This is a genomic window from Arsenophonus nasoniae, from assembly GCF_004768525.1.
In the GTDB taxonomy this organism is placed as follows: domain Bacteria; phylum Pseudomonadota; class Gammaproteobacteria; order Enterobacterales; family Enterobacteriaceae; genus Arsenophonus; species Arsenophonus nasoniae.
Genome location: NZ_CP038613.1, coordinates 2646661 through 2704331, shown reverse-complemented (window position 1 = coordinate 2704331; position 57671 = coordinate 2646661). Strand labels below are relative to the sequence as shown.

Genomic DNA, 57671 nt, shown 5'->3' with positions numbered 1-57671 from the left:
CCTTCCTTGCTTTATTTCCTTATTAATTATTTAACATTTCACCCTTGATTTTCGTGATTAAAAGGCTGTTTTTAACATAACAATCGATTAGATATTTTATTAAATTGCTAGGCAAATTCACTATCGCATAAAAGTTCTGTTACCATAATAGTATGAATAGGTAATGAGATGATTTCTTTGAATAAGTGGCATTCTTTTCCGCGCTCACTACGCCAACTGGTGGTGATGGCTTTTTTATTGGTTCTTTTGCCGTTATTAATATTGGCATATCAGGCTTATCAAAGTTTAGATGAGTTGAGTAATCAAGCAGCTGATATCAATCGCACTACCTTGCTTGATGCCAGGCGAAGTGAAATTATGACCAGTACTGCGCTTGAAATGGAGCGTAGTTATCGCCAATATTGTGTGTTAAACGATCAAACTTTTGCTGCGCTTTATAAGAAAAAACGGCAAGAATATAGTGAGATGCTAGCTCGTCAACTAACTATTTTGCCTGATAAAAACCAAATCACGACTATTCAAACCCTACTGGAAGAGCTCTCCGATTTAAAATGCGAAAATAATTCGCCTATTCCGGAAATGGCAACGGCGCTTGAACGTTTTTCGGTTACCAATAACCAATTAGTACAATTAACACGTGATGTAGTATTTGGACGTGGTACTCAATTGCAGAATGCTATTGCTGAAAAAGGGCAATATTTTGGTTGGCAAACACTAATTGTCTTTTTATTAAGTGTATTATTAGTTGTGTTATTTACTAGAATGATTATTGGTCCAGTTAAAGCTATTGAGCGTATGATTAATCATCTTGGGGCTGGAGGAACACTTCTTACCAGACTTGAGCGTTTTAAAGGCCCCAGTGAGTTACGTTCATTGGCTCAGCGCATTGTTTGGTTGAGTGAGCGGCTTCGTTGGCTGGAGTCACAACGTCATGAATTTTTACGTCATATTTCTCATGAATTAAAAACACCTTTAGCCAGCATGCGTGAAGGGGCTGAACTGTTAGCTGATGAAGTAGCAGGGCCTCTAACTTTAGATCAACGAGAAGTGGTCGCTATTTTGGATAATAGTAGTAAACATTTGCAACAACTCATTGAGCAATTATTAGACTATAATCGTCAGTTAGCCGATGGGCCAGCACAAATTCAGCAAATTGATTTAACCAAGTTGGTGGCAAATGTCGTTTCTTCACATAACCTAACGGCTAGAGCTAAAAATATGCAAACTGAAATTGAGTTGAATATTACTCACTGTCGTGCAGAGCCTACTTTTTTGGCCAGAGTGATCGATAATCTCTATTCTAATGCAGTGCACTACGGTTCTGAATCGGGTAAGATTTGGATACTAAGTAATGAAACTGATGATAAACTCCAGATAGATATCGCTAATACAGGAACTCCCATTCCAGAATCTGAACAAAATATGATTTATGAGCCTTTTTTTCAGGGATCTTTATTGCGTAAAGGGGCAGTAAAGGGTAGCGGGTTAGGATTAAGTATTGCCCAAGATTGTATTAAGAGAATGAATGGTCAATTATTGCTTATTGACTGTCAGTTTGCTGATGTCTGTTTTCGTATTGAACTACCACTAACCACAGAGTATGAATAATGCCAAATTGGTCTAATTACAACATCCTAATAGCCGCAGGGATAATGCGGAAAACATGGCATATTGTATCAGCGAGGCTAAGTTGTGAGGGATTTTTTTCCACTAAATGGAAAGTAAACTTAATCACACTTTTTTTACCATTTTTATTAACAGCATGTAGTAAATCTCACCATCCATTACCTCTGGATATGATAAATGAATCTATGCCAATAGAAGAACGTATAACAGATTATCGCTATGTAAATTGTGAAAAAATATGGAGTATAGAGAGTGAGAGTGCTTCAGATAATCCGCTTTACTGGTTGAGAATAGTTGATTGCGCTAATAGGTTGAATAAAGAGCAATCGCGTTTGATGGCTAAAACGATCCAGTTAATTAATTGGCAGAATGTTTTTCGTCATAGTATTTTACTCGATGTTGCCGAACCAACCGTCATCGTTCGGCGTAAGATGATTGATAATTTTAATATTTATAGTTTGCAGTTCCCTTCATCTATTCGACCACTATTAGAATTATGGCGTGAAAAGCAAATACAGATTGTTAATCTTGAAGAAGCCAATACTAAATATTTACGTTTACAACAAGAAAGCGATAATAAACTAGATAGGCTTGCTGAACAAAATGCTCATCTAACCTATGAATTAAATATTGTCTCGCGTAAGTTGGAAAATTTGAAAGATATTGAACGACAACTTTCTTCGCGTAAACAGGAACAAGCTATTTCAAGCGGAAAAATGGATAAAAGTAGTGCCAATTCAGCATCAAATAGTGCCGAGCCGAAAACAACCGATGTAACTAAAGAGTCGCATCAGGCTGATAACAGCGGAGAAAATGCGCAATGACAGTGCATAAATCAGCTAACCTACTTTTGGTAGATGATGATCCCGGTCTGTTGAAATTATTGGGTATGCGCTTGACCAGCGAAGGATTTAAGGTGGTTACCGCAGAAAATGGCGCGGATGCCTTGAAAATTCTAGCAAAAGATAAAATTGATCTGGTTATCAGTGATTTACGTATGGATGAAATGGATGGCATGGCACTTTTTGCTGAGATACAGAAACAGCAGCCAGGCATGCCGGTTATTATTTTAACGGCGCATGGTTCAATCCCTGATGCGGTAGCTGCAACCCAAAGAGGGGTATCGAGTTTTCTTACTAAGCCGGTTGATCGTGATGCTCTTTATAAAGCGATCGGTGAAGCTTTGGCCATGTCAATTTCGGTTTCTGATGAAAATTGGAGTGAGGAAATTGTCACTCGTAGCCCGATAATGCTTCGTTTATTAGAACAGGCACGTATGGTGGCTCAATCTGATGTTAGTATATTAATCAATGGCCAAAGTGGTACCGGTAAAGAAGTATTGGCTCGAGCAATTCATCGTGCTAGCCCTAGAGCTAAAAAGCCATTTATTGCAATTAACTGTGGGGCTTTACCTGAGCAGCTTTTAGAATCTGAGTTGTTTGGGCATGCCAAGGGCGCTTTTACCGGTGCGGTTACCCATCGTGAGGGGTTGTTTCTTGCTGCGCAAGGTGGAACATTATTCCTTGATGAAATTGGTGATATGCCTTTATCACTTCAAGTGAAACTATTACGGGTTTTGCAAGAACGTAAAGTTCGCCCTTTAGGTAGTAATCGTGATCTAGATATTGATGTTCGAATTATTTCAGCGACTCATCGTGATTTACCAAAGGCGATGGAAAAGAATGAATTTCGTGAAGATCTCTATTACCGTTTGAATGTGGTAAATATTAAAATTCCTGCCCTTAATGAACGTTCAGAAGATATTCCTTTGTTAGCTAATCACTTGTTAAGGGAATTAATAAAGCGTCATAAACCTTTTGTGCGTAGCCTATCGAGGGATGCGATAAAATGTTTAATGGCCGCCAGTTGGCCGGGCAATGTAAGGCAATTAGTAAATGTTATTGAGCAGTGTGTTGCATTAACAACGGCGCCGGTTATTAGTGAAGCGCTAGTCATTCAGGCACTGCAAGGCGAGAATACCGCATTACCTACTTTTGTTGAGGCTCGTAACCAATTTGAGCTTAATTATTTGCGCAAATTGTTACAAATGACAAAAGGCAATGTTACCCACGCAGCGCGTATGGCAGGTCGAAACCGAACAGAATTTTATAAATTATTAGCCAGGCATAAACTGGATGCTAATGATTTTAAAGAATAATTATTATTATGTCTGGAGAGTGAAATTTTATGAACCGAACGCTGAATATTGCACTAGCACAATTAAATTGGCTGGTAGGTGATATTGAAGGCAACTGTGAACGCATGTTGCAGGAAGCTAAGGCTCAACAGTTGCAGGGTGCGGATCTTATTCTGTTTTCGGAATTGTCTTTAACTGGCTATCCGCCGGAGGATTTACTTTTTCGGTCGGATTTTCACCAACGCTGTAGTAAACAGCTAGATCGCCTTAAAGAAGCGAGTCAAAATATAGCCATTGTCGTTGGTCATCCATGGCAGCAAAATGAAAAATGTTATAATGCATTGTCATTTTTCTGGCAGGGGCAAATGGTGGCGCGTTATTTTAAGCAACAATTGCCTAATTATGGTGTTTTTGATGAAAAGCGCTATTTTTATGCTGGTCACGAAAGCTGTGTCTTATCTTTTAAAGGTTATAAGCTAGGTTTTTTAATTTGTGAAGATGTTTGGTTTGATGAACCGGTTGATAGAATTAAAGCACTAGGCGCTGATGTGCTGATTATCATTAATGCTTCACCTTATAATCGCGAAAAACTCCATATCCGTACAAGGTTATTAAAATCTCATAGTCAAAGAACGCATTTGCCAATTGTCTATTTAAACCAGGTGGGCGGGCAGGATGAACTTATATTTGATGGTGGGTCAAAAGTATTTAATGGCCAGGGTGAGATAACGCATTATTTAGCGCAGTTTGCTGAGCAGGTTATCCAGTGTAAATTTAATGATGGCGAACCGCTACCAGTAGCTAATTTAGCTAAAACTTTATCTTCTACCGCACAAGTTTATGAAGCATTAGTCATGGCAACCCGTGACTATATTAATAAAAATGGCTTCTCAGGTGTTATTTTGGGATTATCAGGCGGAATTGATTCAGCTTTAACCTTAGCTATTGCAGTGGATGCTTTAGGAAAAGATAACGTTCAGGCAGTCATGATGCCTTTTAAATATACCGCTGAGATAAGCATCCATGATGCCAGAGAACAGGCTACATTGTTAGGTATTGAATTTGCGATAGTATCTATTGAAGCTATGTATGATGCATTTATGGCTGGTTTGTCGCCCTTATTTGCAGACATGGCTCCCGACACAACCGAAGAAAATTTGCAGGCTCGCTGTCGGGCTATCATTTTGATGGCAATATCAAATAAGAGTGGCCGTTTAGTATTAACGACCAGCAACAAAAGTGAATCGGCGGTAGGTTATACTAGTCTTTATGGTGATATGGCCGGCGGTTTTGCGGTGCTTAAAGATGTACCAAAGACGTTAGTATTTGAGTTGGCAAAATATCGTAATACGATTTCACCAAACATCCCTCAGCGCGTTATCGAGCGGCCGCCTACTGCTGAGCTGGCACCAGGGCAACTCGATCAAGATAGTTTACCACCTTATCCTGTGCTGGACGCGATCCTTGAAGGTTATGTTGAACAGGATAAATCGGTCAGTGAATTAGTTGCGGCTGGATTTGATGAAGTAACAGTACGTAAGGTGATTAAGCTAGTTGATATTAATGAATATAAACGACGTCAAGCACCGATAGGTCCACGCATTACTATTCGAAATTTCAATAAGGATAGGCGTTACCCAATTACTTCGGCTTTTGGTCGTAAAAACTGGTGATAATAGGATAATTTGATGAAGAAAATTGATGCAATTATCAAACCGTTCAAGCTAGATGATGTAAGAGAAGCTTTAGCAGATGTCGGCATAACCGGAATGACAGTCACGGAAGTAAAAGGGTTTGGACGCCAAAAAGGTCATACAGAGCTTTATCGCGGCGCAGAATATATGGTTGATTTTTTGCCTAAAGTAAAAATTGAAATTGTTGTTCCAGACGATATTGTTGACAGTTGTGTCGAGACGATAACGCAAACGGCTCAGACGGGAAAAATTGGTGATGGTAAAATCTTTGTTTATGATATTGCTCATGTGATCCGGATTCGCACCGGCGAGCAGGATGAAGCAGCTATTTGATTTTAAAGGGTAACAGATGGTTGAAAGTTACAAAGGAGTTGATATGGAATCTGTAACCTCCTATTCCACCTGTTACCACTTATCTTGGTTTTAGTGAGAGTTTCAAGGGTTATTGTTCATTTCCCTCAATAACTTTATGTGGTCCAAAACACTCATAGTGGATGTGACTGGTATTTACTCCCATGGTGAGCAACTGCTTGGCAATAAATTGCATAAAGTTGACAGGGCCACAGAAATAGTAATGCATATTGTTAATATTAAGTTGTTGTCTTACTTCTGACAGATTCATTAGTCCTTGGTATTGATACTGTTCAGCTTGTCTGTCTTGCTCACGTGGATTGTTATACCAAACGGCACTGAAGCCATGGATAAAATCGGTTAATTTATTTTTTACTTCATTAGCAAAAGCGTGATGTCCACCATGCTCTGTCGCATGTAGCCAATTTAATGGCGCTTTATGTTGTTGTTGATGTAGCTTTTCCAACATGCTTATCATTGGCGTTAAGCCGACACCGGCTGAAATCAACGTTACTGGTGTATCAGTATTCACTGCCAAAAAAAATCTCCGCAAGGTGGTGCCAATTTGACGATATCACCTTCTTTTATATTGTTATGCAGATAGTTTGACACACTGCCATTTTCTTCACGCTTTACCGCGATACAATAACTTTCACCATTAGGTGCATTGGTTAATGAGTATTGCCGAATTTGTTGATTGGTTAGTTTTTCACGATCCTGTAAATAAATGGTTAAATATTGTCCAGGAAGAAAATCGACTATCTCATTACCATCTGCTGGAATAAATTGAAAACTGGTGATCGTTTCGCTACGCGGGATCTTTTTAGCCACTTTGAAGCGACGCAAACCACGCCAACCGCCGATATTTTCTTCATTTGTTTTATAGATTTGTTCTTCACGGTTAATAAAGATATCGGCCAGCACATCAAAAGCTTTAGCCCAGGCATCAATAATTTCTTTTCCAGGCTGAAATAACTCATCAATGGTATGTAATAGATGTCGACCAACTATCGAATAATGTTCAGGTTTTATATTTAGGCTAGCATGTTTGTGGGCAATTTTTTCAACCGCAGGTAGTAAGGCCGAAACATTATCAATATTGGCAGCATAGGCGCAAATGGCATTAAACAAAGCTTCTCTTTGATCACCATTAATTTGATGACTCATATTGAAAATATCTTTTAATTCAGGGTTATGTTGAAACATCCGTTGATAAAAATGAGCGGTTAATTTAGGACCAGTGGAAACAATAAGAGGAATAGTTGATTTAACGGTGGCGATAGTTTGAGAATCAATCATATAAAATTCCTAAAGTTAACTGAGGGCTTAAAGTTGCATTTTAAATGCAACTTAAATTGTTTCAGGTTAAAAGTAAATAATTAATTGTAAAAATGAGATTGAGTTAGCGTATTTTAATTGGCGATCAAATCGCTATTGAGAAATGTCTATATTTGATAATACATACATAGCAATCGTTTGCGTAATTTTTTATTTTGGGGCTATCTCAGTGAGCTAAAAGAGTTTACACTGTGTGCTATTCATTTAATTGAATAGCGATTTAAAATGTGGCTGAGTCAGGAGAAGTAAATGTTAAAGCGTGAAATGAGTATTGCAGATTATGACCAAGAACTATGGCAAGCAATGGAAAATGAAGTTAAGCGTCAGGAAGAGCATATTGAGTTAATCGCTTCAGAAAATTATACCAGTCCAAGAGTCATGCAGGCTCAAGGTTCCCAACTTACGAATAAATACGCTGAAGGCTATCCAGGTAAGCGCTATTATGGTGGTTGTGAATATGTTGATATTGTTGAACAACTTGCTATTGATCGGGCGAAAACTTTATTTGATGCGGATTTTGCTAATGTTCAGCCACACTCAGGTTCGCAAGCTAATACTGCTGTTTATATGGCCTTATTGCAACCCGGTGATACTGTGTTAGGCATGAATTTGGCACATGGTGGACATTTAACCCACGGCTCACCCGTCAATTTTTCCGGTAAACTTTATAATATCGTTCCTTATGGTATCGATGAAAAAGGAAAAATTGATTACGACGATATAGCTACTCAGGCACAAAAATATAAACCTAAAATGATTATTGGCGGTTTTTCTGCTTATTCCGGCGTGGTAGATTGGGCTAAGATGCGTCAAATTGCAGATAGTGTAGGTGCTTATTTATTTGTTGATATGGCGCATGTCGCGGGTTTGATCGCTGCTGGTGTTTATCCTAATCCTGTTCCTCATGCGCATGTTGTGACGACTACTACCCATAAGACTTTGGCCGGCCCTCGTGGTGGTTTGATTTTGGCTAAAGGTGGTGATGAAGCGTTTTACAAAAAGCTAAATTCTGCTGTATTCCCTGGCGCTCAAGGCGGTCCATTAATGCATGTTATTGCGGGTAAAGCGGTTGCATTAAAAGAAGCGATGGAGCCTGAATTTAAAACTTATCAACAGCAAGTGGCTAAAAATGCGAAAACGATGGTTGAAGTTTTTATCAAGCGTGGCTACAAGGTTGTTTCTGGTGGAACTGAAAATCATTTATTTTTATTAGATTTAGTGGATAAAGGGATCACCGGTAAAGAGGCAGATGCCGCACTGGGTCGTGCTAATATTACTGTCAATAAAAATAGTGTACCGAATGATCCTAAGGGCCCATTTGTTACTTCCGGTATTCGTATAGGGTCACCTGCCATTACTCGTCGTGGGTTTAAGGAAAAAGAATCAGCTGAATTGGCCAATTGGATATGTGATATTTTGGACAAGATTGATGATGAAAGTGTGATCCAAAATGTAAAACAAAAAGTATTGTTGATGTGCCAGCAGTTTCCTGTTCTATGCATAAATAAGTAAAATTTAGTGATTTGTTTTAGCCCGTTTTAGTTGTTAAATGAATCGGGCTTTTTACATGATAATCAAATGGGAATAAATAATGATTATTCCATCAACACGTTGGCTTGCGTTAGATTATTTCACTTATTTTTTTGCTTATGGCATTTTTTTGCCTTTTATCGCAATGTGGCTAAATGGTGAAGGGCTTGAGGCTGATATAATCGGTATTTTGTTAGCAACCGGCCTTAGCGCACGTTTTATTGGTTCTTTGATGATCGCACCGATAGTAAAAGGATCTCGTCACCTAATTACCACTTTGCGTCTATTTGCTGGTTTAACGTTGATCTTTGCTATAGGATTTATCGTCAGTTCAAACTGGTTATGGTTATTATTTATCATGTTGGCTTTCAATCTTTTTTTTTCACCAATGGTACCTTTAACCGATGCTTTAGCCGCTAGTTGGCAAAAACAGATAACATTTGATTATGGTAAAGTAAGGGCTTGGGGTTCGCTTGCATTTATAATTAGCGCTTCTTCGATGGGTTATTTAGCCAATAACTGGGGGCATAAAATAATTATCTATGCATTACTTGCCAGCATAGTCATTATGCTGTTGACGATGTTATTACAACCTACTGTTCTGCCTAAAGCCACTTATCGCCAGATCGCCAATACAACAATCTCATTGAAACAATTATTGCTTGATAGCTCAGTCTGGCGCTTTTTACTCTGTATTACCTTATTACAGAGCTCTCATGCAGCTTATTATGGCTTTTCTTCAATTTATTGGAAAGAAGTAGGTTATTCCGATGCTATTATCGGTCTATTATGGTCTTTAAGTATTGTTGCTGAAGTGATTGTGTTTACCTTTAGTTATGTCCTTTTTCGTCATTGGCAGGCGAGTGGATTATTATTGTTAGCAGCGAGTTGTGCGGTGATTCGTTGGAGCTTAATGGCCAGTTTTACCGCTTTACCGATACTGATAATGAGCCAACTTTTACATAGTGGTACTTTTACTGTTTGTCATCTTGCGGCGATGCGTTTTATTAGCGCCCGTAACGAAGATGAAATTATTCGTCTACAGGCATTTTATTCGGCATTGGCCTTAGGAGCCGGGTTAGCGATAGTGACAATCGTTGTAGGTTTTGTTTATGAACATTTTCCTTTTCACCATAACTGGGTATTTTGGTTAATGTCATTGATTGCCATTCCAGCGCTATTTATTCGACCGCGTGAAAATTCACATCATTAAATTCGATGTTATAGCCGAACGAGTAAGCTAAACTTGTTGATTTAACTTGAATAACAGATAAATATTAACCAAGGATGCCAATAAATATTTTTATATTAAAATAAGTAAGTTGGTCAATCAGTAAAATCCGTCTTTGTAACAAACAGCAATACAATATTCCCTCATTACCTGCATTGCTTATAACCTTAATGATGAAATTGTTAATTAAATCTTTCGCGCAATATTGAAAGATATAACCTATTACAAAAGTGTTTTTTATTCAAAATGATTTTGGTTGCTTAATAAAAAGGTTATTTAATATTATTTATATATATATTGCAAAAATGTATTAAAAAATTATGAAAATGATTATCATTTGTTTTATCATTTGCAATATTGCGATTTAGATTATTAAACTCAATCGTAATGAATAAGATCATCTATTAATTAGGCGTCACAATAACCCCTAGGAGATTGAAATGAATTATTCAGTAAAATATGGATTGTTAATATTATCAATTAGTTACATGATTTCAATTTTATTCCCTTCCATGGCAATGGCGGCCAATGATAAAAAAGATAAGCAATATATGTGTCACGGCTGGCACGGTTATCCAAACAAGGAAATGAATTTATTTGATCAGCCTGTGACTGCTGCTAATGAAGATAATGCTAAGCTATTAGCTATCAAGATAATAGGAAAGGACTTACAAGCGTCTAGTGATGCTAATCAGAAAATACATACTCAACGATGTGATGAACTTTCAGCTCATTAAAATTAACTAAAAACATTTATTAAATACCCCTTAATACCTAAATAGGGATAGGGGGTTTAAGTAGACAATCAAGGGGTAAGGCGGCATCAACAATAACAGCCAATCTGGAAAATATTTGCCAGTTTCTCTAACCAGTAACGTTGTGGCAAATTCCTACTATTTTGAGAACTGCCACAAACGAGTTAATGATATAACCACGCTATCCAGACATTATTAATTAAATATAAATATTGGCTATAGCTATTCTTATTTTTTAGCTTTTTAATAAATCGCTTAACTCACTCTGCATTTCTAGTACCATTTTTTTCACCATACGTGGACTGCCTGCCAGCAAATTGCCCGATGATAGATAATTATGACCGCCAACAAAGTCAGTTATAACCCCACCTGCTTCACGTACTAATAGTTCTCCAGCCATAAAATCCCAAGGTTTTAAGCCAATTTCAAAAAAGGCATCGACGCGACCAGCAGCAACATAAGCTAAGTCTAAAGCGGCTGAACCAGTACGGCGAAAATCGGCGCATTTTTTAAACAGTTTAGCGATAATATTAATATATGCGGCTGAATGTTGTTTCGCTTTGAAAGGAAAAGCCGTGGCAATGATTGCCCCTTCTAATTCATGGCTATTTTTAAGACGCAGGCGGTAACCGTTTAATTGTGCTCCTTGCCCACGTACTGCAGTAAATAGCTCATTAAGCATAGGATTATAAACGACGGCGACTTCTGTACGACCGTTAATACGTACCGCGATAGAAACGGAAAAATGGGGTAAACGTTTAGTAAAATTGGTTGTGCCATCCAACGGATCAATAACCCACTGAATATCATTTTTCTCACCAACTATTTGACCACTTTCTTCCGTAATAATGGTATGAGTAGGATAAGATTTCTGGATGACTTCAATAATAATTTGTTCTGCTTTTTTATCAATGTTGGTCACAAAATCATTTTGGCCTTTTGCCATTATTTCGATAGAATCGGGTTTTTCATAGCTTTTAGCAATAAAGTTACCTGTTTGGCGAGCTGCTCGTATAGCAATAGTTAGCATTGGATGCATGGGTTATTTCCACTGGAATGTTAAAGAACAAGGATTAAGCGAAGCCGGCAGTATAACAGAGATTCGTCAACATGACTATGATTGTGGTAGAATAGCCTAATGATCAACGCCAAATAAAGACAATCATGTTAAAAAATATTCGCATTATTTTGGTTGAAACCTCGCATACCGGAAATATGGGTTCAACTGCCCGTGCGATGAAAACGATGGGACTGACTAATTTATACTTAGTTAATCCACTCATTTTGCCCGATTCACAAGCCATTGCATTATCTGCTGGCGCCAGTGATGTTATTGGTCAAGCGACTATCGTGGAGACATTAGAGCAAGCTTTACTTGGATGCAATTTGGTAATTGGAACCAGTGTGCGTGCTCGTACTTTATCATGGCCACAAGTAACGCCGCGAGAATGTGGCGAAAAAACCATCCATCAGGCAATAAATTCTCCGGTGGCTATTATTTTTGGCCGCGAACGTGTTGGTTTAACCAATGAAGAACTACAGAAATGTCAATATCATCTTCACATTCCAACAAATCCTGAATATGGTTCACTCAATTTGGCAATGGCTGTTCAATTGATCAGTTATGAAATTCGTATGGCATACCTGGCAATAAATGAAAAAAAATCCGCGGTAGATAATAAAGATAAGGTACAATATCCGCCAATTGAGGATATAGAACGTTTTTATATCCACCTTGAAGCAGTGCTCAATGCATCTGGATTTATCAGAAAGCGTCACCCTGGACAAATCATGAATAAATTGCGGCGTTTATTTACTCGAGCGCATCCTGAAGTGCAGGAACTCCATATTTTACGTGGTGTTCTCACATCAATTGAAAAATGGCATAAATAATAGTTGAGTAAATTACTAGGTTAAATAGTTGACTAAAATACTCAGGAATGACACAATTTTTGTCACATTTAACTATGGGGATATATTATGAGACTCACATCTAAAGGACGCTATGCAGTAACAGCCATGCTGGATGTGGCATTGCATTCAAAGACTGGGCCGGTGCCATTGGCTGATATATCGGAACGCCAAGGAATTTCGCTTTCTTATCTTGAGCAACTGTTTTCTCGACTTCGCAAAAACGAACTGGTTGCCAGTGTCCGTGGCCCTGGCGGCGGATATTTATTAGGTCGCGACGCGAAAACTATTTTTATCGCTCAAGTTATTTCGGCTGTTGATGAGTCTGTTGATGCAACTCGCTGTCACGGAAGAAGAGAAGGATGCCAAGGTGGAGAGCGTTGTTTGACCCATGCACTGTGGCGTGATTTAAGTGACCGTATTACCAGTTTTCTTAGTAATATTAGCTTAGAAGAATTGGTCAATAATCAAGAAGTACAAGAAGTTGCTGATCGTCAAGATAGCGATAAACATCATGTGAGAGTGACTCCTCAATCCGAACCCATTATTAATATGCGAGCATAAATTAAAAGGTTCTGCAAAATAGAGTAATTGCAAAGTAATAAAATTTTGAGACGTTTTTCGTCTTATGGAGCTAGTGAGTTAATGAAACTACCGATTTATTTAGACTACTCGGCGACCACACCGGTTGATATTCGTGTCGCTGAAAAAATGATGCAGTGTATGACTATGGATGGCAATTTTGGTAATCCGTCATCGCGCTCTCATATTTTTGGCTGGCAAGCTGAAGAAGCTGTGGATATTGCACGTAATCAGATTGCTGAGTTAATCAATGCGGATCCGCGTGAGATTGTTTTTACTTCTGGAGCGACTGAATCAGATAACCTGGCTGTGAAAGGGGTTGCCAATTTCTATCAGAAAAAAGGTAAACATATCATTACCAGCAAAACCGAGCATAAAGCGGTTTTGGATACATGCCGTCAACTTGAGCGTGAAGGTTTTGCCGTGACTTACCTTGCGCCAAAAAGTAGTGGTCTTATTGATTTACAAGAGCTTGAAGCCGCTATGCGTGATGACACAATTCTGGTTTCTATCATGCATGTTAATAATGAGATCGGTATTATTCAAGATATTGCCGCTATGGGTGAGCTTTGCCGCAATCGTGGTATTGTTTTTCATGTTGATGCGACCCAGTCAGTAGGTAAATTACCGATTGATTTAAATGAACTAAAAATTGATTTAATGTCTTTCTCAGCACATAAACTGTATGGACCGATGGGAATAGGCGCACTTTATGTACGTCGTAAACCCCGTATTCGACTTGAAGCCCAACAACATGGCGGTGGTCATGAACGAGGGATGCGCTCAGGGACATTACCAGTACACCAGATTGTAGGAATGGGCGAAGCTTATCGGATTGCTAAAGCAGAAATGGCAGTAGAATCTCTTCGATTACGCGCCTTACGCCAACGCTTATGGAACGGTATTAAGAATATTGAAGAGGTTTATCTTAATGGGGATCTGGCCAACGGAGCTCCTCATATTCTCAATGTTAGTTTTAACTATGTGGAAGGTGAATCATTGATGATGGCGCTTAAAGATTTGGCTGTCTCATCAGGTTCTGCATGTACATCGGCAAGTCTTGAACCTTCATATGTACTAAGAGCTTTAGGAATGAATGATGAGTTAGCACACAGTTCAATTCGTTTCTCCTTTGGTCGATTTACGACAGAAGAAGAAATCGATTATGCCATCCAGCTAATTCATAATGCGATAGGTCGGCTGCGTGATCTTTCTCCCCTATGGGAGATGTATAAACAGGGTGTCGATCTTAATAGCATTGAATGGGCTCATCATTAATAAACGAATAGACGGTTTCAGGAGTTGACAATATGGCATATAGTGAAAAAGTGATTGATCATTATGAAAATCCACGTAACGTAGGTTCGTTTGATAATAATGACCCAATGGTCGGGAGTGGGATGGTAGGCGCACCAGCTTGTGGTGATGTCATGAAACTTCAGATCAAAGTTAATGACGCAGGTATTATTGAAGATGCGCGTTTTAAAACTTATGGTTGTGGTTCAGCAATTGCCTCTAGTTCATTAGTAACGGAATGGATGAAAGGTAAGACACTGGATGAAGCAGAGACTATCAAAAATACGGCTATTGCAGAAGAATTAGAGTTGCCACCCGTTAAAATTCACTGTTCTATTTTGGCAGAAGATGCGATTAAAGCGGCTATTGCGGACTATAAAAATAAACAGCAAAGCAAATAATTAATATAAAAATTCCTTTTAGGCGTGATACTACCGGTTTGCTTTTGTTTACCGTATCCGCCTGTACTGGTTTTGATTGTGAGGTGTTGTATGTCAATTTCTCTGACAGAAAATGCGGCAGAGCGTATTCTGACTTTCTTACATAACCGAGGAAAAGGTGAAGGTTTACGTTTGGGCGTTAGGACTTCTGGCTGTTCAGGTATGGCTTATGTGCTTGAATTTGTTGATGTGATTAATGAAGATGATACCGTATTTGAAGACAAAGGCGTGAAAGTTATCATTGATGGTAAAAGTATGATTTATCTCAATGGGACAGAATTGGATTTTGTTAAAGAAGGTCTTAATGAAGGTTTTAAGTTTAACAATCCGAATAGCAAAAATGAATGTGGCTGCGGTGAAAGCTTTAACGTATGAGAGTTTGTTTATTATTTGATAAGCCTAAAACTGAATAGACGACGGCTGTGACATAAATTTCCTACCGTCTGTTTGATATTTTCAATCTAGAGCATTTATGGATTATTTTACCCTTTTCGGTCTGGCATTTTCATATTCTATTGACCTTGAACAATTAACTTACCGTTATCAGGAATTACAGCGTCAATATCATCCTGATCGCTTTGCTAACCAACCTGAGAGTGACAAACTAGGTGCACTTCAACAGGCTGCGACAATTAATGCTGCTTATCAAGCCTTAAAACACCCTTTGAAACGTGCTGAATATATGCTGACTTTATATGATATTGATATCAATAATGAGCAATATACTATGCATGATACGGCGTTTTTAATGGAGCAGCTTGCGCTGCGTGAAGAATTGGCGTGTATCGAAACCAGTGAGCAAGCAGAAGAGGCATTAGCCTTATTTTCCTCTGGTTTAGCTAAAACAATAAAAAGTTACTTACAGGAAATGGAAAAACAACTAAATGAAGAACAGTGGGTAAAGGCAGCAGATACTGTTCGCAAACTTCGATTTCTCGATAAGTTGCAGCAACAAGTTGAACAATTGGAAGAGCGTTTATTCAATCGTTTTTAGAGTAAATTTTATGGCATTATTACAAATTAGAGAGCCGGGCATGTCGTCGATGCCGCATCAACGCCGTTTAGCGGCTGGTATTGATTTAGGTACAACAAATTCCTTGATTGCAACGGTTCGCAACAAAAAAGCAGAAACACTACCTGATTCAGCCGGATGTGAATTGCTACCCTCTATCGTCAGTTACCAACCAACCGCGATTACAGTCGGTAAGCAAGCGAAAGCAAAAGTGGAACAAGATCCGGCTAATACCATTATTTCAGCTAAGCGCTTATTGGGGCGCTCATTGACTGAGATCCAGCAACGTTATCCTAATTTACCTTATCAATTGACAGCAAGTAAAAATGGCTTACCGCTGATCCACACAGCCATAGGGCAAGTTGATCCTATTCAAGTTTCTTCTGAGATACTAAAGTCGTTGGTACAGCGGGCAGAAGAAACATTGAATGGTAGATTAGAAGGTGTGGTGATCACCGTGCCTGCTTATTTTGATGATGCGCAACGTCAAGGAACTAAAGATGCAGCGCGTTTGGCCGGATTACAGATTTTACGTTTATTGAATGAACCTACTGCGGCGGCTATTGCCTATGGTTTAGATTCACAACAAGAGGGCGTAATTGCTGTTTATGATTTGGGTGGTGGGACTTTTGATATTTCCATTCTTAGGTTGCAGCGTGGCGTATTTGAAGTGTTAGCAACGGGCGGAGACACAGCGCTCGGCGGAGATGATTTTGATCATCTTCTGGTGGATTGGATATATCAACAAGCGGGTATAACAGATCGCCAAGACCATTGCTTACAGCGGCAAATTTTAAATATCGCTAGTCAGGCTAAAATAGCATTAACGGATGTTAATTATACTGACATTGAAATCAATGGTTGGCGAGGAACCTTATCAAGAGAGCAGTTGAACACATTAATTCAGCCATTGGTCAAACGCACTTTATTAACCAGTCGTCGTGCATTGAAAGATGCCGCAATTGATATTGATGATATTTTGCAGATTGTGATGGTGGGTGGTTCGACGCGGGTACCGTTGGTACTTTCTATGGTTGAGGAATTTTTTGGCCTCACCCCCTTAACTTCAATTGATCCGGATAAAGTTGTTGCTATTGGTGCGGCTATTCAGGCTGATATTTTAGTCGGTAATAAACCGGATAGTGAAATATTGTTACTCGATGTTACCCCTTTGTCACTTGGCTTAGAAACCATGGGAGGATTGGTTGAAAAAGTGATCCCACGCAATACGACACTGCCTATTGCTAAGGCGCAGGAATTTACTACCTTCAAAGATGGGCAAACAGCCATGACATTTCATGTTGTACAAGGCGAACGTGAAATGGTTAATGATTGCCGTTCCTTAGCGCGTTTTACCCTACGTGGAATACCGCCATTACCTGCCGGAAGCACGCATATTCGGGTCGTTTTTCAAATAGATGCCGATGGATTATTGAGTGTCAGCGCAGTAGAAAAATCAACGGGTGTCAGTGCTTCGATTCAAGTTAAACCTTCATATGGTTTAACTGACGAAGAAATTGCTAATATGATCACTGACTCAATCGTTAATGCGCAAGATGATATGCTAGAGCGTCGTCTTGCCGAGCAGAAAGTTGAAGCCAACCGGCTAATAGAAAGTTTAATGATCGCATTGAAAAAAGATGCTCATTTATTGAATAAAGAAGAAAAAGCAGCGATTGATAAGGCTGTAAATGAATTAATTAACTGTACACAGGGAAGCTCCTCTGTGGCAATTGAAAATGCAATTAAACAACTGGATAAGCAAACACAGGATTTCGCTGCTAGACGTATGGATATCTCTATTCGTCAAGCATTATCGGGTCATTCTGTGGACGAGATATGATAATGCCAAAGATAATTTTTTTACCGCATAAAGAGTTATGCCCGGAAGGGGCGGTTGTGGAAGTAGAGAAAGGTGAATCTATTCTTGATGCTGCTTTACGTAGTGGCATTGATATTGAACATGCTTGTGAAAAATCTTGTGCCTGTACAACTTGCCACTGTATTGTGCGTGAAGGCTTTGATTCACTGGAAGAAAGTTCTGAACTAGAGGATGACATGTTGGACAAAGCATGGGGGTTAGAGCCTGAGAGCCGGTTAAGTTGTCAGGCCATCGTGACTAATGAAGATCTGGTCATAGAAATTCCTAAATATACGATTAATCATGCCAGAGAACATTGATCCTTACATTTAATTGCAGGAGGGGATGGTGAGTTTAAAGTGGACTGATAGCCGTACAATTGCAGAGGCACTCTATGATAAATATCCTAATATTGACCCGCAAACGGTTCGTTTTACCGATATGCATCAGTGGATTTGCCAACTAGACGGATTTAATGACAATCCGCAAGCTTCAAATGAAAAGATCCTGGAAGCTATTCTATTAGTATGGCTTGATGAGTATCAATAATGACTGATTAAACTAACAATTATCTACAAAGCTGGAATTGCCAGCTTTTTTATTACTATCATTCATCGTGCAATGTATTAACTCATGATAACCTCTATTATTAATATCCTATATTCATCAATTATTCCATAAACACATATGACAAACTAAGGTGGGAAGAGGGAATGGAAAAGCAGATCATGCAGGTCTCGCTATCTTATCAAGCAGCGGCGCCTTGTTGGGGAAAGAATGCATTAATTAGTTCCAGTGAGCAAGGGATAGTCATTCATTTGAAGCCACAAGCAAAATTGTGTGCGATCCAAAGTGCCGGTCGTAGATTGGATAGCCAAGGTATTCATCACGTCATGTTAGTAGGGAATGACTGGGACTTGGAAAAAAGCTGGGCATTTTGGCAAGGTTTTAGAGCACCTAAAGGAGCGCGTTCTATTGAATGGCCAAATTTATCAGCAAATGAAAAAAAAGAGCTCCAGTACCGCATACGAATTATTGATTGGGTACGCGATATTATTAACACACCGGCTGAAGAATTAGCGCCAGCGCAGCTAGCGCAGCGCAGCGCCGACTTATTATGTGAAACAATAAAGGATAATATTAACTACCGTATCATTCAGGGTGACGAGTTAGCAAAACAGAAATATAGTGGAATTTATACCGTAGGTCGTGGCTCAAGCCGCCCACCTGCATTACTCGTGCTGGATTATAATCCAACTGGCAATTTAAAAACGCCGGTATTTGCTTGTTTGGTTGGAAAAGGTATTACGTTTGATTCTGGTGGTTATAGCATAAAACCCTCTTCATCTATGAATTCAATGAAAGCAGATATGGGCGGAGCAGCTATGCTAACTGGGGCGTTAGCCTTAGCAATAAGTCGAGGTTTAAAACAACGAGTAAAACTTTTCCTCTGTATTGCTGATAATATGGTGAGTGGTAATGCCTTTAAATTAGGTGATATTATTCGCTACCGTAACGGCCAGTCTGTTGAAATTATGAATACTGATGCGGAAGGAAGACTGGTTTTGGCTGATGGATTGATTGATGCAAGTAAAGAAAAACCAGCATTAATTATTGACGCTGCAACATTAACCGGTGCAGCCAAAATGGCAGTAGGCAACGATTATCAGTCAGTATTAAGTTTTGATGACAAATTGGTGGCTGAATTGATGTCTGCGGCAGAAATGGAAAATGAACTCTTCTGGCGTTTACCTTTAGCGGAATTTCATCGTCGCCAATTACCTTCTGCTTTTGCCGATCTCAATAATATTGCATCACCTTCTCATACTGCTGGCGCCAGCACCGCCGCGGCTTTCTTATCACATTTTGTTGAAAATTATCATAAGGGATGGTTGCATATCGATTGTTCAGCGACTTATCGTAAATCTGCCATGAGTTTATGGGCGGAAGGCGCAACCGGCATTGGTGTCAGAACTATTGCTAGTTTATTACTGAAAAAGGCAAAATAGCTTTTTTTATGATTATTTACCAAGAAATTTATTTTTTTGGTAAATAATTAGTTAGCAAGAGAGTATTAATTATGAAGGAAGCTGAAATGGCGGCTGATAAAATTAATCAATCTGCACTGATGACAACAATTACAGTGCCAGGCGATAGTACTATTAAATTGAGCATATTTGAAACGTTACCGCCAAAATTAATTAGTGGGCTGTGTCATTTTTTCCAACAATATAAAATCATACGCCGTGCTTTTTTACTCCAAGCGAAAGATGATACAACAGCAGGGGTGCCGGTTATGCTGATTGCTTTAGAAATTAGTCTTGGCTATGAAAAGGAAGGGCAACAATTAATTCCGCAGTTAGGGAACTTAGTACTTAATTATCTTGAAGATAATCAGTCAGTTGATTTTTATTTTTTGCAACCTAACGGCACAGGTATTGATCATTTTATTATTCATCATACGCAACCATTTTATCAACGTAAAATAGGTGGTTGGTTGCGTAATAACATGATTGCTATTAAAAATTGTTAAATTTGGCTACCTATTATTATTCCCTTATTTATACCTAGCTAATTTTTATATTTAAATTTATCTAAGCCTACAACATAAAAAAAAGAATTGGGCTGATTATCTTTTTAATCGTATTTATCGTTTTAAATTTTAGAAAAATGTGATTTAAGCTAAAAAAATAAAAAAATTGTATAAAAAAAATTAACAAAATTTGTCGTCAAGTGGGCAATTGAATTGCCAATATCTATAATAGCCAGCTATTTTGCCTTAATAAAAATGATGATAAATCTTTTTCTTGGCAGGCAGTATGGATGCAAGGCAAAAATATCATGATGAAAAATAATAGCTAAGAGGATTTCTAATGACGATGCAACGTACGTTTTCAATTATTAAGCCAAATGCGGTTAAAAAAAATGTAATTGGTGCGATTTATAACCGTTTTGAGCAAGCTGGATTCGAAATTATTGCAGCTAAAATGGTGCATTTAAATCGTGAACAGGCTGAAGGTTTTTATGCTGAGCATAAAGATAAGCCTTTTTTTGCTGGATTAGTCGAATTTATGATCTCAGGCCCCATTATGTTGCAAGTCTTAGCGGGCAAAGATGCTATACAGCGTTATCGTGATTTAATGGGAGCAACGGATCCCTCTAAGGCATTGGCAGGAACACTACGTGCTGATTATGCAGATAGTTTTACCGCAAATGCAGTACATGGTTCTGATTCTGTCGCGTCCGCAGAACGAGAAATTGCTTTTTTCTTTACTGACGACGAAATATGTCCCTGTTAACAAACAGAAATAGGATATCATTAGCAAAATATTAATAAAGTTTGTAAAATGCCATACCTTGTTAAGTGATTTATTGGCAAGGTTATGGCATATAATGCTATTAAAAATAATATTTAGTCCCATAAATAAAGTTAATTGTTATAAAACCTACAGCTTTCGCCGAAAAGTGTAATAACGAGGCAATAAAAATGTTTCAATCTAAAACAGCAGCGCAGTGTGTGCCTTCTTTTTCTCCTGTCAGTAAATCAACAAAAGTCAATTTGCTGGATATGGATCGTAAACAGATGCGGCAGTTCTTTAGTGATACGGGGGAAAAACCATTTCGCGCCGATCAGGTAATGAAATGGATTTATCACCACTGTTATGATGATTTTGATTTGATGACAGATATCAATAAGGTGCTGCGGAATAAATTAAAGCAAGCTGCTGAAATTCGGGCACCTGAAATTGCGCAAGAGCAGCGTTCTACTGACGGCACCATCAAATGGGCAATAACCGTCGGTGAGCAACAAGTCGAAACAGTCTATATTCCTGAAGATGATCGCGCGACACTTTGTGTATCTTCTCAAGTTGGCTGTGCGCTTGAATGTAAATTTTGCTCAACGGCGCAGCAAGGTTTTAATCGTAACTTACGCGTTTCAGAAATCATAGGCCAAGTGTGGCGCGCTGCTAAAGTTATTGGTTCTTTGAAATCCAGTGGTCGGCGGCCAATTACTAATGTTGTGATGATGGGAATGGGAGAGCCGCTATTAAATCTCAACAATGTTATTCCAGCAATGGAGATTATGATGGATGATTTTGGCTTTGGCTTGTCAAAACGGCGAGTGACTTTATCGACTTCTGGTGTTGTACCTGCCCTGGATAAATTAGGTGATATGATTGATGTTGCTTTAGCCATTTCCTTGCATGCACCGACTGACGAAATTCGTGACGAGATTGTACCTATTAATAAAAAATACAACATTGAAACTTTTCTGGCGAGTGTTCGGCGCTATCTAACTAAATCTAATGCTAATCAGGGACGTGTTACTGTTGAGTATGTCATGCTAAATGGTGTGAATGATAGTATTGAGCATGCGCATCAGCTAGCTGAATGTCTTAAGCATACACCTAGCAAAATTAATTTAATTCCTTGGAACCCATTTCCTGGAGCACCTTACAGTCGCAGTTCCAATAGCCGTATTGATCGTTTTGCCAAAGTATTGATGAAATATGGTTTTACTACTATTGTGCGTAAAACGCGTGGTGATGATATTGATGCGGCCTGCGGTCAATTAGCGGGTGATGTTATTGATCGAACTAAACGAACATTGAAAAAACGCCTGGGTGGTGAACCAATTATAGTAAAAGCAGTCTGAATGTTCATTATGTAAATGAAGGAAATTAGATAGCAGAATTCCTTTTATTACCAGCTATATAAATAAATGAGAGTGATATGATAAGGATATCTATCATTAATATTCTATTGTTAGTGGGTTTATTAATAGGATGTACTAGTATTAATAAAGACGTTGATATTGCGATTGTGACACGAACACAGCTAGGCATTGCTTATCTATCAGCAGGGAATTATCCAGCAGCATCTTATCATTTTGACAAAATACTGCTGGCAGAACCAAAAAATGGGATTGCTAATTTAGGAATGGCGGTCATTATGCGTCAGCAAAAGCAATCAGGCTTAGCATTAAAATATTTTAAAGTGGCAATTCGTTCATCCGCAATCAATAATACAAGTATGCGAGCGTATTATTTAGACTTTTTATGCTCTAAAAATATATCTGAGGAGATGATTAAACTGAGGAAAGAAGAAGAACGTAGAGGGCTTAATTGTCAAAATATTTCCAAAATAAGCTAAGAAATATTATCGGTATGAAGGTTTTTGATTAACTTGATAGATGAAGTTTTTATAAAGCCTTCATGATGTTAAAACTCAGAAAAGACCAATAGTTCCGCGAATGAATAGCAAACCTAAAACAGAAAAAACAGAAATCACCGTTGGCCAACGTTTATTGCAGGCACGGGAAACGCTAGGTCTTTCCCGAGAAATCGTTGCCGAACGACTTTGCTTAAAAGTATGCACCGTACGTGAGATAGAGGAAGACAGCAACTCCCATAGTGTTGATCCTACTTTCTTGCGTGGCTACATTCGTTCTTATGCAAAATTAGTGAAAATTCCAGAAAAAGAAATTCTTGAATTATTGGATAAACATACACCAGCAAAAGCGGCAGTAGTTTCTCCTATGCAAAGTTATTCCCTAGGAAAGACCCGCAAAAAACGGGAAGGCTGGTTAATGAAATTTACCTGGCTTATTATCATTATTTGTATTGCTATGGTAGGTATTTGGTGGTGGCAGGGATATAAAGTACAAAAACAAGAAATTGCCACTATGGCTGAACAGAATCGCTCGAATGCTATACAAATACCGTCAGATCCACCTTCTTCTACCGCTGGCACCGCAAACGCTATTGAACAAAATAATGTTAATACATCGTCAACAGAAACTAGTATCCCACCGGTAACTTCAGCGATAGCGAATAATGTCATCTCTCCGGCACCTCAATCTCCATTAACTTCTGAAACACTAAAAAATAGTGATAAAAATGTTAATACTGAGTCAGTCAATCCGACAGAAGTAAAAACAGTACCCTTGCCAGGCAGTATGACCAATAATAGTCATCCAGAGCGGAGTAGGGCAGAAGAAACCCCTGCTGATACTGATGCTGCTAGTTTAGAATCGGACGATGGGATTGTGATGAACTTTAAAGGGCAATGCTGGTTAGAAGTTCGTGATGCTAAAGGTAAGATTTTATTTAGCGGTATGAAAAATGCAGGCCAGAAACTTGAATTAAATGGTGAACCTCCTTATGAGTTTAATATTGGCATACCCGCCAATGTTAATTTGTTATTCAAAGGTAATTCGGTTGATCTAAATCGCTTTATTAAAGCTAATCGTCCAGCTAAATTTAAATTGCCTGGATTGTAAATGAATATTGTAAGACAACATCTATAAATAATGATAAATTGTGAACAAATAAGAAGCCATCGTCAATCCGATGGCTTCAATTATAGAAATAGCGTAAATTATTAAACATGGATGTTGAGGGAGAGTAATATGCATAATCAATCACCGATAAAAAGGCGTAAATCAACACGAATTTATGTAGGTAATGTTCCTGTTGGTGATAGTGCACCAATCACAGTTCAATCAATGACCAACACGCGTACAACGGATGTTGCAGCGACAGTCAAACAGATTAAATCTTTAGAACGAGTGGGCGTTGATATTGTACGTGTTTCTGTACCCACAATGGATGCAGCAGAAGCGTTTAAGCTCATTAAGCAACAAGTTAATGTTCCGGTTATTGCTGATATTCATTTTGATTATCGTATTGCACTAAAAGTTGCTGAATATGGTGCGGATTGTTTACGTATCAATCCAGGTAATATTGGTAATGAAGAACGTATTTGTCAGGTTGTTGACTGTGCACGCGATAAAAATATTCCTATTCGGATCGGTGTTAATGGTGGTTCATTAGAAAAAGATATTCAAGAAAAATATGGTGAGCCAACGCCGGCAGCGTTAGTTGAATCGGCAATGCGCCATGTGGATATATTGGATAGATTGAATTTTGATCAGTTTAAAATTAGTGTTAAAGCTTCAGATGTTTTTTTGGCCGTAGGCGCTTACCGTTTATTGGCTGATAAAATTGATCAGCCTTTACATTTAGGTATTACCGAAGCGGGTGGCGCGCGAGCAGGTTCGGTCAAATCTGCTATTGGACTAGGAATGTTATTGGCTGAAGGGATTGGTGATACATTACGTATTTCTTTAGCTGCAGATCCCGTTGAAGAGGTTAAAGTTGGTTTTGATATTTTAAAATCACTGCGTATTCGCTCACGAGGTATTAATTTTATTGCCTGTCCAACCTGTTCACGACAAGAATTTGATGTCATTGGTACCGTTAATGCTTTAGAAGAGCGATTGGAAGATATTATTACCCCAATGGATGTTTCCATTATTGGTTGCGTTGTTAATGGCCCAGGTGAAGCTGAGGTTTCTACCCTTGGTGTAACCGGAGCAAGGGCAAAGAGTGGATTTTATGAAGACGGTGTTCGTCAAAAAGAACGTTTAGATAATACTGATATGATTGAACAGTTGGAAGCTAAAATTCGGGCAAAGGCTGCTATGTTGGATGAAAATCAGCGGATTGATATCAAACGAATAGATATGTAGTTTAGTAATATTGGCTCAATATTATGGTGAGCCAATTTTGTTTATGGATTGCACCCTGTTAATATTCACTTTTATAATCCATATTATGGTAGATTTTTAAATAGAGAAATAACGTGGCTAAAAACATTCAATCTATTCGCGGTATGAATGACTGTCTTCCTGCCGATATTCAATTCTGGCAAAAAATTGAAAACAAATTAAAACAAATCCTTGCTAGTTATAGTTTTAGTGAGATACGAACCCCCATTGTAGAGCAAACCGCATTATTTTCGCGCGCAATAGGTGAAGTCACTGATGTGGTTGAAAAAGAGATGTATAGTTTTGATGATCGGGATGGCGACAGTATAACATTGCGTCCCGAGAATACAGCGGGTTGTGTGCGTGCTGGGATCGAACATGGTTTATTGTACAATCAGCAACAACGTCTTTGGTATTTAGGCCCAATGTTTCGTTATGAGCGGCCACAAAAAGGACGTTATCGCCAATTCCATCAGTTGGGTGCTGAAGTTTTTGGTTTAGCCGGTCCGGATATTGATGCCGAACTTATCATTATGACGGCACGTTGGTGGCGTGAGTTGGGGATTGCTAAACATGTTTCACTGGAATTAAATTCGATTGGCTCATTAGCAGCACGAGCAAAGTATCGTCAGGCATTAGTCACTTTTTTGCAACAATATGAAGATAAATTGGATGAGGATTGCCGACGTCGATTATCGACTAATCCATTACGCATTCTTGATTCAAAAAATCCTGACGTGCAAAAACTGCTTAATGATGCGCCATTACTGGCTGATTATCTTGATGATGACTCGAAACAACACTTTATCGGACTTTGCAAATTACTTGATACTGCAGGCGTTCAATATCGAATTAATCAACGTTTAGTTCGTGGTTTAGATTATTATAATCGCACTGTATTTGAGTGGGTTACTGATGCATTAGGTGCACAGGGAACGATATGTGCTGGTGGGCGTTATGATGGTCTGGTTGAACAGCTTGGTGGAAAAGCGACATCGGCAGTAGGTTTTGCGATGGGAATGGAGCGCATGGTGTTATTGGTGCGCCAAATTAATCCCGATTTTGTTGCTGAATGTACCTTAGTTGATGTTTATTTGGTTGCTTGTGGTGAAGCAAGTCAACAGGCAATATTAGTTCTGGCGGAAAAAATTCGCGATCAACTGCCAGCTTTGAAATTAATGACTCATCACGGTGGCGGTAATTTTAAGAAACAGTTAGCTCGAGCAAATAAATACCAGGCAAAAATTGCCTTAATTTTAGGTGAAGATGAGTATCAATCTGGTGAAGTCACGATAAAAGATTTACGCACGGGTGAACAGGAAAAACTTTCTCAGCAGAATATTGCTGTACGTTTGGTTGAACTTTTAGGTTAAAGGAGACTCTGTGGAAGTCTATACCACTGAAAACGAGCAGATCGATGCTATTAAACGTTTTTTTGTCAATAAGGGCAAAGCGTTATTAATTGGGCTAGTTATCGGAGTTGGTGCGATTATTGGTTGGAATTATTGGCAATCACATCAGGCAAATAGTTTGCAAGAAAGTGCCCAATCTTTTGAGCAAATTTCTTCTCAATTGCAGACCGGTTCAAATCAAGCACTGGCCGCTGCCGAGCAATTTGCTAATGAAACAAATAATATTTATGGTGTATTGACCAATATTGAGCTAGCTAAAATTGCGGTGGAAAAAAATGATATTGCTGGTGCAGAAAAAGCATTACTAAAGGCATTAACAATAGCCAAAGTAGATGATCTTAAGGATTTACTCAATGTCAGATTGGCACGCGTACAGTTAGCATTGAACAAGCCAGATCAGGCTCTGATTAGTTTGACGCAAGTGCAGGATAAAGGATGGAGTAGCATCGTTGAAGATATTCGTGGCGATATTTTACTGAAAAAAGGTGATATTGCCAGTGCTCGCGCAGCTTATTCTAAAGGAATTGAATCAAGTGGAGCTGACATGATGAAGACAATATTAAAAATAAAAATTAATAGCTTGCCAAACTAAGAGGAATATTAATATGCAATTGGGTAGAACACTCTTGGTGGGTTTATTGGCAGTGACATTATTAATGGGATGCTCAACGGAAAAAGATTCCATAGTGATGTCTCCTCTACCTGAGGTTGACAATCAATTTAGACCTTCTATCACTTGGCACCGCTCGATAGGCGATGGTAGTGGAAAATATTATTCTCAACTTTCGCCGGCTTACGATGATTCTGTTGTTTATGCAGCAGATCGTAAAGGAACGGTCAAAGCAATGGATGCTGATTCAGGTGAGATATTATGGTCAATTGATTTATCACAACAAGTTGGTTTTTTCACCGCTAATTTGCCGGCATTACTTTCCAGCGGACTAACGGTTTCAGGGGATAAGCTTTATATAGGAACAGAGACCGGCAAAGTTATTGCACTGAATAAAGCTGATGGGGAAATGGCATGGGAAACGGATGTTGCCGGAGAAGCGCTTTCGCAGCCAGTAGTTAGTGATGGTTTGGTATTGATCCATACCAGTAATGGTGTGTTACAAGCATTAGATGCGCACACAGGACAGAGTAAATGGAGTATTAATTTAGACACTTCAACATTATCAGTCAGAGGAAAGTCAGCGCCTGCTACTGCTTATGGCGTCGCGATTGTAGGTAGTGATGGTGGTCGTATTAGTGCTGTAATGCTTGCTCAAGGACAGATTGCTTGGCAACAATATATTTCTCAGATCCGTGGTGCAACTGAAATTGATCGTTTACACGATATCAATATGACGCCAGTTATTGATATCAATTCAGGCGCTATTTTTGCTATTGCCTACAATGGTGATTTAGTGGCTATGGATATGCGTTCTAGCCAAATTATCTGGAAGCGTGATCTAGGATCGGTGAATGATATTATTGTTGCCAATGATATAATCTACTTGGTTGATCAAAATGATCGCGTGTTAGCAATTCGTAAAAGTGATGGTGTCACTGTATGGGCGCAAGATGCATTATTACATCGTAATTTAACCGCACCAGCTATTTATGATGGTTATTTAGTGGTTGGCGATGGCGAAGGTTATCTTCATTGGCTAGATACCCAAGATGGTCAATTTGTGGCACAAAATAAAGTTGATAGTTCGGGGTTACGCAGCCGTCCGGTTATTGCCGGTGATAAATTGCTTATTCAGGCAAAAGATGGAACCATATATCTGATTGAACGTTAATTTCCTGACATTTTGTTATTTTCCAGATAGAATTAACGGCTGCTAATTTTCGCGGCCGTTTTATTTTTTTAGTATTCTGAAGATTGAAATCAGAATACCGATTTTAATTTTTATGGGGCATCTTAAAAATGATACCTGTCATTGCGCTGGTAGGGCGTCCAAATGTAGGAAAATCTACCTTATTTAACCGATTAACTCGCACTAGGGATGCACTGGTTGCTGATTTTCCGGGTCTAACGCGTGACCGAAAATACGGTAAAGCAGAGTTTGCAGGGCAGGAATTCATTATTATCGATACCGGCGGTATCGATGGTTCAGAAGAGGGAATAGAAAACCATATGGCTTCCCAATCCTTACTGGCGATTGAAGAAGCTGATATTGTTTTTTTTATGGTTGATGTGCGCTCAGGCTTGATGCCGGCAGATCATGCGATTGCTAAACATTTGCGCAGTCGCAAGAAGGAGACTTACCTGCTAGCAAATAAAACCGATGGTTTGGATATTGATACGGTATTAGGTGATTTTTATGCACTTGGTATGCGAGATATTTATCCGATTGCCGCATCCCATGGCCGTGGTGTTACTCAACTGATTGAAAAAGTGGTTGCTCCCTATTCTCCGCAAACATTAGCCAATGATATGGAATTATCGGAAGAGGAGGCCAATGCGGCTTATTGGCTGGCTCAGGAAGAGAAAGTAGCGCTTGAAAGTAGTGAAGAAGAAGCCTTTGATCCGCGGTCACTACCCATTAAATTAGCGATTGTTGGTCGGCCAAATGTGGGTAAATCGACATTAACTAACCGTATTTTGGGCGAGGAACGGGTCGTTGTTTACGATCTGCCTGGTACTACCCGTGACAGCATTTATATTCCGATGGAACGGGATGGATGTGAATATGTACTGATTGATACCGCTGGTGTTCGTAAACGGGGAAAAATAACTGAAACCGTCGAAAAATTCTCGGTGATCAAAACATTACAATCAATTGAAGATGCTAATGTTGTTTTACTTGTTATTGATGCTCGGCAAGGAATTTCTGATCAAGACTTATCATTACTCGGTTTTATTTTGAATGCGGGACGTTCTCTGGTGATTGCAGTCAATAAGTGGGATGGTATGTCACAGGAAGATCGACAATCAGTAAAAGATATGCTGGATTTACGATTAGGTTTTATTGATTTTGCTAAAGTTCATTTTATTTCAGCGTTGCATGGTAGTGGTGTGGGTAATCTATTTGAGTCTATTCAAGAAGCTTATGAATCGGCAACACGGCGAGTGGGTACAGCATTATTAACGCGTATAATGAAGATGGCTGAAGAAGAACATCAGCCACCACTAATTCGAGGCCGCAGAGTGAAAATGAAATATGCGCATGCCGGTGGTTATAATCCACCGATAGTGGTTATTCATGGCAATCAAGTCGCTGATTTACCCGATTCTTACAAACGTTATTTAATGAACTATTTTCGCCGTACATTACAGGTTATGGGGACGCCGATACGTATCCAATTTAAAGAAGGTGATAACCCTTATGCCGGTAAAAAAAATAAATTGACGCCAACGCAGCTGCGTAAGCGCAAACGTCTAATCGCCCATCTTAAAAAACGTTAATAACAAACAGCACGCTAAAAAATAAGTGTGCTGTTCGGGTTTATACCCATTCTTTTGCAATTAAAAACTGGTTATAAAGTTTTTCTTCATCTGAATTGGATTCAGGATGATAATTATATTCCCAGCGAACCAGTGGTGGTAAGGACATTAAAATTGACTCTGTTCTACCGCCAGTTTGTAACCCGAATAGGGTTCCTCGATCGCATACCAAATTAAATTCTGCATAACGTCCACGACGATATAATTGAAATTGGCGTTCGCGCTCACCCCAAGCTATCTCTTTTCTTTTTTCAACAATGGGCAAATAGGCATTAAGAAAACCATTACCTACATCCTGAGCAAAGTGAAAGCAGGTAGTAAAATCAGGTTGGTTTAAATCATCAAAGAAAAGACCACCAACTCCCCGTGGTTCATTGCGATGTTCGATAAAAAAATAGCGATCACACCATTTTTTATAGTGCGGATAAATCTCTTTTCCATAAGGTAAACAGACAGACTGTGCCGTCTTATGCCAGTGTATAATATCTTCTTCAAAACCATAATAGGGAGTTAAATCAAATCCACCGCCAAACCACCATATAGATGGTTCACCTGGTTTTTCTGCAATGAAAAAACGGACATTAGCATGAGCTGTTGGAATATATGGGTTGAGTGGATGAGTCACTAAAGAAACGCCCATCGCTTGATAGCGTCGTCCTGCTAGCAGTGGGCGATTTTCTGAAGCAGAAGCAGGTAATTGTTTACCACTTATATGTGAAAAATTAACTCCCGCCTGCTCAAAAATTGTCCCATGTTTTAATATACGACTACGGCCTCCTCCTTTGTGTTTATGTTGCCAGCTTTGTTCGGCAAATTTAGCGTTGTTATCGACATGTTCAAGTTGTTGACACAGCTTATCTTGCAAAGTGAGAAGAAATGCTTTCACTGCATTAATATCAGGTATATTCATAAGTTTAATTTTGATTATTATTAGAGCAGGAGATTAGCGTTTAATTATACACTTAATGCTGTCTGAGTGCATTTTGTTATTGATTGGATCTGATAGTATGGCAATAACGCTAGCAAAATATTAAACATGATTGCTTATTGATACTAATAGTAGAGTGATGCATGTTTCCGTTAGTTAAGTATGCAAATCGCAGTCTATTTAAAAACTGTCGTTGTTGCCAGTTTGAGTCTATGGTTAATACTATAATTATTGGGTAATAAAGTTAGTCTCAACAATTTCAGTTAAAAAGCGGAAGTATTTATCTATTTTCTTATCGTCAGAATGGATTTAATATAAAATTAATTTTAAAGAATAAAATTCTATCATTATTTAGTACTGGTATTATTATTTTAGTAAATTTAAATTACTTGGTATTAAAAAGCTATCGAACACGGAGTTAAGTGAATAGAATAATAGGTTTAAGTTATAACCCTTTGATTTATTTTAAATAAATTAAATTATTTAAAAGTGAAATAATGATTTATGGGGCATAAAATCAACATTTTCGGCGCTATCTAATTCATTTTATTTTGCTACTATCATTCTTGTTTAAATAATAAGAATGCAAATCTTTATCCCTCGCGGATATCGAGCGTAAAATGCTATCGGGCGCAGATCTTTTTTTAGTTGCTGAAATGGCAGGTGAAGTTGTTGGTACTGTCATGGGAGGATACGATGGTTATCAAGGCTCTGCATATTATTTAGCTGTTCACCCTGAATATCGTGGTAGAGGGATTGCCAATGCATTAATTAGTCGTTTAGAAAAAAAATTAATTGCTAAAGGTTGCCCACAAATTATGTTTTTAGTACCCGAAGAAAATGATGCTACCATCTGTATGTGTGAGAAAATGGCTTACGAAGAGTTACAGCAGGAAAATATTTTATATACTAAACGATTAATTGATGATCAGGCATTTGAGTGAGCAATTCGATTAATTTGATGATAGCAATATTTCTCTTTTTTGATACAAAATTATTATTAATTTATTTTTTGGAAAACTTTTTTATCGGTATTGCTGAGTTATTTCAAAATTGTCAGATTAATAAAAATTAATTTGCCCTTATCGTTGAAAAAGGCTTGTTTTACTTGCTTTTGGGTAGATTATTGACTTGTATTCTATCATGCTGTTAACTTTGCATATTATAAACATATTTTAAATAAAATTATTAATTTTTTTATTATATTGCAAATTGATTTAAGGGGTTTTATGCCACAACTTTTTGGGAACAGCCGAGTAAATTGGTTAAGAGTGTCATTTGTAACAAGTCTATTATCACTAACCGGATGTAGCAGTATTTCATGGTCAAGTTTATATCCCATGAATTGGTTTGCTAGTTCAGTTAAAATTTCTGCAACTGGTGTTGGTCAGATTAATAAAATGACCCCGATGAAAGAACAGATTATTGTTGCAGCGTTAGATGACCGATACTATTTTCGTTCTGGAATGCAAATTGAACAGGGGCAGTTAATGTCTCTTTTTCAAGGTATAAAAAATGATCAAGAAAAGATAGTCATTTATGGTATTGAAAAGGGCGAAGTTAAACGAATTGAAATTATGGATGAAGATATTAAAACAGTGTGGGATACACAAATAGGCACACCATTTTCGCAAATCTACCAAAATGCGGTGCAAGGTAGTTGTTACCCTGATCCTAATCAAACCAATATGTTAACCATAAATTGTGTTTCTCCCCAATCTAGCCATGTCATATATCGTTTTACTGGCAAATGGAGTGGACCTAAAAATTTAGTGCCATCAAATGATGTTTTAGCTAATTGGAAGGTCAGTGGTATTATTTGGTCAGCTCAATAACGCTTTAATTTAGTCATAAATTATATCAAAACATGACATAAAAATTGAATTATTAAATCCTTTAATCAAAGTGGCATATTATAAATTTATCGCAGGGATTATCAGCTATTTTTGTTGCGTATGATAATATTAGCGTTGTTTTATTCTTTATAATAAAAATAATTGGGTAAATAATGTGAATTATTTGGAAAATTTTATTGGTAATACGCCATTAGTTAAACTAAAAAGATTGACTAAAAATAGGGATGCTGAAATTTGGGTAAAACTAGAGGGTAATAATCCTGCCGGTTCTGTCAAAGATAGAGCTGCCCTATTTATGATCCAGCAAGCAGAAAAGCGCGGTCAAATTACCCCTGGTGATACCTTAATTGAAGCAACTAGTGGTAATACTGGGATTGCATTGGCAATGATAGCCACCATAAAAGGATATAAACTAAAATTATTAATGCCAGAAAATATGAGTATTGAACGTCAGTCAGTGATGCGAGCTTATGGTGCTGAGATAGTTTTGGTTAGTGAAGTGGAAGGAATGGAAGGGGCACGTGATCTTGCATTACGGATGCAAGCTCGATCTGAAGGAAAGGTACTTGATCAATTTAATAATCTTGATAATCCGTTAGCCCATTTTATGACGACAGGCCCTGAAATCTGGTGCCAAACAGCGGGGCGGATCACGCATTTTGTTTCAAGCATGGGTACAACCGGGACAATTACTGGTGTCAGCCAATATTTAAAATCTAAATCAAATAAAATAGAAATTATTGGTTTGCAGCCAGCTGAAAATAGCTATATTCCAGGAATTCGGCGCTGGTCTCGAGATTATATTCCAAGTATATTCAAAGCTGAACAAGTTGATAGAATATTGGATATCACTCAGATAGAAGCACAACAGATGATGAAAAATCTAGCAATAGATGAAGGCATCTTTTGTGGTGTTAGTTCAGGGGCCGCAGTGGCTGGCGCATTGCGCGTCGCTAAACAAAATCCTGGGGCGGTTATTGTGACGATTATTTGTGATAGAGGGGATCGCTATCTTTCCACCGGGTTATTTAATTGAATTAAATAACATTAAAGACAAATTGTTGCTTATAGGAAACCGTTCTTGTTACTAAGTAGTGAAATAGAAAAGAAATTCCCTTCATAAATAATTAATGAAGGGAAGAATTATAGTTTATTTTTTGATCTGCATAATAACGGTTTCACCTACCACGACAGAGCCAGTTAGTTTAGTTAGCTCTTTTATTTCATCCATATTAGAAATGACCACAGGTGTTAATGTCGATTTTGCTTTTTCTTCTAATAGAGGAAGATCAAGTTCAAGTACTAAATCACCTTTTTGTACTTTTTGTCCTTCCTCTGCTAGGCGAGTGAATCCTTCGCCCTTTAACTCAACTGTATCAATACCAAAATGGACAAATAACTCAATACCATTATCTGACTCAATAGAAAATGCATGGTTGGTTTCAAATATTTTACCAATCGTCCCATCAACTGGAGCCACAATTTTGTTACCAGTAGGCTTGATAGCAATACCATCACCAACAATTTTCTCGGCAAAAACAACATCTGGAACATCTTCTATATTAACAATTTCACCTGAAATTGGGGCAATAATATCAATATTACCAGTGCTATTTTTATCATCTGAAACCAGTGATTTGAGTTTGTCAAACAGACCCATGGATCTTCTCCTAATTAATTGTTTTCTTATGGGGTCAAGAGTTGGTTGATGATTTTAGCAAAGTGTTTTTTCTTTAATAAATGTTTCAACCAAATCCATCAATTCCTTCGCTGTCGGTTGATTAAGAGCTTGTTCTGCTAATGTTTTTGCATCTTTGAAATTTGCATTTCGAATAATTTTTTTAATACTTGGGATTGAGATTGCACTCATACTAAACTCATCTAATCCCATACCAAGTAATAATAGTGTAGCACGTTCATCACCAGCAAGCTCACCACACATACCTGTCCATTTGCCTTCTGAATGAGAAGCATCAATAACTTGTTTAATAAGTTTTAACACCGAAGGAGACATTGGATTATAAAGATGAGAAATCAGATCATTTCCGCGATCCACGGCTAAGGTATACTGTGTTAGATCATTGGTTCCAATACTGAAAAAATCAACTTCTTTTGCTAAATGATGAGCAATAACCGCAGCCGCTGGTGTTTCAATCATTATTCCTACTTCAATCGATTGATCGAAAGCGTGCTTTTCCTCGCTTAACTGCTTTTTAAGTATTGCTAATTCTTCTTTCAAGGTACGAATTTCTTCCACAGAAATAACCATAGGAAACATAATGCGTAGTTTACCGAAAGCAGAAGCTCTTAAAATAGCACGTAATTGAGCATGAAGGATTTCTTTGCGATCAAGAGAAATACGAATTGCTCGCCAGCCAAGAAAAGGATTCTCTTCTTTCGGTAGGTTCATATAGGGAAGGTCTTTATCCCCACCAATATCCATGGTACGAATAATAATAGCTTGTGGATCCATGGCTTCTGCGACCGCTTTATAAGCCTGAAATTGTTCTTCTTCGCTAGGTAAATTATTGCGATCCATAAACAGAAATTCAGTACGATATAGGCCTACACCTTCAGCGCCATTACGCTCAGCGCCTTCTACATCACGTACAGTACCAATATTGGCGCAAACTTCAACTTGATGACCATCTAAAGTTATTGCTGGCAAATCTTTTAATTTTGCGAGCTCGCTTTTTTCACGTAAATATTCTTCTTTAATTTGTTTAAGCTTGTCAATTTCACTATCAGATGGATTTTGATAAATATGATTATTGATAGCATCTAAAATAATATAATCATTTTGTTGGATGTGCTTGGTTGCATTGCTGGTGCCAACAATAGCCGGAATTTCCAGCGATCTGGCCATAATTGAAGTATGAGAAGTGCGTCCGCCTAAATCGGTAATAAAACCAAGCACTTTCTGCAAGTTTAATTGTGCTGTTTCAGAGGGGGTAAGATCGGCTGCAACTAAAATGACTTCTTCTGTAATTGAACCAAGATCAACAATAGGCAATTCTAGAATATTTTTTAGTAGGCGTTTACCAATATCTCTGACGTCAGCGGCACGCTCTTTGAGGTATTCGTCATCCAGTTCTTCTAAGGCTGTGGCCTGTTCTTCAATCACTTTTTGGGTTGCTGCATCTGCAGTTTTGTGCTCTTTTTTTATGAAAGAAAGAATTTCCTGCTCAAGTTCTTCATCTTCAAGCAGCATTATATGACCTTCAAATATTTCCGCTTTTTCTTCACCAAGATTTTTTTCTGCGGTTTTTTTTATCGTTTTTAATTGTTCTATTGCTTTTTCGCGTCCAGCAATAAAGCGGTTAATTTCACTGTCAATTTGCTCATCAGAAATTTTCTTTTGATTGACAACAATTGGCGCTTCTTTAAGAATTAATGCCTTGCCGAAGGCGATACCTAGTGATACTGAAATTCCTAAAATCATAAATGTTACCTTACTACCAATGGGCGAAAAATAGTTAGCTCATAGGACTATGGCTTTAATACTTACGGTTAAATAGATATCCCTGGATAAAGGTATCCAGGGATAAAAAATAGAAGATAAATGCTATATTGCCCGTATGTCATTACTCCAATTCAGCCATCAGCTTAACTAGATGTTCTACTGCTTTCTGCTCATCTTCACCTTCGGCAGAAATAGTGACAACAGTTCCCTGAGTCAGGCCGAGTGTTTGCAGTTTAAATAGACTTTTTGCGCTTGCCGATTTGCCGTTATAAGTAAGCGTAATTTCAGAAGAAAAACTTTTTGCCTCTTTGACAAATTGAGCCGCCGGGCGAGTGTGAAGACCATTAGGTGCTGTGATGGTGACTTCTTGTTGGAACATATTGTTTCCCTCAACAAACTTAATATTTTTTATTAGTAAATCCAAAATATTTTAGCTGAAATAATTTGGATTTGCGTATTACTTTTCAGTGATAATAAAAGAAAAATGTTTTCATTCGATTATCAATCATAAATTTTATCTATATCGACATTATAGCCAGGCATGATAATTTGCCTAGTTTATGTCCTGTTGTTAAATTTTTCACTGCTCATTTTTTGATTAATTTCGATTGTCGAAATAATTAATGACTTAAATACTAAACTCGTTTCAAGAAATCATCTTAATACACACTAAACTTTGATCTATGACACAAAAAAAGCACTTTTAAAGTGCTTTTTTAGCTAATTGTGCTCAAAAAAAGTCATTAGCTCGGTTTGGCAGCAGAAAATAAATCGGTACTTAAATAACGTTCACCGGAAGAAGGTAAAATAACCACTATATTCTTATTTTGAAATTCTGGTTTTGCGGCTAATTTTACCGCTGCAGCAACCGCTGCGCCGGATGATATACCGGCTAAAATACCTTCTTTCTGCATAATTAGACGAGCGGTTTGTATCGCTTCGTCATCGCTAATAGCAAATACATCATCAATAAGCGAAAGATCAAGATTATCAGGGATAAAACCAGCGCCTATACCTTGGATTTTATGTGGACCAGGTTTTATTTCTTTACCCGCTAATGTCTGACTTATTACTGGTGATGCGGCGGGCTCGACAGCAATCATTTTAATGGCTTCACCGCCTGCTGTTTTTTTTAGATAACGGCCAATGCCAGTAATTGTACCACCGGTGCCCACTCCAGCGACGACAGCGGCGATTTCACCGTCAGTATCTTGCCAAATTTCAGGTCCGGTTGTTTTTTGATGAATTTCAGGATTGGCTGGATTATTAAATTGTTGAAAAAGAAGGTATTGATCGGGCGCACCGGCAACAATTTCGATTGCTTTTTCAATAGCTCCCTTCATGCCTTTAGCGCCTTCAGTTAAGACTAGATTAGCACCAAGCGCTTTTAATAATTTACGTCGCTCAAGACTCATTGTTTCAGGCATAGTCAAGGTAAGCTTATATCCGCGTGCAGCGGCTACGTAAGCCAGGGCAATCCCGGTATTGCCACTGGTCGGCTCAATTAACGTTTTATTGGTTGCTAATTTGGATAGTTTTGGGGTTAACAGGCCTTTTTTTTCTGCATCCCAAATCATATTTGCCCCAATGCGGCATTTTACGCTAAAACTCGGATTACGTGATTCGATTTTTGCTAACAAATTTCCGTTACCAAAGTGTTTCAAACGAACTAATGGAGTATGACCAATAGTTAGCGAGTTATCTTCATAGATGTTACTCATCGATCGTCCTTAGTATTTTTCAGAAGCGATAAACATGGCTAAATATAGTACTAATCACCATACGCTAAGCGAATTATTTTGGAAATAAAAATTTATACTATTGTTCTATTGGATAGGTAGTTATCGCACTTTGATGAATTTTACTAACTGTTATAACGGAATATTGAATGGTCGTTAATGATTATCTTTCAGCAAATTAAGCGCAATTTTTTAGCTGATTGTGGTTATTAGCATCAAATAGCCAATCATCATTTTTATGATTATTGTTGCCATCTGAAAATAGCTGAAGTCAGGGTAAGAAATTTTAGCTAACTTCAGCGTTTGAGTTAATAGCTGCTATGTCGCAGACGGTAAAGATCAACCCACATTGCTGTTGCACCACAGATTGCAACAGGCATGATAACCAAATTAATAATTGGGATCATGGTCAACAAATTGACTAATGCACCAAACTGGATACTGGTTGTTCGATTCTTGGCAAGTGCCAACTTCATTTGATCAAATTTTACTTTATGATTATCAAAAGGATAATCACAGTATTGAATTGCCATCATCCAAGCACCAAATAAAAACCATAAAATCGGAGCGACTGTCTGCGCAATACCGGGAATAAAAAACAGGATAAGCAACGGAATAACGCGAATAAGATAGTAGCATAATTTGGTTACTTCCCGTGCTAAGATTCGCGGTATGTCTGCAATAAGTACCGCAAAACTGGTATCAGGTGCCGGTGTTCCCGTTAATTCCGCTTCCAATTTTTCTGCTAACCAGCCATTAAAAGGAGAAGCAATAAAATTGGCGATGGTGCTAAAGAAGTAGCCAAATATAAGCAAAATCGAGATCACCGCAATAGGCCATATTAGATAACTCAACCACTGCATCCAACTGGGAACATAAGAGAGTAACGTTTGGATCCAGCCGCCTAATTTACTATAAAGCCACCAAAAGGCACTACCAAGTAGAATAATATTTGCTAATAGAGGTAAAATAACGAAACGTCTTATACTAGGGCGAGTAACTAGCTGCCATCCTTGAGCAAAATAATAGAAACCGTTCGCAGTTTTTAGTGATTTTATTGAATTAATCATACTTCATATTTTCTCCTTTAGGTTTGATCTTGTATCATATAGATAGGATTTTTAGCTGGCTAGTATTTTTTTGGCTAAAAAAACAGCAAAAAAAGAATAAATATCTAACTTTTTGTAAGAAAATTATGTAGAGGGTTGCACTTAACGTTATTGGCAAATACTCTTAATATAATGATAGCGCCATGGTGGCGATTATTTTCAAACAACAGAGATAGAGCGATGCAGGATTTGCGTCTAATATTAGTGGTCGTTGGTGCGATAGCTATAATAGCTTTACTGTTACATGGCTTTTGGACAAGTCGTAAAGAGCGTTCGAAGCTATTTAAAGATCGCCCTATGAAGCGCCGTAAGCAACCTACTCAGGATACAGCTGAGAGTGTAAGCTCGCCATCGCTTGGCGATAAAACAGTGGAGGCACAACAATCAGCATCTAAATTGACACGTCAGGAGGCAAATGAACAATTTGCTTCCCAAAAATCTGAATCATCTAAGGTCGTTAAAACACCTAATGATGATCCACATTTAGCTGATACTGACGTCGTAATTGGATCTGGTGCTAAGCAAGAAAAAAGTGTTCAAACTAAACAGCTTGAACTGGAAATTTCGCAGCCTGCGCCAAATTCAATGAGTAGTGAAGAAATAAAAGGACCTTTCGTAGCAAACGCAGTAGAGGGCAACCAACAGGTGGTTGGTGAAGTTGAACATCCTGATGGAGGAAAACAACACAGTAACTTAGCCCCTGAAGCTAATAAAAAAGATATTGTGGTTGTTTTACATGTTGCGGCACTGCAAGGTCAAGTTTTAGGTGGTGATCTGTTGTTACAAAGTATTTTTCAATCCGGTTTTCAGTTTGGTGAAAAACAGATATTTCATCGTCATGTTGATCCTTCTGGTTCTGGGCAGATTTTATTTAGCTTAGCCAATATGGTCAAACCCGGTTCTTTTGAGCCAGAGGCCATGTCTGATTTCACCACGCCCGGTGTTTCTATATTTATGATGGTACCCTCCTACGGTGATTCAGCACAAAACTTCAAGTTGATGTTGCAAGCAGCACAACGTATTGCGGCTGATGTTGGTGGTGTTGTGCTTGATGAGGATCGCAAAATGCTGACTCCCCAAATGATCGAGGTATATCATAGCCGAATTAGAAATGCATTAACTTAAATCATAGCTTGATTAGTAATTGACCCCCGTGATAACGGGGGTTTTGTCTTTAGTTGTATGGTGAATAATGAAAGAACAACAAAATTATCTTGCGCGGCTTAAACAGCAATTACGGCATCATGAATATCTTTATCATGTATTAGATACCCCAGAAATACCTGATGCAGAATATGATCGGTTGATGCAAGAATTGAAAAAATTAGAGGCTGAGCATCCAGAATGGATCACGGCTGATTCGCCAACACAACGAGTTGGTGCTGCGCCATTGACGGCTTTTGAGCAGGTACGCCATGAAATACCGATGCTGTCATTAGATAACGTTTTTGATGAAGAGAGTTATTTAGCTTTTGATAAACGAGTGCATGATCGTTTAAAAAATAATAGCCAGTTGACATTTTGTTGTGAGCTTAAATTAGATGGTTTAGCGGTCAGCTTGTTATATGAACAGGGTGAACTGGTACAAGCAGCTACGCGGGGTGATGGTACAACCGGCGAAAATATTACGGCTAATATTCGTACTATTCGAGCAATTCCGCTGCGTTTAACCGGCGATAATATTCCTGAGCGGATTGAAATTCGCGGTGAAGTTTTTATGACTCATCGGGGGTTTGAAAAACTGAATGAAGAAGCTCGGCGTAATGATGGTAAAATTTTTGCCAATCCACGTAATGCTGCGGCAGGCTCATTGCGTCAGCTAGATCCCCGTATTACTGCCAAAAGACCATTAGCCTTTTTTTGTTATGGTTTTGGCTTACTGGCGGGTGGTCAATTGCCTGCTAGCCACTATCAATGTCTAATGCAGTTTAAAAAATGGGGATTACCCGTTAGTGATAAGATAGCGCTTTGCCAAAATAGCCAACAAGTTTTAGCCTATTATCACCAAATTGAGCATGCACGTTTAGGCTTAGGTTTTGATATTGATGGTGTTGTTATTAAAGTGGATCCATTGCAGCTGCAAGAAGAGCTCGGTTTTGTTGCTCGCGCTCCACGATGGGCGACGGCATTTAAATTTCCTGCTCAAGAACAGATCACTTTATTACATGATGTTGAATTTCAAGTAGGACGTACCGGTGCTATTACGCCGGTTGCTCGATTAGCGCCAGTTCTAGTTGCAGGCGTTATCGTAAGTAATGCAACATTGCACAATGCTGATGAGATAGAACGATTAGGCGTACGCATTGGGGATACCGTCGTTATTCGTCGAGCAGGTGATGTGATCCCACAGATTGTTAATGTACTTACTGATCGTCGTCCTATTGATAGCCGAGAAATTCGGTTCCCTATTCACTGTCCGGTTTGTGGTTCAGCCATTGAGCGTATTGAAGGTGAGGCGGTGATCCGTTGTACTGGCGGGTTAATTTGTGCGGCCCAACGTAAAGGCGCCTTAAAGCACTTTGTTTCGCGCCGAGCAATGGATATTGATGGAATGGGTGATAAGATTATTGATCAATTAGTTGCTAAAGAGTATGTAACAACAGCGGCTGATCTTTACCGTCTAAATCTGGATATTTTAGCCAGATTAGAGCGTATGGGGCCAAAGTCGGCACAAAACTTAATTAATGCGCTTGATAAATCCAAACAAACCACATTAGCCCGCTTTATTTATGCGTTGGGTATTCGGGAGGTTGGGGAAGCAACGGCAAGCAATTTGGCGGCACATTATACCACGTTAACTTCTCTTATGGCTGCTGATATAGAGTCGCTCAAAAAGGTCCAAGATGTTGGCGAGATAGTGGCGAAGCATATTGTCAATTTTTTTCACGAACAGCATAACCGGGATGTTGTTAATCAATTAGTGAACGAAATTGGTATTAGCTGGCCAAGAATGCCGGCTAAAAAAACGGATAGTCCATTTACTGGCAAAACGATAGTTTTAACCGGCACATTAAATCGTTTAACGCGTGATGAGCTAAAAGATAAATTAATATTACTTGGCGCAAAAGTCACGGGCAGTGTTTCGAAAAAAACCGATCTAGTGATTGCTGGTGAGGCCGCTGGTTCTAAATTGACCAAGGCCAATGAGTTAGGAATAAAAATTATCAATGAGGATGAATTAATCGCATTACTCGAAGATCATTAATATTTTATCGCTTTTTGGCGTAGTAATTCGCAGTATATTGGCTGCTTTAATTTTGCAATGCTTTTATTCATTATCAATTAGCTATCTGCAAGTTAAATCATTAACTTACTCATTTAATGCTATTTTTAGTGATTAAAATCACACCCGATTATTTTCTATTACATAAAATAATATAACTATTTGTTAAATTAAAAACCGATTTGGAAATATTTATGTCTACAGTTTTTCACTTTCTTTTATCCATTATTCTGATTGGTGGGTTATCGATTTTAACCAGTAGCGATCGGGCTAGTATTCGCATTCGCTACGTTTTGCAACTATTAATTATTGAGTTACTATTGGCTTGGTTCTTCCTAAATTCGGATATTGGACAGGGATTTGTTGCTAGATTTGCTAAATTTTTTGACTATTTATTAGTTTATGCGGCGGCAGGAACCGATTTTGTATTTGGTGGCATGATGGATGCAAATCTCGCGACCTTCTTTCTACGCGTATTGTGTCCAATTATTTTTGTTTCAGCGTTAATTGGCATCTTGCAACATATCAAAGTGCTACCTTTTATTATTAAAATAATAGGCACGTTACTGGCTAAAGTTAATGGTATGGGAAAGTTGGAATCTTTTAATGCGGTCAGTTCATTGATTCTTGGTCAGTCAGAAAACTTTATTGCATATAAAGATATATTGAGTCAAATATCACCACGTCGTATGTATACGATGGCAGCAACGGCCATGTCGACGGTGTCTATGGCGATTGTTGGCGCTTATATGGGAATGCTTGATCCTAAGTATGTTGTTGCAGCACTCATCCTGAATATGTTTAGTACATTCATTATCCTCTCGTTAATTAATCCTTATTCAGTTAAAGAAGAAGAGGATATTTAAGTCAGTCATCTGCATGATGGACAAAGTTTTTTTGAAATGTTAGGCGAATATATTCTGGCCGGTTTTAAAGTTGCTTTAATAGTCGCAGCCATGCTGATTGGTTTTATTGCCATTATTGCCGGAATTAATGCCATTTTCAGTGCAGTGATAGGAATAAGTTTTCAGGATTGTTTGGGCTATGTGTTTTATCCATTAGCATGGATCTTGGGTATTCCTGCTGAAGATGCACTTAAAGTAGGGAGTATTATGGCCACCAAATTAGTGTCTAATGAATTTGTGGCGATGGGATATTTAAAACAAGTTGCTGCTGAGTTATCCCCTCGTTCAGTGGGCATTTTGTCGGTCTTTTTAGTCTCTTTTGCTAACTTTTCATCAATAGGAATTGTTGCCGGCGCAATCAAAGGTCTCGATGAAAAGCAGGGAAATGTTGTTTCTAGTTTTGGCTTAAGATTATTATATGGTTCCACGCTAGTAAGTTTCTTATCTGCAGCGATAACGGGCTTAGTTTTGTGATAATTTAACTGCGTATTTTACCAAGCGACGTTCTTTATTAAAGAATGTCGCGTTTGGTTCAATCAATGAATATATTGGAATGCTGCATGCAGAAACAGGATCTGATCGATATTGCTAATACTGTTATCCCATTCGGTAAATACAAAGGACGGGTTTTGATCGACTTACCAGAAGAATATTTACTTTGGTTTGCGCGTAAAGGTGAATTTCCTCAAGGGAGATTAGGTTATTTAATGGAAATGACATTAACCGTTAAGGTAGAAGGGTTAGACAATTTAGTTAAACCACTAAAGCGTTTATAGTAAGCAATGGGATTTTAAGATCGTTTAAACATATTTGGCTGGAATTCAAATTTGGTGGAGCTAAGCGGGATCGAACCGCTGACCTCTTGCATGCCATGCAGCATTGTTTTTTTTATTTTTGTTTTTATATCAAATGGTTATTTGTTTTTTTATCCTATAAGTTACAAAAATTTATCCTTATGTACTCGTTGATGTGCCAAAGCACTGTCACAAAATTGACACACAACTTTCCCTAGTTAAAATGTAGTGGCCTGGTCAATTAGGCCACCTAAGTTGAAGAGATATGCTTACCTCATAATTTTTATAGGTGCCGGTAATGAGTGAAAAAAATTACTGTTGAATTTAAATGTGAAACTGGCAGGATGCAAATAAGGAGCTAGTAAAGCAGCTTTTAGCCGATGGTGTAGAACGTAAAAATATTAAGCGCTATACCGGCCTTTCAGATAATGAACTAGATAAACTATGAGGCAAGAAGCTAGCTTGCCTCTAGGTTATAGGTTAATCTTAATATAAATAATAACTTATTGATTTTTATAGTATATCCTATTTTTCCTTTCAGCACCCAATAACTTTCAGTAAGAACTCCCAGAAACTACTAACGTACCATTGGTTACATTACTATTGTTTCTGCGATCATCCAATAATCATGTAAATCTAGCAACCATTGGCCTCCGGATGGGAAGATTTTTTTTGACCCTTCTTCTTCGAAATGTTTAAGCCATCGAGAGAGAAAGCCGGCTCGATTTGGCCGGATTCTGGAGCTACTTTATCAGTCATTAACCAGAGGGTATATTTTTCAAATCTAGGATGTTTTGTAATTATTTGAAGAGTCGTCCACCCTGGTTCATTATGATTCCCTTCTAGTTTTTTCAATGTACTTATCGATATCCCGATAATCTTACATAGTTCTGCTTGACTCAGTCTTTCTGCTTTACGGATAGCTTTAAGTTTTTCAGAAATTAACATTTGACGAGGTTCCGATTTGTATTCTATACTCATAATTATAGGTTCCGATTTATATACTTAATTAGGTGTAAAAAAACACAAATGCCGTCAAATCCACCTAAAACCGGAAAAATAGCGGCAAATGCACCCAGTGTTAAGCATAACAGATTAAAGCTCTATTTTTGATGTTTAAAAGGTCAGGAACGGTCTACAGCGGTCTAGAAGGGTCTAAAACACATGAGGCACGAATGATTAAGAGTGACTACACAGGGCAATATCCCGTTGACGCGGTAACGATAGAAAAGTTTGCCGAGTTGATCGGTAAGACAGATGAAGCCGTTAGAGTGATGATTAAACGAGAAAAATTACCTGTGGTGGATTTTCAAGACCCGAACAAACCTAATTCACGGGTAAGCGAAACGTGGATATACCTCCCTGAATTCAATCGCATAGTCCGAGAAGCCTACTTTAACCGTCCCGCAGAAGAACGAGACGCTTGGATTAAGTGGTTTAAGAAGTAATTGTACGAAAGGGCTGTGGCCCTCTACAGCAAGTTTTCCGGCTGTGAAAGTTCCTTAACATTTTGGTATCAGCAAAAAAAGTCTGTGAAACGGATGGCAGGGAAATTGCGCCTGTAATTTGCTGATAGCTTCGTAGGTTGTTTATGCGAAGCGGAGTTGAGCCTACTATCGTAGGGACTTTCCAGCCGGAGTATGCCGATACAGGTGTACACAAACCCCAAATAACCAATAGGTGGATTTGTAGTAAGTACTTTTCGTGCTTAGCATAAATCTTCTTATAGAGGGAGACATTTATCCATGAATGCTCGACAACGTTGCCGTGAACGTAGGCAAATGCACTATAGAGATCAGTGTAGAATACGCACAATAAGATTAAATTTACTCAAAAAACGCTCCACCGAAGAAATCATTGATAGTGTATGGAGCGAACATCATACACAAGAAAATGACGTTGTGAACCTGCTTGTTGCATTTAAAAATCAATTAGACAGACACACCGCAGACAGTATCGACAACCGCTGTCTAACAAAAACTTATCTTTATACGGTGAAGAACCGTTATCCTCGCAGAAGGAGACGTAATGGATCTGGCAACCGAGAACAACATTTTACGAATAATCAAAAACTTCACACAGGAACAACGCGAGGCCTGCGATAAAGAAGGCGAACGCATTTATGAATCGTTAAGTGACGGGTATCTTGCTCACGTCTTATCAAAGCAAATCTTTATTTACGAAGATAATTATGATGAGTCTCTTCTCGCAATCCAAACTACCCCTAGTTTCAATAATGCACTCTATGACCTAGGTCAACAACTCGCCAAAATTCTTTATGCGAAGAAGTGTCAAGATTCCTATTATGAGGTGCCTGCTTAATGACTGAAAAAACTCATTATAGAAAGGCGTTCGATTCACCTTATTTGAGCAGCGCCGATATTGTTGAGCCGACAGTATTAACCATTTCTGAGGTTTTATTTGAAGCGGATAAGACCAGAAGAACAAAAGACGTTTTTAACACGGCTTATTTTAAAGAGAAAGAAATTAGACCCGGTGATACAGTTAAGCCGATGATTCTCAATGCAACCAATAGCAAAATGGTTAGACAAATAACGGGCTCGCCGTTTCTTGAAGATTGGCAAAATGTAAAAGTCATGATTTGCGTTGAACGGGTAAAAAATCGCCAAGAATATGTTGATGGATTAAGAATTTATCCCGCTATCACCAAGAAAAAAATATTAACACCAAGCCAGGTAGAGTCATGGGAAAGAGCCAAACAAAGTTATCTTAATACTGGATCGCTAGAAAAAGTATTAGCACATGTTGAGATGTCGCAGGAAGACCAGGAACGCCTCAAGCAGGAGTGCGCTAATGCAATGGCATGATGTGCAGCAAAATACGGAAGTGTGGGATGCACTTCGTTTAGGAAAGGTGACAGCATCACAGTTTAGCTGTTTTATGGCCAACCAGGGAAAAACTTTCGGCGAACCCGCCAAGCGATATGCGTTACAAATTGCCCTGGAAATTATTACAGGGCAAAAATCAGAATTTAGTTTCACTAATGAGCATATGTTACGCGGACACGAACAGGAGCCAATCGCCAGAAGGTTATACGAAGAAACAAATTTTATTGACGTAACTAACGGCGGATTTTTTGATTGCGGTGAGTATGGCGATAGTCCAGACGGATTAGTTGGAAATGACGGTGTTATTGAAATTAAGTCCGTTACCGCACCCGTGCATTATGCCACTTTGCAACGTGAATCTTTTGACCCAGCCTACAAATGGCAGCTTATAGGCCACCTTGATTGTACAGGACGTGATTGGGTCGATTTTGTCAGCTATTGCAGCGACTTTCCAGAAGACAAACAGCTGATTGTTTGCCATTTGGAGAGGAGAAACTATCAAGAAGAAATCAATCAACTTCGCAAGAGGCGGAAAGATTTTCTTAATTTTATTGATGAGATAACAGGGATTCTAAAATGAAATTTGAAGAATTAAGTGAACAGTCACAAGAAGCTGCACGTGAAGTTTTAGTGTATACATTAAAAAAAGAAATAGATTCAAGAGGCGATATTGCCAGTAACAGGGCGAAGTATCTCACTCATGCTATTAGAAATAGCTTTATTGCACTGGAAACAGAACAGCCAAAAAGAGGTTCTGGTGAAGATTAAGCATCATCAATTCCACTGAGGGGAGTAACCCATGATGAATAACATTACGTTCACTTACAATGCAGAATCTGCGTTGGCTGCGGGTAAAAGCGGATTTATTACGGAATCGGGCGCTTATGTTGTTACGATTCAGGAAGCAAAATATGTCACCAGCAGCAGCGGCGCTGAATCGATTGAATTTTCGGTTGAGGCGGATGATGGCAAAAAAGCAAACTACCTCAACGTCTACTGCAAGAAAAAAGACGGCTCGCCAAATCAATATGGTATTAACATGATCCACGCCATTATGGGTTGTGCTGACGTAGGACAATTAACGACGAAAATGATTAATGCCCATACTCATATAGCCCCAGAGCTTACCAATAAGCGTATTGGTCTTGTCTTGCAAAAAACACTAAAGACAAAAACGAACGGACAAAATACTTACAGTTTCGATATTCTCTTGTCTTTTGTTGCGCAAACTCGTCAGACATTAGAAGAGAAATTAAAAGGTTTACCTCCTGAAATAATCGATAAAAAGTTTGCCAGACTACAGGATAAAGACGAACGCAAGAACGCCCCAGCAACCTACCATCAACAATATCAGTCAGAATATCCCGGTGATGATGTTTTTTTTGGATAAATCATGAATAACCTAGCAAAAATAATTCAGTCTATTCATCAAATGCAAGAAGTAGGTGTATTAAATGATTATGCTTATCAGCAAACTATCATTCCGCAGTCCGACGCGCAATTACTTGCTTATTTTTCACTGGCTCTTTTTGATAAAGAGCACAGAGAATGCAAATGGTCAGAAGACGCCGAGGATTACTTCTGGGTGTCAAGTTGTGGGCTTCAATGGCAGTTCATGGATGATGGGCCGAAAGAAAACGACATGACCTACTGTCCAAAATGCGGAGGTAGGTTAATTGTCAACAATACTCCACTTGCGGATATTTAAACTTGCACACTCCCGTCAATCTGTTATATTTAGACCTAGCACCTTAAGAAAACGGGTGTCGGGTTTGAGATCCCGAATATACGGGCGGACAAGATAGGCCGCTCTAAAGTGCGGTTTTTTTACGTCCGAAATCAGCGTTACGCCCCATAATGGCGGGATGTAACGGGGGAGCCTTCGCGCTCGCTGGTTTCTCGTATGCCGGTATCTCAACCCCATTACGTCTCGCCACCCCGTTTGAGATCGGGTTGGTGAGGTTGCAAAACCTTATACGAGAGGCTACCACTATGGTTGCTACAACCCAAACTCGCCCTGAGTTTATTGATACCTACTGGATCATTCCAGAATACTCCACTACCCCTTACGGCAAAGTGTCGTTTACACGCCAAGATCGCCGTATCTTCATCAGCTTGTTCAAAGACAGCCGCCTAATCTGGGCTGGTCGTCAACCAGTGCACACTGGCATGGAGGAAAATTAACATGAGAATTGTTGATATCTCCAGTGCCCAACAGGAAAAAATAAAGCTAGAAATCACTTACGAAAGTCATAGCAGACTGATTAGAGCAAGAGAAGTCGCTGCTAGCATTTATAAGTATCTTGAAGCTGGAGAAGCTGAATTTAAGCCTATTCCGTGGCTCCCTGAAATTCTGGATTATCTGTGCAAAGACATTGATGTCATTTTGCATGAAATCGATAAATGGGAATTGAAAAATAGCTTATCAAACGCCTATTTATTTAAAGAAAATAATTTAAAGGAGCCTTGTCATGACTAACGTTACCTATGCCTATTTTAAATCAAAAGATGAGGAACAGGCGTTTCTCATGACTGGAAATGATATTGGATTTACTCAGTGGAATAATGAACTCAAGGAAGCGCTACTACTTGCGCCAATTACATTGAGGCAATACAAAATATTTGATGCAATACACAGACTTACTCTTGGCTGGAATAAAAAATCCGATCGTATCACTAATACACAGTTAGGAAAAATGACGGGTATTCATCATACGCATGTCTGTAAGGTTAGAAAAGAACTTGAAGATATGAATATGATATTAAAACTCAGAAATGAGGTGGCTATAAATCAAAATTATCATGATTGGCGTTTTAATAAAGGTTTAGCTGAATCAGCTAATAAAAATAAGCCAAATCAGCAAGGTTTAGCCGAAACAGCTAATGATGATGAAACATTAGCTAAAACGGCTAACAAAAATGAGCCAAATCAGCTAAACATTACCAAGTTGGCTAAAGGTTGCCAAAACAGCTACACATTAGCTGAAATGGCTAATATGAGTTTAGCTAAATCGGCTAATGAGAGTTTAGCCAAGTCAGCTAAACACCAAAGAAAGGAAAAACAGGAAAGAAAGATATTAAAACATAAACTACCCCAACCCCCTTCTTTGGCAAAATCAAAACCGTTTGACCCAAGCTCGGTAGAACTTCCCACTTGGCTACCAAAACCAACCTGGGATTCCTGGGTGCAGTACCGCAGGGAAATCAACAAGCCGATTAAATCCCAGATGACGGTGACTCAGGCTATCAAGCTGCTAGGCAAGTGCCGCGATAAAGGACATCAGCCGGAAGAGATTATCAACGTCAGTATCGCCAACGGTTGGCAAGGACTCTTCGAACCTAATCAACCCGGAAGAACTCAGCAGACGAAACCTCACTCTGTCGCAGATAGCTTTGCTGACAAGGACTATGGGGAACCGCCGCTACCTGATTGGGCGAGGGACTGTCTAGCAAGGGAGGGGCTATGAACTACAGCGCAGAAATTACTACCGTGCGTCAAAAACTGGCAGACCTGAACGCGCCACCCAAGCCACTAGAGCACACGGTTTACGAGGAGAAGGAGGCCATCTGTGACAGGCACGGCTTATTCAAACAACGTTGCCGCAGGATGGCACTGTACGGCAAGGGGATTGAGACAAAAACCGAATGCCCTGCTTGCCTGACCGAAAAATTAACCCAGTTGGAGCAAGCCGCAGCAGAGCAGGAAAAACACCGCAAGCGCTCAAAAATTAAAACGCTCATGGATAACCTGAACCTGCCGGAACGCTTTGCCGATGTCACCCTGAATAACTACGAGCCAGTGAATCCTGATGCGGCACGTTGCTTAAAATTCTGCAATGCCTATGCCACCCATTGGCCTGAACGTCTTAAGCGGGGTGGCGGCTTGGTGATGTGTGGCAAGCCCGGTACAGGCAAGAATCATCTGGCACTGTCGATTGCGAAACACGTTATCAACGAACATCAAAGTTCAGCGCTATTCACGACAGTTTTACGAATTGCCCGCGAATTTAAATCAACCTGGAGCAAAAACGCAGAATGTTCAGAAGCTGAGGTTATCAAGCGATATACGCAACCGGACTTGCTCATCATCGACGAGGTAGGCGTTCAGTTTGGTAGCGAGGCGGAAAAAATGATCTTATTCGAGGTCATTAACACGCGCTACGAGAGCATGAAGCCAACGATAATCATCAGCAATCTGGCATTGAACGAACTGGCCGGATTTATCGGAGAGCGCGTTATCGATCGTATGAACGACGGTGGCGGTTGCACGTTGACGTTCACGTGGAGCAGTTACCGTTCACGCATGGCTGCATAAATCGATATAGCTAAGCAACTTTAAAATGCTTACAAATAATTGTTGTCGCTATCAATACAAAAATGATCCACCAAGAGTAAAAATAGCAGTTTTAACGCACTGCAGATGCTGAAATTAAACAAAACAATCTTATGAGATTAAAAAATGAAAAATAGAAATGAGGATGCCTATGCGAGCTACGTTTGTGGTAATGATCATGAATTTTCACTTTCTGATGATGTGTTAACAAGATTGACAATAGAATTACGTACTGCCGTATCTCGTAGTTATCATAATTTGTTAGACAGACATACTGCTTATGCCATTGAAGATACAATTCGAGAAGCATTATTAATGTCTCAAGCGTTTCAACGCATAATAGACTTTAGTATTAGGGAAGACAACGAGCAATTAGGATTTATTAATTACAGGAATGTTTATGAGCTAAGTGAAAATTCAGAAGATAGAAGATTGCGTAGTATTAGCATCCAAGAGATTGAAGAATCTAACGCTGAAAACATGCCAATAATCATACATGGTGAGGCTGGTGAAGATGCAAATGAACATCCTTACGTAAATATCAGTCCTGCTCCAAGCTATACGTCTCGTGATTATAATCATTGGCAATCTTCATTAATTCATGAACTTATCCATCATCTTACAGGTGCTTCAGATCCTGAAAGTAATGAGGATAGATTAGGACCTACAGAAATACTTACGCAAAGAGTCGCTATTGACTTAAATTGGCATATTCCTCAATTTAGAAGTTATAATTCTCCTGAGCGTCTTCAAGCAATTAGGGCGCGTAACTTTCGCTCTTTACTTGAAAGTATAGATAGGCATCCAAGAAGAGAAAATGAATTACTAGAGCGATTAATATCTATTAGTGAAAATGTCGGAGCTTCATCAGATTTTTCTTCTTTATCAGAAAGTTCTAATGATTCGTCAGTATCTACCGCAGCTTGCAGATTTGAGCATGGTGATTCTGACGATGATTTTACAGGATCAACATTTTTTCGTGGAGCAAAAGCCGCAAACTATCTCTGCCATAAAAAAGTCAAAATTATATTTGAAAATGACCTATCGTTGGAATACTGGCACTTAAAAAAATATAATTTAATTATTGCTGAATTAGCGGTGAGTCGTGTAGAAAATGGAAGTGGGTTTTATAATAAAAAATATAAATCATGGAAAGAATGGTATCATTCTTCAGCATGGAAAACTATATTAGGTACCGGTATTTATGATTACGGTTTATCGGAGATAGGAAAAAATGCATCATCTAAACCCTATGGTTTTATATTTGAAGACGGCTCTTTCTCCGTAGGTGTAACTAGCGATGATGCAAAGAAATACGGATACAATGATACATGGACTAATTACTTTAAAGACGATAAAGAAACAATATATGCTGGTCAAATGTTTTTTGATAAAAACGGTAGGCCCATTGCTCTTACAATTACCAATAAAATAAGTGGTTACTTAGGTAAGGGATTGTCATCTCTATATATAAAAGGAGGCTGGACGTGGAATATAAAAGATACGTGGGATATTCATAATTTTAAAGATAATTATGAATCTCTTGACCGATATGCACCTCGGTTTTTGATTAAAAATAAATTGTAGATACATGCGGATTTGGGCTTTGTTGAATAAATAAATTTTATGCTCCTCCTCGAGTGAAATCGCTGATCATGGCAAGATAAAATCATGTAGTTAGGTCGCGTAAGAAAATGGCACACTTAAGCTGTACAAACATTTTCTACCAAAAATAATATGGCAAAATGGCATGACTCCCTATTATTCAACAAAGACTCAAAACAGACTCAATACAGATAAAAAACGCTGGGATGTGGCTGTCAAACTGGAAGAAAGCCGAAGTAAACAACCCACGCCACATGATTAACTAAGTCTGGAATTTTCCATTATACAAAAATCTCACAGTGGTTTAAATATGCTAATCAGTCATACACCGAAACCATTCAAAGACCGCTGGCGTACGCCTATTGAAGTATTTCGAGCACTTGATGCTGAATTTAATTTTAAACTGGATGCTGCCGCCGATAAAAACAACGCGCTATGCAAAGCGTTTTTAACTGAACAGCAAGACGCACTGACATGCGACTGGAATAGCAACGGTGCTATCTTCTGTAATGCGCCCTACAGCAAGATTATGCCTTGGGTGAAAAAAGCGGCTGAGCAGTGTAGAAAACAGAATCAGACTATTGTGATGCTACTCCCTTCCGATACGTCTACAGCCTGGTTTTATGAAGGTCTTAATACGGCTGACGAAATTCGCTTTATTACCGAGGGTAGACTGTCATTTGTTTCAGCTGAAACAGGTGAACAAGGTATATCAGGAAACAGTAAAGGCAGCGTTTTATTTATTTGGCGACCTTTAGAAAGAGAAATGTGCAGAATGACACACATACGCAAAAAAGAATTATTGCCGCTCACAATAGGTTGTTCAACATGATTAAATATATCAATATTTTTATCCGATTATTATTCCTCATCGTTGTTCTTCCAATCATTTTATACCTTAGTGCCATTCGATATGTGAATGACTATTGAACTGAATGCAGGAGGGATAACCATTAATTTAAACTATCCGATTTACCAGCGAATAGACGGTGATCAATATCGTCATATTTATGCTGTAGGTGACCTTCATGGCTGCTATGATTTACTCATCGATAAAATGCAAAAAGTTAATTTTAATAAAGAAAAAGACTTGATTATATCTGTGGGTGATTTGATAGATAGAGGTAATCAGAGCGTTGAATGTCTTGGTTTGCTAAATGAAAAGTGGTTTAAGGCTGTTCGTGGTAATCATGAAGCGATGGCTATTAGTGCATTAAAAACAGGCGATGTTAACAACTGGATATATAACGGCGGCCAGTGGTTTTTTATGCTTGATTATGAAAAGGAAATATTAGCTAAAGCATGTTTAAAATTAGCTGAAAAATTACCTCTCATTATCGAATTAAATGTTAATAACAAAAAAATAATTATTGCTCATGCTGACTATCCTGATGATGAATATGAATTTGGGAAGAACGTTAATAAAAAAGATGTTATCTGGAATCGAAAAAGAATCAAACAGCAAGAAAGCAGGAAAATTAAAGGCGCAGATCTATTTATTTTTGGTCACACTCCAATGATTAAAGGCGTGTGTCATAGAAGCAACCAGTTATATATAGATACAGGAGCTGTATTTGGTCAAGAGCTGACATTGAAGAAAATAAAATAATTTACGCTATTGCTCTCTGTAGGGGTACAAGAGAAATTACTCTCGCCTGGTGGCTAAATAATCAGGCAAATTTCACTCATTATTAAAGAGGTCATCATGCAGAAGAAAGAACCTGAAATCATTGCCAACGACAATACGATAGAAGAAATTTACCAATGGATGGAGGCTAGCCTTAAAGCACGTAAAATGTTAGATACGCTTAAAAATAGTGTGGCATATCCGTATAAAGTTGACCCAAAAACAGGTGAAGAAGTTCCTGAGCAAAAAAACAGGGTATCGAAGTATGACACGGTTCCACAGCATGTTTTCAACGCTGAAAAATATCCGATATCATGGATTATTCAGCTAGGTAAAAATGAAGTCGCATTTAGGCGGGTTACAAAAGGGAGAATAGATGAAGACTACGCCCCCGTTAATTATGTAAAAGCCAATGTATATGCAGCAGCTATTCTGAATGGTCTTCAACCACCAAGAGATCTTCGGTTGTCCGATAAACCGATTGGTTGAATTCAATCTGAATCAGGTTTTCACCCTGTCTGTTTATACGATAGAAATCAAGACCACCGAAATAAACACGGGTTTCAGGAGGATATCCTTCAAGTTGGCGAAGCAGATCGCCTAGCTCAATAGTATGACTTTGTACTATATCTTTAAATGACATTTTTATACTTTCCTGGTTGTTGTTTGGAACTCCAAGGATACTCCTTAGCTTGACGTGGTGAAAAGACAGACGCAATAAATTTAAATGCAGTTAAGCAGTACCGCTCTTTAACACCATTACGCTGAAAAATAGAACCATAAAACACCCAAACAGTCGATTTTGAGGTGTGTGAAATAACCAAAATACAGTCATGAAGCTAAAACCAACACCAGGGAACTACCAATATGACTGTAAATCTAAACCGGATACCTCCGGCACACACCACCAAAACTTATTGTCAGGAGGTAATATGTGTAACTTTCATGGTTATGATAATGCTCGTAGTAGAAGACATGAGCGTAGAAGAGCCAGGCAAGCAGCCTATAACTATAACAAAGCACTTAATATGGCACTGAAAGCAGCCTTAAATCGAAGCAAACCCTCTCAGCAACAAACACCAATAAACACTAAACGCTCTGTTCTTTCACTAAAAAGAAAGGTGATTAATCGTGTAAAAAAGGCAATATCAATTCGCCCTACTAAAGTGTATGACGCATTTGATAATTGCTGTTTGCCTATAGCAGCTTTGTATACTTCTAGTCGGTTTAATAATAAACCTAAATCACATTTTGGAGTAACCGTTAATGGTTGATAAAAATAAGCACCTATCAATTAGGTTTTTTGATAGAGAATCGGTTAGCACTGTGTTTTTAGTTAGTGCTCATCGGCTTCAGGAGATTGAATGGCGGACTTTTCCCACAATAAAATAACTTAAATATCTACAAACTTTAAAATATTTTTGTAATAGTTAGTTAGTTTGAAAAGCTGTTTCTCATCCCCAGTAAAAACCATCGGAGCATCAGGATAATCATAATAAGCGATTATGCCTTTTCTTATTAACCCTTTGACAGTTTCGTTTTGCGTTGGCAATTCAACAATCTCGCCAGACCTAACAATATGCTTAAGTAAATCAATTTCATCATGTGTTAATGTATTTAATATTACAGCCCTGTTTGGATATTCAATCAAATTCCTGAACCTTCGTTTAGTAAACACTGTCAGAAAACTAATTAATTGTGCAATAACATAACTCACAAGAAAGAAAATAAAATAAAGCCAGTAAGATGAAAAAATCTCTGGACTACTGGCATTAATCCAGTCTTTTATTGATGCGGGAGTGATGAATATTAACAACACAAAAATAATAAGCATATAAATCAACCGATTTAGGGTTATTCCTTGCAGGAAGAAACGAACAAATTCCTGCCACCAAGTGTTATTCATAGGCTTAATTTTCTCACTCTGTAAGGGTGAGATTATTTTAGCTTATTTCTCTCTGTAGGGGTACAAGAGAAACCACCGAGCCTGATGTGGTAAAAAGACAGGCGCAATAAATTTAAATGCAGTTAAACAGCACCGCTCTTTAACCCCCTTTCGCTAAAAAAACGAACCATAAAACACCAAAACAGTCGGTTTTGTGGTGTATGAAATAACCAAAATACAGTCATGAAGTTATAACCAACACCAGGGCACTACCAACATGACTGTAAATATAAACCGAATAGCACCGTCACACACCACCAAAACCTATTCTCAGGAGGTGAAATGGGTATTATTGTTATTGATGAAAGCAAACCTAGTATCAGATGGGAGTTATCCCTATAAGGCTTGAATGAAAACATGATAATCGAACTCCCTTTTCCACCTAGTGTTAATACCTATTGGCGACATAATTCAAAACGAATTTACCTAAGTAATAAGGCAAAAGAATTTAAAGCAACAACGGCAAAAATTGTTAATGAAATGCGCCAGAAATCCGGCTGCCAAAAATTTGAAGGTGAGGTTTCTGTATCGATGCAACTCTATCTGCCCAACAAGATAAAGCGTGATGTAGATAATTATTCTAAAGGCGTACTCGATGCTTTAACTGGGGCGGGTATTTGGCACGATGATAGCCAAATTCGCGTGATGACCGTTGAGAAGATGGATAACAACGGCGGTCTGAAAGGCGGCAAGTGTGTCGTCATAATTGATGAATATTGTTAAATCGTCGCTACCTGAAAAATCATCAACACACCAACAAGGTCAATCACATTTAAAATCCAAGGTAAAACAATGACTTTTTTAAGCCAGCCGATATTGGTTAATGGCGACGCCTTGCCATACGTTAAAACACTTCCTGATGCTTCTATCGACCTGATATTGACTGACCCACCCTACTACCGTGTTAAATCCTGCGCCTGGGACAGGCAGTGGAAAACAACCGAGCAATATCTAGCGTGGCTAAATGATTACCTCGTTGAATTCCAGCGGGTATTAAAGCCAAACGGCAGTCTCTATCTGTTTTGTAGCGCCGCATTGGCCGCTGATACTGAGATTATGCTAAGAAATCACATGAGGGTGTTAAATCACATTATTTGGGCTAAACCCTATGGTCGTTGGACTGGATGCTCAAAA

General features: G+C 38.6%; 60 protein-coding genes and 4 pseudogenes (1 of these 64 running past the window's edge). 54 read left to right on the top strand and 10 right to left on the bottom strand.

Annotated elements, in window-relative coordinates; translation table 11 throughout:
• The first annotated feature begins 168 nt into the window (after nt 1-168).
• Genes ArsFIN_RS13750 through glnB form a run of 5 tightly spaced genes read left to right on the top strand, consistent with a single transcriptional unit; the run spans nt 169 to nt 5790 of the window.
• Nucleotides 169-1608 carry a sensor histidine kinase gene (locus ArsFIN_RS13750; protein WP_026821702.1) on the top strand — a complete coding sequence of 480 codons (1440 nt, stop codon included), beginning with the start codon at nt 169-171 and terminating at the stop codon, nt 1606-1608.
• Nucleotides 1608-2450, top strand: a complete 843-nt coding sequence (gene qseG, locus ArsFIN_RS13745) for a two-component system QseEF-associated lipoprotein QseG (RefSeq protein WP_051296915.1) — start codon at nt 1608-1610, stop codon at nt 2448-2450. Before ArsFIN_RS13750 ends, qseG begins: the two co-directional genes overlap by 1 nt.
• Nucleotides 2447-3784 (top strand): two-component system response regulator GlrR, encoded by a 1338-nt coding sequence (gene glrR, locus ArsFIN_RS13740; RefSeq protein ID WP_026821703.1) that lies wholly within the window; start codon nt 2447-2449, stop codon nt 3782-3784. Before qseG ends, glrR begins: the two co-directional genes overlap by 4 nt.
• A 29-nt stretch (nt 3785-3813) precedes the next feature.
• Nucleotides 3814-5436: an NAD+ synthase gene (locus tag ArsFIN_RS13735; protein WP_026821704.1), complete on the top strand. Its 1623-nt coding sequence runs from the start codon at nt 3814-3816 to the stop codon at nt 5434-5436.
• 15 nt (nt 5437-5451) lie between these two features.
• A complete protein-coding gene (gene glnB / locus ArsFIN_RS13730) occupies nt 5452-5790 on the top strand; it encodes a nitrogen regulatory protein P-II (protein ID WP_026821705.1) in 339 nt (112 codons plus the stop codon).
• Nucleotides 5791-5899: 109 nt separating this feature from the next.
• Here glnB and hmpA read toward each other — a convergent pair.
• A pseudogene (hmpA, locus tag ArsFIN_RS13725) lies at nt 5900-7107 on the bottom strand (NO-inducible flavohemoprotein).
• 288 nt (nt 7108-7395) lie between these two features.
• On the opposite strand from hmpA, the gene glyA reads away from it, so the two are divergent.
• From glyA to ArsFIN_RS13710, 3 genes are all read left to right on the top strand, one after another.
• A complete protein-coding gene (gene glyA, locus ArsFIN_RS13720) occupies nt 7396-8658 on the top strand; it encodes a serine hydroxymethyltransferase (RefSeq protein ID WP_026821706.1) in 1263 nt (420 codons plus the stop codon).
• A gap of 79 nt (nt 8659-8737) precedes the next feature.
• Nucleotides 8738-9889: a 3-phenylpropionate MFS transporter gene (locus ArsFIN_RS13715; RefSeq protein WP_026821707.1), complete on the top strand. Its 1152-nt coding sequence runs from the start codon at nt 8738-8740 to the stop codon at nt 9887-9889.
• Between the two features lie 458 nt (nt 9890-10347).
• A complete protein-coding gene (locus ArsFIN_RS13710; protein ID WP_026821708.1) occupies nt 10348-10644 on the top strand; it encodes a hypothetical protein in 297 nt (98 codons plus the stop codon).
• Nucleotides 10645-10897: 253 nt separating this feature from the next.
• On the opposite strand, the gene suhB is transcribed toward ArsFIN_RS13710, so the two are convergent.
• A complete protein-coding gene (gene suhB, locus ArsFIN_RS13705) occupies nt 10898-11701 on the bottom strand; it encodes an inositol-1-monophosphatase (protein WP_026821709.1) in 804 nt (267 codons plus the stop codon).
• A gap of 125 nt (nt 11702-11826) precedes the next feature.
• Here suhB and trmJ point away from each other — a divergent pair, with 125 nt between their 5' ends.
• The 20 genes from trmJ to der all read left to right on the top strand — a co-directional run bounded on the left by trmJ (nt 11827) and on the right by der (nt 30122).
• Complete coding sequence (gene trmJ / locus ArsFIN_RS13700; RefSeq protein ID WP_026821710.1) at nt 11827-12555, top strand: tRNA (cytosine(32)/uridine(32)-2'-O)-methyltransferase TrmJ; 729 nt, start codon at nt 11827-11829, stop codon at nt 12553-12555.
• Between the two features lie 87 nt (nt 12556-12642).
• Nucleotides 12643-13137: a Fe-S cluster assembly transcriptional regulator IscR gene (gene iscR, locus ArsFIN_RS13695; RefSeq protein ID WP_026821711.1), complete on the top strand. Its 495-nt coding sequence runs from the start codon at nt 12643-12645 to the stop codon at nt 13135-13137.
• An 81-nt stretch (nt 13138-13218) separates the two neighbouring features.
• On the top strand, nt 13219-14433 hold the full coding sequence (locus tag ArsFIN_RS13690) for an IscS subfamily cysteine desulfurase (RefSeq protein ID WP_026821712.1): 1215 nt from the start codon (nt 13219-13221) through the stop codon (nt 14431-14433).
• Nucleotides 14434-14465: 32 nt separating this feature from the next.
• Complete coding sequence (iscU, locus tag ArsFIN_RS13685) at nt 14466-14852, top strand: Fe-S cluster assembly scaffold IscU (RefSeq protein ID WP_026821713.1); 387 nt, start codon at nt 14466-14468, stop codon at nt 14850-14852.
• 90 nt (nt 14853-14942) lie between these two features.
• Nucleotides 14943-15266: an iron-sulfur cluster assembly protein IscA gene (iscA, locus tag ArsFIN_RS13680; RefSeq protein WP_026821714.1), complete on the top strand. Its 324-nt coding sequence runs from the start codon at nt 14943-14945 to the stop codon at nt 15264-15266.
• A gap of 97 nt (nt 15267-15363) precedes the next feature.
• Nucleotides 15364-15885, top strand: a complete 522-nt coding sequence (hscB, locus tag ArsFIN_RS13675; protein WP_026821715.1) for a co-chaperone HscB — start codon at nt 15364-15366, stop codon at nt 15883-15885.
• 10 nt (nt 15886-15895) lie between these two features.
• A complete protein-coding gene (gene hscA, locus ArsFIN_RS13670) occupies nt 15896-17746 on the top strand; it encodes a Fe-S protein assembly chaperone HscA (RefSeq protein WP_026821716.1) in 1851 nt (616 codons plus the stop codon).
• Nucleotides 17747-17748: 2 nt separating this feature from the next.
• Nucleotides 17749-18084: an ISC system 2Fe-2S type ferredoxin gene (gene fdx / locus ArsFIN_RS13665; RefSeq protein ID WP_026821717.1), complete on the top strand. Its 336-nt coding sequence runs from the start codon at nt 17749-17751 to the stop codon at nt 18082-18084.
• Between the two features lie 28 nt (nt 18085-18112).
• Nucleotides 18113-18313, top strand: a complete 201-nt coding sequence (gene iscX / locus ArsFIN_RS13660; protein WP_026821718.1) for a Fe-S cluster assembly protein IscX — start codon at nt 18113-18115, stop codon at nt 18311-18313.
• Nucleotides 18314-18477: 164 nt separating this feature from the next.
• A complete protein-coding gene (gene pepB / locus ArsFIN_RS13655; RefSeq protein WP_026821719.1) occupies nt 18478-19773 on the top strand; it encodes an aminopeptidase PepB in 1296 nt (431 codons plus the stop codon).
• An 86-nt stretch (nt 19774-19859) separates the two neighbouring features.
• Nucleotides 19860-20297 carry an enhanced serine sensitivity protein SseB C-terminal domain-containing protein gene (locus ArsFIN_RS13650; RefSeq protein WP_051296916.1) on the top strand — a complete coding sequence of 146 codons (438 nt, stop codon included), beginning with the start codon at nt 19860-19862 and terminating at the stop codon, nt 20295-20297.
• A gap of 340 nt (nt 20298-20637) precedes the next feature.
• Nucleotides 20638-21063 carry a nucleoside-diphosphate kinase gene (gene ndk / locus ArsFIN_RS13645; protein ID WP_026821721.1) on the top strand — a complete coding sequence of 142 codons (426 nt, stop codon included), beginning with the start codon at nt 20638-20640 and terminating at the stop codon, nt 21061-21063.
• Between the two features lie 188 nt (nt 21064-21251).
• On the top strand, nt 21252-22421 hold the full coding sequence (locus tag ArsFIN_RS13640; RefSeq protein WP_026821722.1) for a bifunctional tRNA (adenosine(37)-C2)-methyltransferase TrmG/ribosomal RNA large subunit methyltransferase RlmN: 1170 nt from the start codon (nt 21252-21254) through the stop codon (nt 22419-22421).
• 77 nt (nt 22422-22498) lie between these two features.
• A complete protein-coding gene (locus ArsFIN_RS13635) occupies nt 22499-22918 on the top strand; it encodes a hypothetical protein (protein WP_071846842.1) in 420 nt (139 codons plus the stop codon).
• A 100-nt stretch (nt 22919-23018) separates the two neighbouring features.
• Nucleotides 23019-24047, top strand: coding sequence for a cytoskeleton protein RodZ (rodZ, locus tag ArsFIN_RS13630; RefSeq protein ID WP_026821723.1), 1029 nt, complete (start codon nt 23019-23021; stop codon nt 24045-24047).
• Nucleotides 24048-24176: 129 nt separating this feature from the next.
• Entirely contained in the window at nt 24177-25298 is a 1122-nt protein-coding gene (gene ispG, locus ArsFIN_RS13625) for a flavodoxin-dependent (E)-4-hydroxy-3-methylbut-2-enyl-diphosphate synthase (protein ID WP_026821724.1), read from the top strand.
• Between the two features lie 113 nt (nt 25299-25411).
• Entirely contained in the window at nt 25412-26689 is a 1278-nt protein-coding gene (gene hisS / locus ArsFIN_RS13620) for a histidine--tRNA ligase (RefSeq protein WP_026821725.1), read from the top strand.
• A 10-nt stretch (nt 26690-26699) separates the two neighbouring features.
• On the top strand, nt 26700-27320 hold the full coding sequence (locus ArsFIN_RS13615) for a YfgM family protein (protein WP_026821726.1): 621 nt from the start codon (nt 26700-26702) through the stop codon (nt 27318-27320).
• Nucleotides 27321-27333: 13 nt separating this feature from the next.
• Nucleotides 27334-28512 carry an outer membrane protein assembly factor BamB gene (gene bamB / locus ArsFIN_RS13610; protein ID WP_026821727.1) on the top strand — a complete coding sequence of 393 codons (1179 nt, stop codon included), beginning with the start codon at nt 27334-27336 and terminating at the stop codon, nt 28510-28512.
• A gap of 128 nt (nt 28513-28640) precedes the next feature.
• Nucleotides 28641-30122, top strand: a complete 1482-nt coding sequence (gene der, locus ArsFIN_RS13605; RefSeq protein WP_026821728.1) for a ribosome biogenesis GTPase Der — start codon at nt 28641-28643, stop codon at nt 30120-30122.
• Between the two features lie 40 nt (nt 30123-30162).
• Here the strand turns inward: der and hemF are convergent, their stop codons facing one another.
• Nucleotides 30163-31071 carry an oxygen-dependent coproporphyrinogen oxidase gene (hemF, locus tag ArsFIN_RS13600; protein WP_026821729.1) on the bottom strand — a complete coding sequence of 303 codons (909 nt, stop codon included), beginning with the start codon at nt 31069-31071 and terminating at the stop codon, nt 30163-30165.
• 623 nt (nt 31072-31694) lie between these two features.
• Here hemF and ArsFIN_RS13595 point away from each other — a divergent pair.
• From ArsFIN_RS13595 to cysM, 3 genes and pseudogenes are all read left to right on the top strand, one after another.
• A pseudogene (locus ArsFIN_RS13595) lies at nt 31695-32033 on the top strand (GNAT family acetyltransferase); the annotation flags it as partial.
• A 285-nt stretch (nt 32034-32318) separates the two neighbouring features.
• Complete coding sequence (locus ArsFIN_RS13590) at nt 32319-32924, top strand: RpoE-regulated lipoprotein (protein WP_135677852.1); 606 nt, start codon at nt 32319-32321, stop codon at nt 32922-32924.
• Between the two features lie 175 nt (nt 32925-33099).
• Nucleotides 33100-33981 carry a cysteine synthase CysM gene (gene cysM, locus ArsFIN_RS13585; protein WP_026821731.1) on the top strand — a complete coding sequence of 294 codons (882 nt, stop codon included), beginning with the start codon at nt 33100-33102 and terminating at the stop codon, nt 33979-33981.
• Between the two features lie 114 nt (nt 33982-34095).
• On the opposite strand, the gene crr is transcribed toward cysM, so the two are convergent.
• The 5 genes from crr to cysZ all read right to left on the bottom strand — a co-directional run bounded on the left by crr (nt 34096) and on the right by cysZ (nt 39217).
• The gene (gene crr, locus ArsFIN_RS13580; RefSeq protein ID WP_026821732.1) at nt 34096-34605 is read right to left on the bottom strand and encodes a PTS glucose transporter subunit IIA; all 510 of its coding nucleotides are present in this window, start codon (nt 34603-34605) and stop codon (nt 34096-34098) included.
• A gap of 54 nt (nt 34606-34659) precedes the next feature.
• Nucleotides 34660-36387: a phosphoenolpyruvate-protein phosphotransferase PtsI gene (gene ptsI, locus ArsFIN_RS13575; RefSeq protein ID WP_026821733.1), complete on the bottom strand. Its 1728-nt coding sequence runs from the start codon at nt 36385-36387 to the stop codon at nt 34660-34662.
• 142 nt (nt 36388-36529) lie between these two features.
• Nucleotides 36530-36787, bottom strand: a complete 258-nt coding sequence (gene ptsH, locus ArsFIN_RS13570; RefSeq protein ID WP_026821734.1) for a phosphocarrier protein Hpr — start codon at nt 36785-36787, stop codon at nt 36530-36532.
• Nucleotides 36788-37151: 364 nt separating this feature from the next.
• Nucleotides 37152-38129 carry a cysteine synthase A gene (gene cysK / locus ArsFIN_RS13565; protein ID WP_026821735.1) on the bottom strand — a complete coding sequence of 326 codons (978 nt, stop codon included), beginning with the start codon at nt 38127-38129 and terminating at the stop codon, nt 37152-37154.
• Nucleotides 38130-38455: 326 nt separating this feature from the next.
• Nucleotides 38456-39217, bottom strand: coding sequence for a sulfate transporter CysZ (cysZ, locus tag ArsFIN_RS13560; protein ID WP_026821736.1), 762 nt, complete (start codon nt 39215-39217; stop codon nt 38456-38458).
• A gap of 219 nt (nt 39218-39436) precedes the next feature.
• On the opposite strand from cysZ, the gene zipA reads away from it, so the two are divergent.
• The 4 genes and pseudogenes from zipA (at nt 39437) to ArsFIN_RS13540 (ending at nt 44160) form a co-directional block, all read left to right on the top strand.
• Nucleotides 39437-40381, top strand: a complete 945-nt coding sequence (zipA, locus tag ArsFIN_RS13555; protein ID WP_026821737.1) for a cell division protein ZipA — start codon at nt 39437-39439, stop codon at nt 40379-40381.
• Between the two features lie 67 nt (nt 40382-40448).
• Entirely contained in the window at nt 40449-42461 is a 2013-nt protein-coding gene (gene ligA / locus ArsFIN_RS13550) for an NAD-dependent DNA ligase LigA (RefSeq protein WP_034249196.1), read from the top strand.
• A 212-nt stretch (nt 42462-42673) separates the two neighbouring features.
• A pseudogene (locus ArsFIN_RS13545) lies at nt 42674-43858 on the top strand (NupC/NupG family nucleoside CNT transporter).
• Nucleotides 43859-43944: 86 nt separating this feature from the next.
• The gene (locus ArsFIN_RS13540) at nt 43945-44160 is read left to right on the top strand and encodes a DUF3820 family protein (RefSeq protein ID WP_026821738.1); all 216 of its coding nucleotides are present in this window, start codon (nt 43945-43947) and stop codon (nt 44158-44160) included.
• A 654-nt stretch (nt 44161-44814) separates the two neighbouring features.
• On the opposite strand, the gene ArsFIN_RS13535 is transcribed toward ArsFIN_RS13540, so the two are convergent.
• Nucleotides 44815-45126 (bottom strand): helix-turn-helix domain-containing protein, encoded by a 312-nt coding sequence (locus ArsFIN_RS13535; RefSeq protein WP_026821739.1) that lies wholly within the window; start codon nt 45124-45126, stop codon nt 44815-44817.
• A gap of 227 nt (nt 45127-45353) precedes the next feature.
• Here ArsFIN_RS13535 and ArsFIN_RS13530 point away from each other — a divergent pair, with 227 nt between their 5' ends.
• From ArsFIN_RS13530 to ArsFIN_RS13440, 17 genes and pseudogenes are all read left to right on the top strand, one after another.
• Nucleotides 45354-45626, top strand: coding sequence for a Cox family DNA-binding protein (locus ArsFIN_RS13530; protein WP_026821740.1), 273 nt, complete (start codon nt 45354-45356; stop codon nt 45624-45626).
• A gap of 580 nt (nt 45627-46206) precedes the next feature.
• Entirely contained in the window at nt 46207-46500 is a 294-nt protein-coding gene (locus tag ArsFIN_RS13520; RefSeq protein ID WP_026821741.1) for a hypothetical protein, read from the top strand.
• Nucleotides 46500-46695: pseudogene (locus ArsFIN_RS28875) on the top strand (hypothetical protein). Before ArsFIN_RS13520 ends, ArsFIN_RS28875 begins: the two are co-directional and overlap by 1 nt.
• Entirely contained in the window at nt 46692-47006 is a 315-nt protein-coding gene (locus ArsFIN_RS28870) for a hypothetical protein (RefSeq protein WP_406929295.1), read from the top strand. The pseudogene ArsFIN_RS28875 and the gene ArsFIN_RS28870 overlap by 4 nt, the downstream one beginning before the upstream one ends.
• Nucleotides 46993-47607: a YqaJ viral recombinase family protein gene (locus ArsFIN_RS13510; RefSeq protein ID WP_026821743.1), complete on the top strand. Its 615-nt coding sequence runs from the start codon at nt 46993-46995 to the stop codon at nt 47605-47607. Before ArsFIN_RS28870 ends, ArsFIN_RS13510 begins: the two co-directional genes overlap by 14 nt.
• Nucleotides 47604-47795 carry a hypothetical protein gene (locus tag ArsFIN_RS13505; RefSeq protein WP_026821744.1) on the top strand — a complete coding sequence of 64 codons (192 nt, stop codon included), beginning with the start codon at nt 47604-47606 and terminating at the stop codon, nt 47793-47795. Before ArsFIN_RS13510 ends, ArsFIN_RS13505 begins: the two co-directional genes overlap by 4 nt.
• 31 nt (nt 47796-47826) lie before the next feature.
• Nucleotides 47827-48417, top strand: a complete 591-nt coding sequence (locus ArsFIN_RS13500) for a DUF669 domain-containing protein (RefSeq protein WP_246067237.1) — start codon at nt 47827-47829, stop codon at nt 48415-48417.
• 3 nt (nt 48418-48420) lie between these two features.
• Nucleotides 48421-48735: a hypothetical protein gene (locus tag ArsFIN_RS13495; RefSeq protein ID WP_026821746.1), complete on the top strand. Its 315-nt coding sequence runs from the start codon at nt 48421-48423 to the stop codon at nt 48733-48735.
• 284 nt (nt 48736-49019) lie between these two features.
• Entirely contained in the window at nt 49020-49211 is a 192-nt protein-coding gene (locus ArsFIN_RS13485; protein ID WP_026821747.1) for a hypothetical protein, read from the top strand.
• A gap of 1 nt (nt 49212) precedes the next feature.
• A complete protein-coding gene (locus tag ArsFIN_RS13480) occupies nt 49213-49506 on the top strand; it encodes a hypothetical protein (protein WP_034249197.1) in 294 nt (97 codons plus the stop codon).
• A complete protein-coding gene (locus ArsFIN_RS13475; RefSeq protein WP_051296918.1) occupies nt 49499-50494 on the top strand; it encodes a replication protein in 996 nt (331 codons plus the stop codon). Before ArsFIN_RS13480 ends, ArsFIN_RS13475 begins: the two co-directional genes overlap by 8 nt.
• On the top strand, nt 50491-51342 hold the full coding sequence (locus ArsFIN_RS13470; protein WP_026821748.1) for an ATP-binding protein: 852 nt from the start codon (nt 50491-50493) through the stop codon (nt 51340-51342). The genes ArsFIN_RS13475 and ArsFIN_RS13470 overlap by 4 nt, the downstream gene beginning before the upstream one ends.
• Nucleotides 51343-51486: 144 nt before the next feature.
• A complete protein-coding gene (locus ArsFIN_RS13465) occupies nt 51487-52947 on the top strand; it encodes a M85 family metallopeptidase (protein ID WP_051296919.1) in 1461 nt (486 codons plus the stop codon).
• A gap of 328 nt (nt 52948-53275) precedes the next feature.
• Nucleotides 53276-53797 (top strand): phage N-6-adenine-methyltransferase, encoded by a 522-nt coding sequence (locus ArsFIN_RS13460; RefSeq protein WP_135677850.1) that lies wholly within the window; start codon nt 53276-53278, stop codon nt 53795-53797.
• An 87-nt stretch (nt 53798-53884) separates the two neighbouring features.
• Nucleotides 53885-54574, top strand: a complete 690-nt coding sequence (locus ArsFIN_RS13455) for a metallophosphoesterase (RefSeq protein WP_135677849.1) — start codon at nt 53885-53887, stop codon at nt 54572-54574.
• Nucleotides 54575-54670: 96 nt separating this feature from the next.
• Nucleotides 54671-55081 carry a hypothetical protein gene (locus tag ArsFIN_RS13450; protein WP_135677848.1) on the top strand — a complete coding sequence of 137 codons (411 nt, stop codon included), beginning with the start codon at nt 54671-54673 and terminating at the stop codon, nt 55079-55081.
• 443 nt (nt 55082-55524) lie between these two features.
• Nucleotides 55525-55866 carry a transcriptional antitermination N peptide gene (locus ArsFIN_RS13440; protein ID WP_135677846.1) on the top strand — a complete coding sequence of 114 codons (342 nt, stop codon included), beginning with the start codon at nt 55525-55527 and terminating at the stop codon, nt 55864-55866.
• Between the two features lie 119 nt (nt 55867-55985).
• On the opposite strand, the gene ArsFIN_RS13435 is transcribed toward ArsFIN_RS13440, so the two are convergent.
• A complete protein-coding gene (locus tag ArsFIN_RS13435) occupies nt 55986-56498 on the bottom strand; it encodes a super-infection exclusion protein B (RefSeq protein WP_135677845.1) in 513 nt (170 codons plus the stop codon).
• Between the two features lie 396 nt (nt 56499-56894).
• Between ArsFIN_RS13435 and ArsFIN_RS13430 the strand changes: the two genes are divergently transcribed.
• Nucleotides 56895-57260: a RusA family crossover junction endodeoxyribonuclease gene (locus ArsFIN_RS13430; RefSeq protein ID WP_135677844.1), complete on the top strand. Its 366-nt coding sequence runs from the start codon at nt 56895-56897 to the stop codon at nt 57258-57260.
• Between the two features lie 69 nt (nt 57261-57329).
• Nucleotides 57330-57671 carry the beginning of a DNA-methyltransferase gene (locus ArsFIN_RS13425; RefSeq protein WP_135677843.1) on the top strand. Its footprint extends 732 nt past the window's final position, so only the first 342 of its 1074 coding nucleotides appear in the window; the start codon lies at nt 57330-57332; the stop codon falls past the right edge of the window.

Excerpts from the sequence above, each read along its gene's own strand:
- ArsFIN_RS13520 (WP_026821741.1), top strand. The coding sequence starts at position 46,207 with ATGGATCTGGCAACCGAGAACAACATTTTACGAATAATCAAAAACTTC.
- ArsFIN_RS13510 (WP_026821743.1), top strand. The coding sequence starts at position 46,993 with ATGCAATGGCATGATGTGCAGCAAAATACGGAAGTGTGGGATGCACTT.
- bamB (WP_026821727.1), top strand. The coding sequence starts at position 27,334 with ATGCAATTGGGTAGAACACTCTTGGTGGGTTTATTGGCAGTGACATTA.
- qseG (WP_051296915.1), top strand. The coding sequence starts at position 1,608 with ATGCCAAATTGGTCTAATTACAACATCCTAATAGCCGCAGGGATAATG.
- ArsFIN_RS13590 (WP_135677852.1), top strand. The coding sequence starts at position 32,319 with ATGCCACAACTTTTTGGGAACAGCCGAGTAAATTGGTTAAGAGTGTCA.
- ArsFIN_RS13635 (WP_071846842.1), top strand. The coding sequence starts at position 22,499 with ATGATAAGGATATCTATCATTAATATTCTATTGTTAGTGGGTTTATTA.
- ndk (WP_026821721.1), top strand. The coding sequence starts at position 20,638 with ATGACGATGCAACGTACGTTTTCAATTATTAAGCCAAATGCGGTTAAA.
- glyA (WP_026821706.1), top strand. The coding sequence starts at position 7,396 with ATGTTAAAGCGTGAAATGAGTATTGCAGATTATGACCAAGAACTATGG.
- ArsFIN_RS13440 (WP_135677846.1), top strand. The coding sequence starts at position 55,525 with ATGTGTAACTTTCATGGTTATGATAATGCTCGTAGTAGAAGACATGAG.
- glnB (WP_026821705.1), top strand. The coding sequence starts at position 5,452 with ATGAAGAAAATTGATGCAATTATCAAACCGTTCAAGCTAGATGATGTA.
- ArsFIN_RS13485 (WP_026821747.1), top strand. The coding sequence starts at position 49,020 with ATGGTTGCTACAACCCAAACTCGCCCTGAGTTTATTGATACCTACTGG.
- ArsFIN_RS13460 (WP_135677850.1), top strand. The coding sequence starts at position 53,276 with ATGCTAATCAGTCATACACCGAAACCATTCAAAGACCGCTGGCGTACG.
- fdx (WP_026821717.1), top strand. The coding sequence starts at position 17,749 with ATGCCAAAGATAATTTTTTTACCGCATAAAGAGTTATGCCCGGAAGGG.
- ArsFIN_RS13710 (WP_026821708.1), top strand. The coding sequence starts at position 10,348 with ATGAATTATTCAGTAAAATATGGATTGTTAATATTATCAATTAGTTAC.
- ptsI (WP_026821733.1), bottom strand. The coding sequence starts at position 36,387 with ATGATTTTAGGAATTTCAGTATCACTAGGTATCGCCTTCGGCAAGGCA.
- cysZ (WP_026821736.1), bottom strand. The coding sequence starts at position 39,217 with ATGATTAATTCAATAAAATCACTAAAAACTGCGAACGGTTTCTATTAT.
- ArsFIN_RS28870 (WP_406929295.1), top strand. The coding sequence starts at position 46,692 with ATGATTCTCAATGCAACCAATAGCAAAATGGTTAGACAAATAACGGGC.
- cysK (WP_026821735.1), bottom strand. The coding sequence starts at position 38,129 with ATGAGTAACATCTATGAAGATAACTCGCTAACTATTGGTCATACTCCA.
- ligA (WP_034249196.1), top strand. The coding sequence starts at position 40,449 with ATGAAAGAACAACAAAATTATCTTGCGCGGCTTAAACAGCAATTACGG.
- glrR (WP_026821703.1), top strand. The coding sequence starts at position 2,447 with ATGACAGTGCATAAATCAGCTAACCTACTTTTGGTAGATGATGATCCC.
- ArsFIN_RS13480 (WP_034249197.1), top strand. The coding sequence starts at position 49,213 with ATGAGAATTGTTGATATCTCCAGTGCCCAACAGGAAAAAATAAAGCTA.
- ArsFIN_RS13455 (WP_135677849.1), top strand. The coding sequence starts at position 53,885 with ATGACTATTGAACTGAATGCAGGAGGGATAACCATTAATTTAAACTAT.
- zipA (WP_026821737.1), top strand. The coding sequence starts at position 39,437 with ATGCAGGATTTGCGTCTAATATTAGTGGTCGTTGGTGCGATAGCTATA.
- ptsH (WP_026821734.1), bottom strand. The coding sequence starts at position 36,787 with ATGTTCCAACAAGAAGTCACCATCACAGCACCTAATGGTCTTCACACT.
- rodZ (WP_026821723.1), top strand. The coding sequence starts at position 23,019 with ATGAATAGCAAACCTAAAACAGAAAAAACAGAAATCACCGTTGGCCAA.
- ArsFIN_RS13535 (WP_026821739.1), bottom strand. The coding sequence starts at position 45,126 with ATGTTAATTTCTGAAAAACTTAAAGCTATCCGTAAAGCAGAAAGACTG.
- ArsFIN_RS13495 (WP_026821746.1), top strand. The coding sequence starts at position 48,421 with ATGAATAACCTAGCAAAAATAATTCAGTCTATTCATCAAATGCAAGAA.
- trmJ (WP_026821710.1), top strand. The coding sequence starts at position 11,827 with ATGTTAAAAAATATTCGCATTATTTTGGTTGAAACCTCGCATACCGGA.
- ArsFIN_RS13470 (WP_026821748.1), top strand. The coding sequence starts at position 50,491 with ATGAACTACAGCGCAGAAATTACTACCGTGCGTCAAAAACTGGCAGAC.
- ArsFIN_RS13750 (WP_026821702.1), top strand. The coding sequence starts at position 169 with ATGATTTCTTTGAATAAGTGGCATTCTTTTCCGCGCTCACTACGCCAA.
- ArsFIN_RS13505 (WP_026821744.1), top strand. The coding sequence starts at position 47,604 with ATGAAATTTGAAGAATTAAGTGAACAGTCACAAGAAGCTGCACGTGAA.
- ArsFIN_RS13475 (WP_051296918.1), top strand. The coding sequence starts at position 49,499 with ATGACTAACGTTACCTATGCCTATTTTAAATCAAAAGATGAGGAACAG.
- hscA (WP_026821716.1), top strand. The coding sequence starts at position 15,896 with ATGGCATTATTACAAATTAGAGAGCCGGGCATGTCGTCGATGCCGCAT.
- ArsFIN_RS13690 (WP_026821712.1), top strand. The coding sequence starts at position 13,219 with ATGAAACTACCGATTTATTTAGACTACTCGGCGACCACACCGGTTGAT.
- ArsFIN_RS13715 (WP_026821707.1), top strand. The coding sequence starts at position 8,738 with ATGATTATTCCATCAACACGTTGGCTTGCGTTAGATTATTTCACTTAT.
- pepB (WP_026821719.1), top strand. The coding sequence starts at position 18,478 with ATGGAAAAGCAGATCATGCAGGTCTCGCTATCTTATCAAGCAGCGGCG.
- hemF (WP_026821729.1), bottom strand. The coding sequence starts at position 31,071 with ATGAATATACCTGATATTAATGCAGTGAAAGCATTTCTTCTCACTTTG.
- iscR (WP_026821711.1), top strand. The coding sequence starts at position 12,643 with ATGAGACTCACATCTAAAGGACGCTATGCAGTAACAGCCATGCTGGAT.
- ArsFIN_RS13530 (WP_026821740.1), top strand. The coding sequence starts at position 45,354 with ATGATTAAGAGTGACTACACAGGGCAATATCCCGTTGACGCGGTAACG.
- suhB (WP_026821709.1), bottom strand. The coding sequence starts at position 11,701 with ATGCATCCAATGCTAACTATTGCTATACGAGCAGCTCGCCAAACAGGT.
- ispG (WP_026821724.1), top strand. The coding sequence starts at position 24,177 with ATGCATAATCAATCACCGATAAAAAGGCGTAAATCAACACGAATTTAT.
- ArsFIN_RS13430 (WP_135677844.1), top strand. The coding sequence starts at position 56,895 with ATGATAATCGAACTCCCTTTTCCACCTAGTGTTAATACCTATTGGCGA.
- ArsFIN_RS13435 (WP_135677845.1), bottom strand. The coding sequence starts at position 56,498 with ATGAATAACACTTGGTGGCAGGAATTTGTTCGTTTCTTCCTGCAAGGA.
- crr (WP_026821732.1), bottom strand. The coding sequence starts at position 34,605 with ATGGGTCTGTTTGACAAACTCAAATCACTGGTTTCAGATGATAAAAAT.
- iscA (WP_026821714.1), top strand. The coding sequence starts at position 14,943 with ATGTCAATTTCTCTGACAGAAAATGCGGCAGAGCGTATTCTGACTTTC.
- ArsFIN_RS13465 (WP_051296919.1), top strand. The coding sequence starts at position 51,487 with ATGAAAAATAGAAATGAGGATGCCTATGCGAGCTACGTTTGTGGTAAT.
- ArsFIN_RS13500 (WP_246067237.1), top strand. The coding sequence starts at position 47,827 with ATGATGAATAACATTACGTTCACTTACAATGCAGAATCTGCGTTGGCT.
- ArsFIN_RS13540 (WP_026821738.1), top strand. The coding sequence starts at position 43,945 with ATGCAGAAACAGGATCTGATCGATATTGCTAATACTGTTATCCCATTC.
- ArsFIN_RS13640 (WP_026821722.1), top strand. The coding sequence starts at position 21,252 with ATGTTTCAATCTAAAACAGCAGCGCAGTGTGTGCCTTCTTTTTCTCCT.
- ArsFIN_RS13450 (WP_135677848.1), top strand. The coding sequence starts at position 54,671 with ATGCAGAAGAAAGAACCTGAAATCATTGCCAACGACAATACGATAGAA.
- der (WP_026821728.1), top strand. The coding sequence starts at position 28,641 with ATGATACCTGTCATTGCGCTGGTAGGGCGTCCAAATGTAGGAAAATCT.
- iscU (WP_026821713.1), top strand. The coding sequence starts at position 14,466 with ATGGCATATAGTGAAAAAGTGATTGATCATTATGAAAATCCACGTAAC.
- hscB (WP_026821715.1), top strand. The coding sequence starts at position 15,364 with ATGGATTATTTTACCCTTTTCGGTCTGGCATTTTCATATTCTATTGAC.
- ArsFIN_RS13650 (WP_051296916.1), top strand. The coding sequence starts at position 19,860 with ATGGCGGCTGATAAAATTAATCAATCTGCACTGATGACAACAATTACA.
- ArsFIN_RS13735 (WP_026821704.1), top strand. The coding sequence starts at position 3,814 with ATGAACCGAACGCTGAATATTGCACTAGCACAATTAAATTGGCTGGTA.